The organism is Arthrobacter sp. E44, from assembly GCF_041877125.1.
GTDB lineage: Bacteria > Actinomycetota > Actinomycetes > Actinomycetales > Micrococcaceae > Arthrobacter.
Window position 1 is genome coordinate 1 of record NZ_JBHDJA010000023.1, and the last position, 57671, is coordinate 57671.

Annotated in this window: 44 protein-coding genes and 2 tRNA genes (1 of these 46 running past the window's edge); 19 read left to right on the forward strand and 27 right to left on the reverse strand. The window is 66.2% G+C overall.

The features are described from left to right. Window positions 1–354 precede the first annotated feature (354 nt). Genes ACETK3_RS17525 through ACETK3_RS17535 form a run of 3 tightly spaced genes read right to left on the reverse strand, consistent with a single transcriptional unit; the run spans window position 355 to window position 7881 of the window. Window positions 355–4047: a 1,4-alpha-glucan branching enzyme gene (locus tag ACETK3_RS17525; protein WP_373993264.1), complete on the reverse strand. Its 3693-nt coding sequence runs from the start codon at window positions 4045–4047 to the stop codon at window positions 355–357. Between the two features lies 1 nt (window position 4048). Continuing rightward, complete coding sequence (gene treS / locus ACETK3_RS17530) at window positions 4049–5842, reverse strand: maltose alpha-D-glucosyltransferase (RefSeq protein WP_373993265.1); 1794 nt, start codon at window positions 5840–5842, stop codon at window positions 4049–4051. Next, window positions 5839–7881 carry an alpha-1,4-glucan--maltose-1-phosphate maltosyltransferase gene (locus tag ACETK3_RS17535; RefSeq protein ID WP_236821981.1) on the reverse strand — a complete coding sequence of 681 codons (2043 nt, stop codon included), beginning with the start codon at window positions 7879–7881 and terminating at the stop codon, window positions 5839–5841. Before ACETK3_RS17535 ends, treS begins: the two co-directional genes overlap by 4 nt. Window positions 7882–8072: 191 nt before the next feature. Between ACETK3_RS17535 and glgP the strand changes: the two genes are divergently transcribed. Together glgP and ACETK3_RS17545 are read left to right on the forward strand one after the other, a co-directional pair. After that, window positions 8073–10691: an alpha-glucan family phosphorylase gene (gene glgP, locus ACETK3_RS17540; RefSeq protein ID WP_306971688.1), complete on the forward strand. Its 2619-nt coding sequence runs from the start codon at window positions 8073–8075 to the stop codon at window positions 10689–10691. A gap of 62 nt (window positions 10692–10753) precedes the next feature. Then, window positions 10754–12541: a thiamine pyrophosphate-requiring protein gene (locus ACETK3_RS17545; RefSeq protein WP_236801113.1), complete on the forward strand. Its 1788-nt coding sequence runs from the start codon at window positions 10754–10756 to the stop codon at window positions 12539–12541. Window positions 12542–12577: 36 nt separating this feature from the next. On the opposite strand, the gene ACETK3_RS17550 is transcribed toward ACETK3_RS17545, so the two are convergent. From ACETK3_RS17550 to ACETK3_RS17585, 8 genes are all read right to left on the reverse strand, one after another. Beyond that, on the reverse strand, window positions 12578–12934 hold the full coding sequence (locus tag ACETK3_RS17550; RefSeq protein ID WP_236801112.1) for a barstar family protein: 357 nt from the start codon (window positions 12932–12934) through the stop codon (window positions 12578–12580). A 7-nt stretch (window positions 12935–12941) separates the two neighbouring features. Beyond that, entirely contained in the window at window positions 12942–13430 is a 489-nt protein-coding gene (locus ACETK3_RS17555; RefSeq protein ID WP_237429854.1) for a ribonuclease domain-containing protein, read from the reverse strand. Window positions 13431–13482: 52 nt separating this feature from the next. After that, window positions 13483–15588: a glycogen debranching protein GlgX gene (glgX, locus tag ACETK3_RS17560; RefSeq protein ID WP_306971678.1), complete on the reverse strand. Its 2106-nt coding sequence runs from the start codon at window positions 15586–15588 to the stop codon at window positions 13483–13485. Window positions 15589–15690: 102 nt separating this feature from the next. Then, complete coding sequence (gene rlmB, locus ACETK3_RS17565; RefSeq protein WP_236801106.1) at window positions 15691–16680, reverse strand: 23S rRNA (guanosine(2251)-2'-O)-methyltransferase RlmB; 990 nt, start codon at window positions 16678–16680, stop codon at window positions 15691–15693. A gap of 108 nt (window positions 16681–16788) precedes the next feature. Further along, window positions 16789–18252 (reverse strand): cysteine--tRNA ligase, encoded by a 1464-nt coding sequence (gene cysS, locus ACETK3_RS17570; protein WP_306971676.1) that lies wholly within the window; start codon window positions 18250–18252, stop codon window positions 16789–16791. Window positions 18253–18273: 21 nt separating this feature from the next. Beyond that, complete coding sequence (ispF, locus tag ACETK3_RS17575; protein ID WP_236821247.1) at window positions 18274–18774, reverse strand: 2-C-methyl-D-erythritol 2,4-cyclodiphosphate synthase; 501 nt, start codon at window positions 18772–18774, stop codon at window positions 18274–18276. Further along, window positions 18771–19553, reverse strand: a complete 783-nt coding sequence (gene ispD, locus ACETK3_RS17580; RefSeq protein ID WP_236801101.1) for a 2-C-methyl-D-erythritol 4-phosphate cytidylyltransferase — start codon at window positions 19551–19553, stop codon at window positions 18771–18773. Before ispD ends, ispF begins: the two co-directional genes overlap by 4 nt. A gap of 105 nt (window positions 19554–19658) precedes the next feature. After that, window positions 19659–20141: a CarD family transcriptional regulator gene (locus ACETK3_RS17585; protein WP_011690592.1), complete on the reverse strand. Its 483-nt coding sequence runs from the start codon at window positions 20139–20141 to the stop codon at window positions 19659–19661. Window positions 20142–20412: 271 nt separating this feature from the next. Between ACETK3_RS17585 and ACETK3_RS17590 the strand changes: the two genes are divergently transcribed. Further along, the gene (locus tag ACETK3_RS17590; RefSeq protein ID WP_373993269.1) at window positions 20413–21024 is read left to right on the forward strand and encodes a hypothetical protein; all 612 of its coding nucleotides are present in this window, start codon (window positions 20413–20415) and stop codon (window positions 21022–21024) included. Between the two features lie 89 nt (window positions 21025–21113). Here the strand turns inward: ACETK3_RS17590 and ACETK3_RS17595 are convergent, their stop codons facing one another. Then, entirely contained in the window at window positions 21114–21794 is a 681-nt protein-coding gene (locus ACETK3_RS17595) for a response regulator transcription factor (protein WP_056330255.1), read from the reverse strand. Then, window positions 21791–23059, reverse strand: a complete 1269-nt coding sequence (locus tag ACETK3_RS17600; RefSeq protein WP_373993270.1) for a sensor histidine kinase — start codon at window positions 23057–23059, stop codon at window positions 21791–21793. The genes ACETK3_RS17595 and ACETK3_RS17600 overlap by 4 nt, the downstream gene beginning before the upstream one ends. A gap of 205 nt (window positions 23060–23264) precedes the next feature. Here ACETK3_RS17600 and phoU point away from each other — a divergent pair, with 205 nt between their 5' ends. Then, window positions 23265–23927, forward strand: coding sequence for a phosphate signaling complex protein PhoU (gene phoU, locus ACETK3_RS17605; RefSeq protein ID WP_236801100.1), 663 nt, complete (start codon window positions 23265–23267; stop codon window positions 23925–23927). Window positions 23928–24067: 140 nt separating this feature from the next. On the opposite strand, the gene ACETK3_RS17610 is transcribed toward phoU, so the two are convergent. After that, entirely contained in the window at window positions 24068–24814 is a 747-nt protein-coding gene (locus ACETK3_RS17610) for a phosphoglyceromutase (protein WP_236801099.1), read from the reverse strand. Window positions 24815–24915: 101 nt separating this feature from the next. Here ACETK3_RS17610 and ACETK3_RS17615 point away from each other — a divergent pair, with 101 nt between their 5' ends. Beyond that, complete coding sequence (locus ACETK3_RS17615) at window positions 24916–25776, forward strand: class I SAM-dependent methyltransferase (RefSeq protein ID WP_236821245.1); 861 nt, start codon at window positions 24916–24918, stop codon at window positions 25774–25776. Between the two features lie 20 nt (window positions 25777–25796). On the opposite strand, the gene ACETK3_RS17620 is transcribed toward ACETK3_RS17615, so the two are convergent. Together ACETK3_RS17620 and ACETK3_RS17625 are read right to left on the reverse strand one after the other, a co-directional pair. Next, on the reverse strand, window positions 25797–26150 hold the full coding sequence (locus tag ACETK3_RS17620; protein WP_236821244.1) for a DUF2516 family protein: 354 nt from the start codon (window positions 26148–26150) through the stop codon (window positions 25797–25799). A 9-nt stretch (window positions 26151–26159) separates the two neighbouring features. Beyond that, window positions 26160–27350, reverse strand: coding sequence for a PLP-dependent aspartate aminotransferase family protein (locus ACETK3_RS17625; RefSeq protein WP_373993266.1), 1191 nt, complete (start codon window positions 27348–27350; stop codon window positions 26160–26162). Window positions 27351–27484: 134 nt separating this feature from the next. Here ACETK3_RS17625 and tmk point away from each other — a divergent pair, with 134 nt between their 5' ends. From tmk to ACETK3_RS17660, 7 genes are all read left to right on the forward strand, one after another. Beyond that, window positions 27485–28192: a dTMP kinase gene (gene tmk, locus ACETK3_RS17630; protein WP_237429850.1), complete on the forward strand. Its 708-nt coding sequence runs from the start codon at window positions 27485–27487 to the stop codon at window positions 28190–28192. Then, window positions 28189–29352, forward strand: coding sequence for a DNA polymerase III subunit delta' (locus ACETK3_RS17635; RefSeq protein ID WP_236821241.1), 1164 nt, complete (start codon window positions 28189–28191; stop codon window positions 29350–29352). Before tmk ends, ACETK3_RS17635 begins: the two co-directional genes overlap by 4 nt. Further along, window positions 29349–30917 (forward strand): alpha/beta hydrolase, encoded by a 1569-nt coding sequence (locus tag ACETK3_RS17640; protein ID WP_236821240.1) that lies wholly within the window; start codon window positions 29349–29351, stop codon window positions 30915–30917. Before ACETK3_RS17635 ends, ACETK3_RS17640 begins: the two co-directional genes overlap by 4 nt. Before the next feature lie 105 nt (window positions 30918–31022). Continuing rightward, a tRNA-Thr gene (locus ACETK3_RS17645) sits at window positions 31023–31095 on the forward strand. A 595-nt stretch (window positions 31096–31690) separates the two neighbouring features. Beyond that, window positions 31691–33673 carry an amino acid transporter gene (locus ACETK3_RS17650; RefSeq protein WP_237429848.1) on the forward strand — a complete coding sequence of 661 codons (1983 nt, stop codon included), beginning with the start codon at window positions 31691–31693 and terminating at the stop codon, window positions 33671–33673. Window positions 33674–33928: 255 nt separating this feature from the next. Beyond that, window positions 33929–34873, forward strand: coding sequence for a polysaccharide deacetylase family protein (locus tag ACETK3_RS17655; RefSeq protein ID WP_236821238.1), 945 nt, complete (start codon window positions 33929–33931; stop codon window positions 34871–34873). A 119-nt stretch (window positions 34874–34992) separates the two neighbouring features. After that, entirely contained in the window at window positions 34993–35631 is a 639-nt protein-coding gene (locus ACETK3_RS17660) for a hypothetical protein (protein WP_236821237.1), read from the forward strand. Window positions 35632–35696: 65 nt separating this feature from the next. Here the strand turns inward: ACETK3_RS17660 and ACETK3_RS17665 are convergent, their stop codons facing one another. Beyond that, window positions 35697–36938, reverse strand: a complete 1242-nt coding sequence (locus ACETK3_RS17665) for an NAD(P)/FAD-dependent oxidoreductase (protein WP_236801089.1) — start codon at window positions 36936–36938, stop codon at window positions 35697–35699. Window positions 36939–37068: 130 nt separating this feature from the next. Here ACETK3_RS17665 and ACETK3_RS17670 point away from each other — a divergent pair, with 130 nt between their 5' ends. The 5 genes from ACETK3_RS17670 (at window position 37069) to ACETK3_RS17690 (ending at window position 42549) form a co-directional block, all read left to right on the forward strand. Continuing rightward, window positions 37069–38046: a hypothetical protein gene (locus tag ACETK3_RS17670; protein ID WP_237429847.1), complete on the forward strand. Its 978-nt coding sequence runs from the start codon at window positions 37069–37071 to the stop codon at window positions 38044–38046. 65 nt (window positions 38047–38111) lie between these two features. After that, on the forward strand, window positions 38112–39197 hold the full coding sequence (locus tag ACETK3_RS17675) for a hypothetical protein (RefSeq protein ID WP_237429846.1): 1086 nt from the start codon (window positions 38112–38114) through the stop codon (window positions 39195–39197). Window positions 39198–39330: 133 nt separating this feature from the next. Next, a complete protein-coding gene (locus ACETK3_RS17680; RefSeq protein WP_237429845.1) occupies window positions 39331–41031 on the forward strand; it encodes a phosphodiester glycosidase family protein in 1701 nt (566 codons plus the stop codon). A 44-nt stretch (window positions 41032–41075) separates the two neighbouring features. Continuing rightward, window positions 41076–42158 carry a glycerophosphodiester phosphodiesterase gene (locus ACETK3_RS17685; protein ID WP_237429844.1) on the forward strand — a complete coding sequence of 361 codons (1083 nt, stop codon included), beginning with the start codon at window positions 41076–41078 and terminating at the stop codon, window positions 42156–42158. A 205-nt stretch (window positions 42159–42363) separates the two neighbouring features. Next, complete coding sequence (locus ACETK3_RS17690) at window positions 42364–42549, forward strand: hypothetical protein (RefSeq protein ID WP_236801084.1); 186 nt, start codon at window positions 42364–42366, stop codon at window positions 42547–42549. A gap of 150 nt (window positions 42550–42699) precedes the next feature. On the opposite strand, the gene ACETK3_RS17695 is transcribed toward ACETK3_RS17690, so the two are convergent. The 10 genes from ACETK3_RS17695 to ACETK3_RS17740 all read right to left on the reverse strand — a co-directional run bounded on the left by ACETK3_RS17695 (window position 42700) and on the right by ACETK3_RS17740 (window position 52774). Continuing rightward, on the reverse strand, window positions 42700–43545 hold the full coding sequence (locus ACETK3_RS17695) for an aldo/keto reductase (RefSeq protein WP_236801083.1): 846 nt from the start codon (window positions 43543–43545) through the stop codon (window positions 42700–42702). Between the two features lie 127 nt (window positions 43546–43672). After that, on the reverse strand, window positions 43673–44116 hold the full coding sequence (locus ACETK3_RS17700) for a hypothetical protein (RefSeq protein ID WP_236801082.1): 444 nt from the start codon (window positions 44114–44116) through the stop codon (window positions 43673–43675). Window positions 44117–44124: 8 nt separating this feature from the next. Beyond that, window positions 44125–44748, reverse strand: a complete 624-nt coding sequence (locus ACETK3_RS17705) for a bacterial proteasome activator family protein (protein WP_237429843.1) — start codon at window positions 44746–44748, stop codon at window positions 44125–44127. 77 nt (window positions 44749–44825) lie between these two features. Then, window positions 44826–45029 carry a YbdD/YjiX family protein gene (locus tag ACETK3_RS17710; RefSeq protein WP_236801080.1) on the reverse strand — a complete coding sequence of 68 codons (204 nt, stop codon included), beginning with the start codon at window positions 45027–45029 and terminating at the stop codon, window positions 44826–44828. Then, window positions 45029–47326 carry a carbon starvation CstA family protein gene (locus tag ACETK3_RS17715; protein ID WP_236801079.1) on the reverse strand — a complete coding sequence of 766 codons (2298 nt, stop codon included), beginning with the start codon at window positions 47324–47326 and terminating at the stop codon, window positions 45029–45031. The genes ACETK3_RS17710 and ACETK3_RS17715 overlap by 1 nt, the downstream gene beginning before the upstream one ends. 141 nt (window positions 47327–47467) lie before the next feature. Next, window positions 47468–48316 (reverse strand): FtsX-like permease family protein, encoded by an 849-nt coding sequence (locus ACETK3_RS17720; protein ID WP_237429842.1) that lies wholly within the window; start codon window positions 48314–48316, stop codon window positions 47468–47470. A 60-nt stretch (window positions 48317–48376) separates the two neighbouring features. Continuing rightward, a complete protein-coding gene (locus ACETK3_RS17725; protein ID WP_237429841.1) occupies window positions 48377–50323 on the reverse strand; it encodes a hypothetical protein in 1947 nt (648 codons plus the stop codon). Continuing rightward, the gene (locus ACETK3_RS17730; protein WP_236801076.1) at window positions 50323–51060 is read right to left on the reverse strand and encodes an ABC transporter ATP-binding protein; all 738 of its coding nucleotides are present in this window, start codon (window positions 51058–51060) and stop codon (window positions 50323–50325) included. Before ACETK3_RS17730 ends, ACETK3_RS17725 begins: the two co-directional genes overlap by 1 nt. After that, window positions 51057–51668 (reverse strand): PadR family transcriptional regulator, encoded by a 612-nt coding sequence (locus ACETK3_RS17735; protein ID WP_373993267.1) that lies wholly within the window; start codon window positions 51666–51668, stop codon window positions 51057–51059. Before ACETK3_RS17735 ends, ACETK3_RS17730 begins: the two co-directional genes overlap by 4 nt. 122 nt (window positions 51669–51790) lie before the next feature. Next, on the reverse strand, window positions 51791–52774 hold the full coding sequence (locus tag ACETK3_RS17740) for an NAD(P)H-quinone oxidoreductase (protein WP_236801072.1): 984 nt from the start codon (window positions 52772–52774) through the stop codon (window positions 51791–51793). 108 nt (window positions 52775–52882) lie between these two features. Between ACETK3_RS17740 and ACETK3_RS17745 the strand changes: the two genes are divergently transcribed. Next, window positions 52883–52970 (forward strand) — tRNA-Ser (locus tag ACETK3_RS17745). Between the two features lie 447 nt (window positions 52971–53417). Beyond that, window positions 53418–57671, forward strand: partial view of an ExeM/NucH family extracellular endonuclease gene (locus ACETK3_RS17750; protein WP_373993268.1) — the 5' portion only. The gene runs 270 nt beyond the window's last position; 4254 of the gene's 4524 nt are visible here — the first part of the coding sequence; it begins with the start codon at window positions 53418–53420; its stop codon lies off the right edge, out of view.

Below are 57671 nucleotides of genomic sequence, written 5' to 3' on the forward strand. Positions count from 1 at the left end.
ACATTACATAATCGGTATCAACAAACTTGGCACACTATTGAGTTCTCAAACAACAGACACACCCGGCACCACCCAAACCAACGTTCAGGATCGCTCCGGAGCAACTTTTCAAACTTACCCGCTGGCATCCTGCGTGTCAAACCGGCGTCCGCGACCATCCTCAGCATAAGCTTTAGGGGATCGTGTTTTCCGTCTGACTCCGTGGAGCAGCGCGGAAATAAACTGTACCACCACTCTTCCGGGATTGCCACTCCACCCTGGACGGACGTCCTCCAAGCAGCTGAAAGGCCCGGAATCACGCGGATTCCGGGCCTTTCGCTCACTCAGAACCGGCTTGTTCAACGCCGGGCGGGATCACTCAGCCGATGCTGATCCCGGCTTGAAGTAGGACGCACCAAGCGGCGGCAGCGTAACGGTCAAGGTGGCCGGCTGGCCGTCCTGTCCATGGTCGGTTGCCTTCAGTTCGCCTTCGTTCAGGACGCCCGATCCGCCGTACGTGGTGTGGTCCGTGTTGAGGACCTCGGTCCAGGCGCCGGCCGACGGGACGCCGAGGGTGTAGCCAACATGTGGGGCGCCGGAGAAGTTGATAGCGCACACGACCGGGTTGCCGTCGGCATCCCACCGGATGAAGGACAGGACGTTCCGGTCTGCATCGCCGCCGTTGATCCACTGGAACCCGGCGGGAACGTTGTCCTGCGTGTAGAGGGCCGGAGTGGATGCGTACAACTCGTTCAGGTCCTTGGTCAGCAACTGCAGTCCCCTGTGTGCAGGAATGTCCGCGAGCCACCAGTCCAGGCCGTGCTGCTCAGACCATTCGCCCTCCTGGCCAAATTCGGTGCCCATGAAAATGAGCTGCTTGCCGGGGTGCGCCCACTGGTAGGCAAAGAAGGCGCGGAGGTTGGCCAACTGCTGCCAGCGGTCGCCGGGCATCTTGCGGACCATGGAGCCCTTGCCGTGCACTACCTCGTCGTGGCTGATCGGCAGCAGGAAGTTCTCCGTGAAGGCATATACCAGGGAGAAGGTCACCGTGCCGTGGTGCCACCTGCGGTTGTAGGGGTCCTCGGAGATGTACTTGAGCGAATCGTGCATCCAACCCATGTTCCACTTCAGGCCGAAGCCCAGGCCGCCGTGGCTGGTGGGCGCGGTAACGCCGGGGAACGCAGTGGATTCTTCCGCGATCATGACAGCGCCCGGGTGGGTCTTGTACACGGTGGCGTTGACTTCCTGCAGGAAGGAGATGGCTTCCAGGTTCTCCCTGCCGCCGAAGCGGTTGGGCCGCCACTGGCCTTCCTGCCGGGAGTAGTCCAGGTAGAGCATGGAGGCCACCGCGTCCACGCGCAGGCCGTCGATGTGGAACTCCTCCAGCCAGTAGAGGGCGTTCGCCACCAGGAAGTTCCGGACCTCGGAGCGGCCAAAATCGAAAATGAGGGTGCCCCAGTCGGGGTGTTCGCCCAAGGCGGGGTCGGAGTGCTCGTACAGCGGCTCCCCGTCGAACCGGGCCAGGGCCCAGGCATCCTTGGGGAAGTGCGCCGGCACCCAGTCCAGCAGCACGCCGATGCCGGCCTGGTGGAGGGCGTCCACCAGGTAGCGGAACTCATCCGGGTGGCCGAACCTGGACGTAGGGGCGTAGTAGGACGTGACCTGGTAACCCCAGGAACCGCCGAAGGGGTGCTCGGCGACGGGCATGAATTCGACGTGGGTGAACCCGAGCCACTTCACGTACTCCACCAGTTCCTTGGCGAGCTCCCGGTAGCCGAGGCCAAGGCGCCAGGATCCCAGGTGCACCTCGTAGACGCTCATGGCGGAGTTGTGGGGGTCGCGGTTGGCCCGCGCTTCCATCCATTCGTTGTCCTTGAAGGCGTACGACGGCTCCACCACCCGGGACGCGGTCAACGGAGGAACCTCGGTGCCGAACGCCAGGGGGTCGGCCTTTTCAACCCAGTAGCCGCCCCGTGTCAGGATCTCAAACTTGTAGCAAGCCCCTGCCGTAACGCCGGGAATGAAAACTTCCCAGACACCGGAGGAACCCAGCGAGCGCATGGAGTTCTCGCGGCCGTCCCACGCGTTGAAGTCGCCCTTGACGCGGACTGCCTGCGCATTGGGAGCCCACACGGCAAACGACACACCGTTGACGTCGCCCAGCGATGACTTGTAGTGCTGGACGTGGGCGCCGAGCACCTTCCACAGCTTCTCGTGCCGGCCTTCGCCGACGAGGTGCAGGTCCACTTCACCCACGGTTGGCAGGTAGCGGTAGGGCTCGTCAACCGTCACCGGTTCCTTGCCCGGGTAGGTCACCGAGAGCCGGTAATCCGGAACGTGTCCCTGCTCCATTGGTTCCAGGACCGCAACCCACACGCCGTGGGCCTCATGCTGCATGGGAACTTCACCGGCCTGGGTGACCACGGTGATTGCTTCGGCGAGGTGCTTCACGGTCCGGATGGTGACGTGGCCGTGGTCGTCCAGGTGCGCGCCCAGGACGGAGTGGGGGGCGTGGTGTTCACCGTTCGCGATCCTGCCCAGGGTGCCTTCATCCACGTGCAGGGGCACCCCCGGGCGGTCAGTTCGTGCTGAGCCTGTCATTTTGTTACCTTCCGATGCTGCACCGGCGGAGCCGCCGGCACCATTACTGCCCAGGAGCCGCCTGGAGGCGTTTACAGGAATCGCCACCCAGTCGGGCCTGTTCCGCATTTCATAAACAACTTCGTACAGCGCCTTGTCCAGCCACAATGCCATAAACAGCGGTGAGGTCCGATCCACCGTGCCGGGAATGACCCCGGCATACCCTGCCAGGAAAGCATCGGCGCAGTCGTCCACCCATGTGTCCGGGACCTGCGCGCCGTCCTGTTCGCGCTGCGCTGCTCCGGCTGCGTAGTCGAAGGACCGGAGCATCCCCACGACGTCGCGCAGGGGGACGTCCGGGACGTTACGTTCGGCAATGGGCCGCAGCGGCTCACCCTCGAAGTCCAGGATGGCCCACCGCGACTCGTCGCCGGACTGGCCGGTCACCAGGAGGATCTGGCCCAGGTGCAGGTCGCCGTGGATGCGTTGCAGCGGCCCGGCCGGCGTTTTGTCCAAGTTGGCCAGCAGCGCGTTCAGGGCATCGTCGTAAGGCCCGACGGCGGCACGGGCTTCAGCCCAGGCGGTGCGGACACGCTGGGCAACGGCAGGTCCTGCCTCCTTGCCGGGTTCAGGCTGGGCTGATTGCCCCAAAGCCTCCGCCAGGCGCTTGTGCACTGTCGCCGTTGCCGCACCAAGGGCCCGGGCTTCTGCCGTAAAGTCCCTGCCCGAGCGCGCGGCGTCCACCGCCAAGCGCCAGGCGTCCCGGCCGCCGGCGAGGAACTCGTGGGCCACGGCAAGCTCACCCTGGACATACCTGGTACCGGAGCCGGCATTACCCTCGGCTCCTTGCCCCAGCCACTCCCCCCTGACCCAGCCAAGGGTGGCTGGGACCTCGGCGGTGCCGGCCTTCGTTAGGGCGGCACCCACTTCAATCTCAGGGTTGGTGCCGTCCGAAAGCACCCGGAAGAATTTCACCATGGCGGCCGATTCGCCGTCGTCCACCATGACGGAGCTGTTGGACTGCTCGCCGGAGAGCACCTTCACAACGCCCTTGGCGGTGGGCAGCCGGTAAGGACCGTCAACCCGGAACCCCCTGGCGGTGCCGCTGGCGGCTTTCTCCTCCTGCCGGATTAGTTCCAACCACGCGCCCAAGAAGTCGGGGTCGTGCACTGCGTCGTAGACCCAGGGGCGGGTGGGATCCATTCCCGCCGCGTTGCCCACCAGGGCCCGCTCCATCCCGCCTGCCGGTGCCGGCCGGAAGCTCAAGGGAACCTGGACCACGGCCGTCCGTACGCCGCCGTCGGGCCCCTCCGTGGTGACATTGAGGAGGAACACGGCCAGTGCTGCATGTCCGCTGGGGTCGGTCAGCCCCAGGCTGCCTGCCTGGGAGACATCGAAATCGGGGGTTTTGACGGGAAACCACCGCTGCTGCGGCAGCCATTCCTTGAGCAGCGCGGTGAGGGCGGGAGTGAGGATTGGCTGATTCATCTCAGTTCTCTATCGACAGGATGGGCATGGCCTGGGTGTAGGGCGACGACGGGTTGGAACCAGCCGAGCGCAACCGGAGCCAGAAGAAATCGTGGCTTCCGATGGTCAAGGTGAGGCTGCCGTCGTCGCCGATGCCAGGGAAGATCTGGCCGCCGAAGACGTCGCGGAGCCCCCGCCCGGCATACTCGGGGATACGCAGTGTGGCAGCCACCGGGTGCTGGGAAAGGTTGAAGGCACAAAGGATGGTCTCGGCGTCGGCACCGGCAGGATTGCCGGCCGGCAGCTCCCTCAGGTACGCCAGGACAGCGTCGTGGTCTGCTTCCACATGTTTGAATCCGCCCAGCCCAAAGGCGGGGTGGTTCTTGCGGACGCTGAGGATCTGCCTGGTCCAGCGCAGGAGGGACCCTGAATGTGCGGCCTCCGCTTCCACGTTGGCCATGCCGTAGTTGTAGACCAGCGATTGGATGGGCGGCAGGTACAGCTTTCCGGGATCCGCGTGGGAGAAGCCGGCGTTGCGGTCCGGGTTCCATTGCATGGGTGTGCGGACGGCGTCGCGGTCCTCGAGCCAGATGTTGTCCCCCATGCCGATTTCGTCCCCGTAGTACAGGAACGGGCTGCCAGGAAGCGAGAGCAGCAGTGCGTTGATCAGCTCGATCTCGGCCCGTGAGTTGTCCAGCAGCGGTGCCAGCCGCCGCCGGATGCCAATGTTGGCGCGCATGCGGGGATCCGGCGCGTACCACCCCAGCATGGCCGCCCGCTCATCGGCGGTGACCATTTCCAGGGTCAGTTCGTCGTGGTTGCGGAGGAACGTTCCCCACTGTGCGCCCTCGGGGATGTCCGGGGTATCGCGCATTGTTTGGATGATAGGCGCTGCCTTCTGGTCCCGCAGGGCGTAATACAGGCGGGGCATGATGGGGAAGTGGAAAGCCATATGGCATTCGGGCTCCTCCGCGGTCCCGAAATACTCCACCACCTCGTTGGGCGGCTGGTTTGCTTCGGCGATGATCACCCGGCCGGGATAGTTTTCATCCACCATGGCCCGCAGGTCCCGGAGGAACTCATGCGTTGCCGGCAGGTTCTCGCAGTTGGTGCCCTCCTCCTCGTAGAGGTAGGGGATGGCGTCTGCCCGGAAACCATCGATTCCTTGGTCCAGCCAGAACCGGACCACGTCGAAGACGGCGTCGATCACCGCCGGATTCTCGAAGTTCAGGTCCGGCTGGTGGCTGAAAAACCGGTGCCAGAAGAACTGCCGGCGGATGGGATCGAACGTCCAGTTCGATTCCTCCGTGTCCACGAAGATGATGCGGGCGTCCTGGTACTTCTCGTCGGTGTCGCTCCAGACGTAGAAGTCGCCGAAGGGCCCGTCCGGGTCCTTGCGGGATTCCTGGAACCAGGGGTGCTGGTCCGAGGTGTGGTTCAGCGGAAGGTCGATGATCACCCGGACGCCGCGGGCGTGGGCCTCTGCCACCAGGCGCTTGAAGTCGCTGATGGTGCCGAACTCGTCCAGGACGGAGTTGTAGTCGGAAATGTCATAACCGCCGTCCCGCAGCGGCGACTGGAAGAACGGGGGCAGCCAAAGGCAGTCAACGCCCAGCCACTGCAGGTAGTCCAACCGGTCGATGAGTCCGGAGAAGTCCCCGGACCCATCGCCGTTGGCATCCGCAAAGGCCCGCACAAGTACTTCGTAGAACACTGCCTTGCGGTACCACAACGGGTCATGCTGCAGGCCGGGCGCATTTAGCTCGAACGTGCTCTTTGGGGTGAAGTGGCCGGAACTTTGCGGATTGAAATTCACTGATGCATTCTCCTCACGCTGAGGATGTGGGCGGGCTCCACGTGCGGATCCAGGCGCACGTAGTTGTACTCGCCCCATTCCCAGCTTTGGCCGGAGATCAGGTCATCCACATAGAAGCCGCCGCCCGGTGTAAGGTCCTGCGGGTCCAGTTCCAGGGCTGCCAGGTCCAGCGCCACGCTGCATTCCTTGGTGACGTGCGGATCCACATTGACCACCACGATGATGGTGTCCTTGGAGCCATCGGGCAGCGTCTTGTGCTTGGAGAAGACCACAGTGGACTCATCCGTGCTCTGGTGGACCGTCAGGTTCTGCAGGTCCAGCAGCGCCGGGTGGTCCCGCCGGATGTGGTTCAGCCGCGTGATGTACGGGGCCAGCGAGCGCCCTGATTCCGCGGCCGCATCCCAGTCGCGGGCCTTGTATTCGAACTTCTCGTTGTCGATGTACTCCTCCGCCCCGGGCCGGGCCACGTGCTCGAACAGTTCGTAGCCCGCGTAGACACCCCAGAGTGGGCTGCCCGTGGAGGCAAGCACCGCCCGGATCCGGAACGCCGCCGGTCCCCCATATTGCAGGTATTCAGTGAGGATGTCGGGGGTGTTGACGAAGAAGTTGGGGCGGAAGAAAGCCGGGGACTCGTGGCTGACTTCGTCGAAGTACGACTCGATTTCCTTCTTGGTGTTCCGCCAGGTGAAGTAGGTGTACGACTGCTGGAAGCCTGCCCTGCCCAGTGCGTGCATCATGGCGGGCCGGGTGAAGGCCTCGGCGAGGAACACCACGCCGGGCTCCGTTTTATTCACTTCGGCAATAAGCCATTCCCAGAACCAGACGGGTTTGGTGTGCGGGTTATCCACGCGGAAAATCTTTACGCCATGGCTGACCCAGAGCAGCACAATCCGCAGAATTTCCTGCGAAAGGCCTTCCGGGTCATTATCGAAATTGAGCGGATATATGTCCTGGTACTTCTTTGGCGGGTTTTCCGCGTAGGCAATGCTGCCGTCCACGCGGGTGGTAAACCATTCCGGGTGGGACTGCACCCAGGGGTGGTCCGGGGCGGCCTGGAGCGCGAGGTCCAGGGCTACTTCCAGGCCCAGCTCGTTGGCACGGGCCACGAAGGCGTCGAAGTCCTCAAAGGAACCGAGGTCGGGATGGATGGCGTCGTGGCCGCCTTCCTTGGCTCCGATCGCCCAGGGCGAGCCGGGGTCGTTGGGGCCCGCCACGAGCGTGTTGTTGGGACCCTTGCGGTGCTGCAGTCCGATGGGATGGATGGGCGGCATGTACAGGACGTCGAATCCCATGGCGGCCACGGCGTCGAGCCGTTTTGCCGCGGTGCGAAAGTTCCCTGAGGTCCAGGTGCCGGTGTTGTGGTCCTTGACGGCGCCTTCGGACCGGGGGAAGAACTCGTACCAGGCGCCGCGGCCGGCACGGTCCCGCTCCACCAGCAGCGGGTATTTCCGCGACACGGTCACCAGTTCGCGGATGGGCTGGCGGGCAACGATGTCCGCGATTTCCGCGCTGAACCCGGCCCCGAGGCGTTCCTCGGTGCCGCGGGACTGGTCCGCGAGGACGTCCGCGGCACGCTGCAGGGCTGCCCGGTCAACGTCGTCCCGGAAGTCCTCCGCGGCGGCTTCGCCAAGCAGCTTGGCACCCTCCGCAAGCATGAGTTCGACGTCGATGCCGGCGTCGATCTTCACTTCAGCGTTGTGGTGCCAGGTGCCGTAGCGGTCGTGCCAGGCTTCGATGACGAAGGACCAGTTTCCGGTTTCCGACGGCGTGAGGATGCCTTCCCAGCGGTCGGTCCCCATTCCGCGTTCCCCGCGGGGCGGCGCAAGCCGGACGCGCTGGCGCTCTGCACCGGACGGGTCCAGCAGCACTGCGCTGACGCCGAGCATGTCATGGCCTTCGCGGAAGGCGGTGGCGCCCACCACGATCCCCTCGCCGGGCAGGGCCTTGGCCGGGAACTTGCCGTCCTCAACGACAGGCTGCACGGCGGTGATGGGAAAACGTCCGAACCGCAGGCCCTCCGTGATTCGGCGCTGGGGCATTTTGGTGGATGCTGCACTGGTTCCTGAGTTAGTCGTCACAGGCTTGACGTTAGCGAGAAATGAGCAGGATTGCTAAGCCTGCTCACTAAATCTGCCGTGCCGCGGCCCAATTTCTTCATGCCCCTGTCATTTACCCAAAAGAAACCGAAAGCTGGTTCCGGCCGCGCATGTTGTCGGTTAGTGTGACGCAGGTGAAGGCAATCCGCAGGTTTACGGTCCGTACAGTCCTCCCTGAGCCCATTCGGCCGCTGGCCAGGCTGGCCAGCAATTTGCGGTGGTCCTGGCACCGCCCTACCCGGGAACTTTTCGCCGGCTTGAACCCGCGCCTCTGGGAGGAGAGTGGGCAGGACCCCATCGGTTTCCTGGGGATGGTCAGTCGCGAGGAGTTCCAGCAGCTCGCTGCGGACCAGTCCGTGGTGGAGCGGGTGCGCGCCGCCGAAAAGGACCTTGACCGGTACCTTGAGGAGCCGCGCTGGTACCAGGGGCTGGGCGCGGATGCTCCCGCCTCCATTGCCTACTTCTCGCCCGAGTTCGGCATCACTGAGGTGCTTCCGCAGTACTCGGGTGGCCTGGGCATCCTCGCCGGCGACCACCTCAAGGCAGCCTCGGACCTGGGCGTCCCCCTCATCGGGGTGGGCCTGCTCTACCAGGCCGGCTACTTCAAGCAGTCGCTCTCCCGCGATGCCTGGCAGCAGGAGACCTACCCCGTCCTGGACTCGGACGGCCTCCCCCTCACCCTGCTCCGGGAGCCCTCCCCGGACGGCAACGGCAAGGCCCTGCAGGTCTCCCTCCCCCTGCCCAACGGCCGGCGCCTGCTGGCACACATCTGGCGGGCCGACGTCGGACGCGTGCCCTTGCTCCTCCTGGACTCCAACGTTCCCGGCAACGACGATGCCGCCCGCAGCATCACCGACCGGTTGTACGGCGGCGGCGGCGACCACCGGCTGCAGCAGGAGCTCCTGCTGGGGATGGGCGGGGTCAAGGCCCTGCGCGCTTTCCAGAAACTGACCGGCTGCGCGGCCCCGGAAGTGTTCCACACCAACGAGGGCCACGCCGGGTTCCTCGGAATCGAGCGCATCCAGGAACTGATGTCCGGCGAACAGGCACTGACCTTCGACGAAGCGCTGGCCGCCGGCCGCGCCTCAACCGTGTTCACCACCCACACGCCGGTCCCGGCCGGCATCGACCGGTTCGAAATCAACCAGATCAGCCACTTCTTCCAGGCCGGGCTGGCCCCCGCGGTGCCGGTGGACCGGATCCTGGAACTCGGCCGGGAAAACTACGCGGACGGAAACCCCTCCGTCTTCAACATGGCCGTCATGGGCCTGCGCCTGGCCCAGCGCGCCAACGGCGTGGCCAAGCTCCACGGTGAGGTGTCCCGCGGCATGTTCTCGGCGCTGTGGCCGGGCTTCGACCACTCGGAGGTGCCCATCACCTCGGTGACCAACGGCGTCCACGTGCCCACGTGGGTGGACAGCCGCATCTCCAAGCTGGCCCGCGACCAGTTCGGCAGCGAGGCTGAAGCGCTGGGCAAGTGGGACCTCGCCTACAACGTCAGCGACGCCGATGTCTGGGCCCTGCGCCGGGAGCTGCGGGCGGCCCTGGTGGAGGACGTCCGGCGCAGGCTGCGTGCCGCATGGAAGAAGCGCGGCGCCGCCGACGCCGAGCTGGGCTGGACCGACAACGTCCTTGACCCGGACGTGCTCACCATCGGGTTCGCCCGCCGTGTGCCCACGTACAAGCGGCTCACCCTGATGCTGCGCGAACCTGCCCGGCTGAAGGCACTGCTCCTGCACAAGGAACACCCCATCCAGCTGGTCATCGCCGGCAAGTCCCACCCCGCCGATGACGCCGGCAAGAAAATGATCCAGGACCTGGTGCGTTTCTCGGATGATCCGGAAATCAGGCACCGGATCGCATTCCTGCCCAACTACGACATCGCCATGGCCAGGACCCTGTTCCCCGGCTGCGACGTCTGGCTGAACAATCCGCTGCGGCCTTTGGAAGCCTGCGGCACGTCAGGCATGAAGGCGGCACTGAACGGGTCCCTGAACCTGTCCGTCCTGGATGGCTGGTGGGACGAGATGTACGACGGCGAGAACGGCTGGGCCATCCCCACCGCCAACAACGACGCCTCGCCGGAGGAACGCGACGACATCGAAGCTGCCGCGCTCTACGAGCTGCTGGAAACGCAGGTGGCTCCGCGCTTCTACGGGAGCACGGTCTCTGAGGGCGCCGGGGCTGCGGGGCCGTCGACCACCAGGAGCGAAACGGTGCCCACCCACTGGGTGTCCATGATCAAGCACACCCTGTCCCACCTGGGGCCGCAGGTCTCGGCCGAACGCATGCTCCGGGACTACGTGAACACCCTGTACCGCCCCGCCGCGGATGCAGGCCGCAGCGCCACCGCCAACTCCTACGCCCAGGCCCGGGCGCTGGCGTCCTGGTCGGCAAAGGTCCGCGGCGCGTGGCCGCAGGTGCATGTGGAGCATGTGGACTCCGTGGGCGTTTCCGAGGACCCGCAGATCGGCGACACCCTGCAGGTCAACGCCTACGTGGCCCTGAACGCGCTCACCCCCGAGGATGTCTGCGTGGAGGTGGCCTACGGGCGGGCGGAAGAGAATGACACCCTGGCGGACATCACCATGATGGAAATGCAGGTGAAGGAGGACCTGGGCAACGGCCGCCATCTGTTCAGCGGTTCCCTGGTGATTGACCGCTCGGGGCCGTTCGGCTACACCGTACGGGTCCTGCCGCGGCACGAAGCACTGGCATCCAAGGCCGAGCTGGGACTGATCGTCAACGCTTAGCCTCCGGGTCTGATGGGTACGGTTCCTGGCAGGCAGGCCAGGAACCCGACCCAGGAGGACCAATGACCGAACGTACGGTGGCCGATGTAATTGTGGAGCGCCTCACCACGTGGGGTGTGGACCGGGTCTTCGGCTACAGCGGCGACGGCATCAACGGGTTCATGGGCGCCCTGCGCCGCACCGAGGGCCGGGTTGAGTTTGTCCAGGCGCGGCATGAGGAGTCCGCGGCGTTCATGGCCGTGGGCCATGCAAAATACACCGGCGGCGTAGGAGTGGTCACCTCCACCCAAGGCCCCGGCGCCGTCCACCTGCTCAACGGGCTGTACGACGCCAAGCTGGACGGCGTGCCGGTGGTGGCCGTCGTGGGGCAGCAAAGCCGCACCGTGCTGGGTTCTGCCTACATGCAGGAAATCGACCTCATGGCGCTGTTCAAGGACGTTGCTTCCCAGTTCGTGCAGCAGGTCAGCACGGCGGAGCAGGTGCCCATGGTGCTGGACCGGGCCTTCCGGACGGCGAAGGCCACCTCCTCCCCCTGCGTGGTGATCATCCCGCACGACGTTCAGTCCGAGCCGGCGCCGGAGCTTGAACAGCAGCACGGCATCGTGGTCACCGCCCCGTCCTGGAGCGCCGCAGCCAAGACGCCGCGCGAAGAGGACCTTGCAGCCGCGGCCGTCCTGCTCAACTCGGCGGAACGGGTGGCGCTCCTGGTGGGCCAGGGAGCAAGGCACGCGCGCGAGGAAGTAGTGGCGATTGCCGAGAAGCTTGGCGCTGGAATCGCCACCAGCCTGCTGGGCAAGCCCTACGTGGATGAGACCCTGCCCATCGCGGTGGGAACCATGGGACACCTCGGCACCACGGCCAGCGCGCACCTGCTGGGCACCTGCGACGCCCTCCTGATTGTGGGCTCCAACGATCCCTGGACCGAGTTCTATCCGCCGCCCGGTGCGGCCCGTACCGTCCAGATCGACATCGACGAAAAGAAGATCGGCAACCGCTACCCCGTGGAGGTGGGCCTGGCAGGCGACGCCGCTTCAGCCCTTGACGCCCTCAACCAACGGCTGGAACACCGTCCGCGGACCCCGTGGCGCTCCGAGGTGGAGGAAGAAGTCAGCCGTTGGCGCATCCTGGCTGCAGACCGCGCCGCTGTCCCCGCCAGCCCTGTCAACCCGGAACGTGTGGTGCGCGAGCTCAATGGCCGGCTTCCCGAAGACGCCTTGGTGAGTGTCGACGTCGGGAGCTGCGTGTACTGGTACGCCCGCCAACTGACGCTCCCCCAGGGTGTCCCTGCCCACCTCTCCGGGACCCTCGCCAGCATGGGCTGCTCCATCCCGTACGGCATCGCTGCCAAGCTGGCCCACCCGGACCGTCCGCTGCTGGCCCTGGCCGGGGACGGCGCGATGCAGATGCTGGGCGTGGCCGAGCTGGTCACGGTGGCGCACCGCTGGCGCCAGTGGCAGGACCCGCGGTTCGTGGTGTGCGTCTTCAACAACCGGGAGCTGACCGAGGTTACCTGGGAACAGCGCGAGTCGGAGGCGGAGCCGCGGTTTGCGGCGAGCCAGGAATTGCCCGATTTTCCCTTTGCCGGCTACGCCGACCTGCTGGGGCTCAAAGGCATCCGGGTCGAGGATCCGGAGCTTCTTGCAGAGGCGTGGGACCAGGCCTTCGCCGCGGACTGCCCCGTGGTGATCGAGGTGCTGACCGACCCCGAAGTCCCGCTTCTCCCGCCCTTCCCGGCAGGGCGGGAAAAGGCGGAAAGCATGCGGAAGGGCTTGGCGCAGGAGGACGACGGCGGCAGGGCCTCGGCACTGCTGGACACCTATGTTTCGCACGAGGAGCGCCCGCAGGGCTAGTGCTGGCGGCGCGGGGTTAGGGCATCAAGGTCTGATTCAGAGCAGCACTGCCGTGACGGCAAGGTCCTTGCCCGCGTACCGTTCGGCATCCTGCAGGATTTCGCAGATGATGCCGAACGACCGGTCGCTGCGGAACGGGGCGGCCACCTGCCACAGCACCGTGACGGGCGGATTGCCGTTGTCGGTAATGCTGTCGGCGAAGTCGTGGAGCGAGTCGTTCAGGGCATCGAGGTTCACGCCATAGTGTTCGGGAAAGCCCAGGACCTCGCCGAAGGTTTCCAGGACCGCGCGCTTGCTGTCCGCCGGCGGGACCACCACGCTGCGGCGCCCGGCGTCGGCAACCTGTTCCTGCAGTTCTTCCAGGGTCCAGGTGTCGCCGGAGAAGATTTTCATGGTTGTGCTAACTGCCTTCCGCTATGTACTTGAACGTTGCGTAGTGGTCCCCCGTGTAATACTTCTCGCCGCCGTTCCCTGCCACGATGCGCCGGGCGCCCCGGTCCCCTTCGCCGGGCGTGGGGACCGTGTATTCGCGGTAGTAGCCCCGGTCCCTGACTGGCAGGACGCGCTCGAAGTTGCCGAAGACCTGGTCATCCTGGCTGTACGGGTACGGGCCGCCCGCGCGGATCAGCGCCAGCACCCTGCGGCCTTCGACCGGGAGCGAGGACTCCCTGATTTCGGGCAGGCTGGACGGGTTGGCAGCGCGGTGGGGCGCAGACTGCTTCGCCGCCCCGGACGCAGCCGCGCCGCCCGGAGGGGACGCCTGGCTGGAAGCCGTTCCCGGCGTCGTACTTTCCGTCTGCCCGCCCAGTAGCCCGGCCCCGCCGAACGCCACCATGGCCAGCACCACCAGGGTGGTGATGAGCAAGGGAACGATGGAGCGGTTGCGCATTCGGGGTACCTGCCGGCTGGTCCTGGTTGTTCTGGGGCTGGGTAGTTTCTGGCTACGTGCGGTAGATGTTGATGGAGTTGGCCTCCGCGAGGTCCGTTTTCCCCGACGGCACCTGTATGCCCTGCCGCTCCTTGTGGCGCGGTGAGGTAGTCAGCCGAAGCTCGAACAGGCTGGGGGCCGGCCTCCCTGTGTTCGGAAGGGTGACCTGCACGTCCGAGGCGCTGCCGTTGACCACCACAAGGCCAGCAAGGTCGCCGCCGTCATCGCCGAGCAGCAGCTGCATGACACGTTGCTGCGGATCATTCCAGCGTTCGGCGGACATGGGCTGCCCGTCCTGGTCGAACCAGTACAGATAGGACTGCTCGTCCCGGACCGGGAAGTCGTGGGGCTGGGCGGCCAGGAACTCTTTGCGCAACCGGATGTACCGCTTGGTGCTGCGCAGCATTTCGTGTGCCTCCGGCGAGAGCGTCCAGTCCAGCCAGGTGATGTGGTTGTCCTGGCAGTAGGCGTTGTTGTTGCCCTGCTGCGTCCTTGCCAGCTCGTCTCCGGCAGTGATCATGGGCACCCCCAGCGAGACCATCAGCGATGCCATCAGGTTGCGCCTGGACTGGGCCCGCTTGGCCAGGATCGCACCGTTCTCGGTAGGGCCCTCCACACCGTGGTTGTAGCTGCGGTTGTCCCCGTGCCCGTCCCTGTTCTCTTCGCCGTTGTCCTCGTTGTGCTTGCGGTCGTAGGACACCAGGTCGTTCATGGTGAAGCCGTCGTGGGCGGTAACAAAGTTGACCGAGGCCAGGCGCGAACGGCCGGAGGCCTGGAAGAGGCCTGCGGAACCGGACAAGGCGTCCGCCAGCTTGGCCATGGTCCCGCCGTGGCCGCCGGAATCGATCGCCGCCCTGTCTGCCAGCCAAAAGGTCCGCACTGCGTCCCGGAAGTGGTCGTTCCAGTCCACCCACCCGGGCGGGAACTGGCCGGTCTGCCAGCCGCCGTAGCCAATGTCCCAGGGTTCGGCGATCAGCTTGACCTCGGACAGGACGGGATCGGCGGCGACGCCGGTGAGGAAGGGGTGCTTGGGGTCGAATTCGTTCGCCGCATTGCGGCACAGCGTGACAGCCAGGTCAAAGCGGAAGCCGTCGATGTGGAACTCGTCCACCCAGTAGCGCATCGAGTCAGTCACCAGCTGGACCACCTTGGGTTCAGCAAAGTTGAGCGAGTTGCCGCAGCCGGTGGTATCGACGAACTTGCCGTGGCCGTCCACCCGGTAGTACGTGTCCTCCCCCAAGCCCTTAAAGCTTAGGACCGGCCCGTCCTCTCCGCCTTCCGCGGTGTGGTTGTAGACGACGTCGAGGATGACCTCCAGCCCGGCGGCGTGCAGCGCCTTGACCATGGCCTTGAACTCGTCCTGGACAGCCTGGGCACCGGCTTCCTGGGCAGCCTGGGTGGCGTATCCCGGGTGGGGGGCAAAAAAGGCAGCGGTGTTGTAGCCCCAGTAGTTGCTGAGGCCCAGGTCCTGCAGGTGCGGCTCATCGATGTGGAAGTGGACTGGCAGCAGCTGGACAGACGTGATGCCCAGGCTGGTGAGGTGCTCGACGACGGCAGGATGCGCCAGGCCGGCGTAGGTGCCCCTCAGTTTTTCCGGCACATCCGGGTGCAGCATGCTCTGGCCGCGCACATGGGCTTCATAGACGATGGTGTTGCGCCAGGGAAGACTAAGGCGTTCATCGGTTCCCCAGTCGAACTCGGTGGCGGTGCGGACACTGGTGAGGACGCCGCCGCGCTGGTCGATTCCCCTGCCGTACGGGTCCAGCAGGAGGGGCTGCCTGCCCGAACCGTTCCCGTTGCCCGGGATAAGGGCCGGCGGCAACGGCGGGGTGTCCGATGACGGACGGAAGCCGTAGCGCGAGCCGTAGGGCATGTCCTCAACGATGCCGTGGTGGACGCCTTTTGTGATGTTGGCCAGGGTCTGGATCCGCCACTGGCCGCCCGGAGGGCAGTAGACGATGTCCAGGCTGGAGACGGCCGGCGCGAAGCAGGCAACGTTGGCCCGTCCGCCCGTGTGGTGGCGGGTGCCGCCGGAATCCGCGCGCGGAACGCTCACCCCAAGCGGAGCAGCCGTGGAGGCGTCCATGGCGGATGTTGTGTCGAAAAGCGGCATGACCATCACCTAAATAGTAGCGGTCAGCAGCACTTGACCAGCCCGGACACCCCTGCGGCGCCGGCAACCTGCCCGGGATCAAGTCCCGGAGAAACCATCCCGCCGAAACTATCCCGCGGCGCGCTGGCGTGAGACCTCGTACAGCGAGATGCCCACGGCCATCGAGGCGTTGAGCGACTCCATGGCGGAATCGATGGGGATGGAGACAATCTGGTCGCAGTTTTCCCGGACCAGGCGGCTCAGGCCCTTTCCTTCCGAGCCCACCACGATGCACACCGGTTCGGTGGCCAGGGTGAGGTCCGGCAGCGAAACGTCGCCGTCGCCGTCGAGCCCCAGCACGAAAATGCCCATGTTCTTGAACTGCTTCAGGGCGTTGTTCAGGTTGGAGGCGCGGGCCACCGGGACGCGGACTGCGGCGCCGGCGCTGGTCTTCCATGCGGCGGCGGTGACGCCCACGGAGCGGCGCTCGGGCACGATGACGCCGTGGCCGCTGAACGCGGAGACGGAGCGGATGATGGCGCCCAGGTTCCGGGGGTCAGTGATGCCGTCCAGGGCGACGAAGAGCGGGGCGTTGGCAACGTGCCCCTTCTTCCACTTCTCCACGGTTTCTTCGGCCAGTTCGTAAGCGTCCTGGTACTCGTAGGGCGGGATCTGCAGCACCAGGCCCTGGTGGACGGCGTCATCCGTCATCCGGTCCAGCTCGGGCTTGCCGGTCTCCATCAGCGGGATGCCGCGTTCGGCGGCAAGCTTCAGGGACTCCTTGACGCGGTCGTCCATCTCGATGCGGATGGCCACGTGCAGTGCCTTGGCGGGGATGCCGGCGCGGAGGGCTTCAACCACCGAGTTGCGTCCGGTGACCACTTCCTCGGTGGCGCGTCCCTTGGGGCCGGATTTGGCGGCGCCGGCGCTGCGGGCACCGGTACCGCGCTTCGCGGCGGACCGTTCGGCGAGCTGCCGTGCCTTGTGGGCCTTGTGGTAGACGCGGTCCTCGGCCTTGGGCGTGGGGCCCTTGCCTTCGAGGGCCTTGCGGCCGTGGCCCCCGGTTCCGACGGTTGGGCCCTTCTTCGCTTTCACCGATCGGCGACCATTGTTGGCCATGATGTTCCACCCTTGATTGTGCTGACTGAGTCTGCATACCAGTCTACTGACCCGAAAAAAATCGGGGCTGGCCGCCGGTGAGTGGGGTTCAACCGGGCTGGGCAGGGTTCAGTCGCGCTTGAGGCTCCAGGTGGCGCCATCCGGGCCGTCCTCCACCACCACGCCGGCCTGGTTCAGGGTGTCCCGGATGGCATCGGAAGCCGCCCAGTCCTTTTCGGCGCGGGCAGCTGCGCGCGCTGCCAGTTGGGCTTCCACGAGGACCTCCAGCGCCTCGGCCTCCCGCGTGTTCACGGCTGCGGACCCGGCGACGGCGTTGAGGCCCAGGACGTCCGTCATGAGGACCACTGCGTGCATCGCATCCCGTGCGGCGGCGTCGTCACCTTCCGCCAGGGCAGTGTTGCCGGCCCGGACCGTCTCGTGCAACGCCGCCAGGGCGCGGGGAACGTTGAGGTCGTCGTCCATGGCTTCGCAGAATGCGTCGATTCCGGAGGAGGGGCCGTGGTTGCCATCGGCGATCCCGGCGTCGCCGCCGAACCGTGCCGCGGCCTTGGCCAGGAACCCGTCTATGCGTTCGACGGCGGCCGCGGCCTCCTGCAGCGAGGTGGGCCGGTAATCCAGCACCGAGCGGTAATGCGCCTGGCCAAGGTAGTACCGCACCACGCGTGGCGGGGCCAGCTCCAGCATCTCGGCAGGGCTGATGGTGTTGCCGATGGACTTGGACATCTTCTCGCCCTGGTAGGTCACCATCCCGTTGTGCATCCAGAAGTTGGCAAACGAATGGCCGGCCGCCTGCGACTGCGCCATCTCGTTTTCGTGGTGCGGGAAGCGCAGGTCCAGGCCGCCGCCGTGGATATCGAAAGCAGTGCCGAGGTACTTGGTGACCATAGCGGAGCACTCAAGATGCCAGCCCGGCCGGCCCGTGCCCCAGGGCGAGGCCCAGCTGGCGGTGGCCGGCTCTCCTTCCTTGGAGCCCTTCCACAGCGCAAAGTCGCGGGGGTCCTTCTTGCCGCGGGGATCGGCGTCGGGCGCTGCCTGCATGTCGTCGATGTTCTGCCGGGTCAACGCACCATACCGGTCCCAGGAGCGGACGTCGAAGTAGACGTCACCGGAATCGTCAAGGGCAGGGTAGGCGTGGCCGCGCTCAATCAGCTGCTGGATCAGGGCGTGCATCTCGGGGATATGCCCGGTGGCCCGAGGTTCGTAGGTAGGGCGGGAAACGCCGAGGGTGTCGTACGCCTTCAGGAATTCACGCTCGTAGCGGTACGCCAGCGCCCACCACTCTTCGCGGGGGACCTCCCCCGCTTCCGGGCTGAAGTCCGGCGCGAAGGAAGCCTCAGACTTGGCCAGGATCTTGTCATCGATGTCCGTCACGTTGCGGACGACGGTGACCCGCAGGCCCCGATACTGCAGCCAGCGCGTCAGCTGGTCGAAAGCGATGGCGGAACGGATGTGGCCCACGTGCGGCATGCCCTGGACGGTGGCCCCGCAGTAATAGAGGCTGGCCTTGCCCTCGATGAGGGGGACGAAGTTCCGGACTTCGGCGGAGGCAGTGTCATAGAAGCGCAGGGTCACCGCTCCAGACTAGCCGATGGCTTAGGACTGCTGCGGGTACACCAGGGCGGTGGCTACCGCGGAGATGCCCTCTCCACGTCCGGTGAAGCCCAAGCCGTCGCTGGTGGTTGCCGTGACCCCCACATGCGCGCCCGCCGCTTCGCTGAGGACTCTTTGGGATTCCTCCCGGCGGGGCCCGAACTTGGGCCGGTTAGCCACGAACTGCACCGCAACGTTGCCGATCTCGAAGCCGGCTGCCCGGACAATCCGGGCTGCCTCGGCCAGGAGGGTGGCACCGGAGGCGCCGGCAAACTCGGGCCGGTCCGTGCCGAAGTGCGTGCCAAGGTCCCCGATGCCGGCGGCGGAGAACAGCGCGTCCGCGGCAGCGTGCGCCACGGCATCACCGTCAGAGTGCCCGGCGAGGCCGCGTTCTCCGGGCCAGAGCAGGCCACCCAGCCAGAGCGGGCGTGGGGCGTCGTGGGGGGCGTAGGCATGGACGTCGATTCCCACGCCGGTCCGCGGGAGGACCATGTCGTGGCTCATCCTTCCACCCACCGGGCTCCGAGCGGGCCTTCCAGGAGGCCTTCGGCGAAGATCAGGTCCAGCGGAGTGGTGATTTTGAGGGACTGCGTTGATCCGCGGACCACGTGGACGGAAGTGCCGAGCATTTCAACCAGCATGGCGTCATCGGTGACAGCCGCGGACTGTTCCTCGTCCAAGGACTGTGCCGCCTGGTGGCCCTGCAACAGGGTGTCGATCCTGAAACCCTGGGGCGTCTGGACCGCGCGCAGTTCCTCGCGGCGGGCAGTCCCGGTAACAACCTCGGGGGCGAAAACCGCGCCCTCCCCCGCGGTGGCGGCTACGGTCTTGACCGTGTCCACGACCGGAAGCGCGGGAATGACGGCATCTGCACCGGCGGCCAGCGCGTCGGACACACGGTGGAAAACCGACTCAGGTGTCAGTGCGCGCGCGGCATCGTGCACCAGCACCGCCTCGATCCCCTCCATCAGGGCAGCGATGCCGGCCCGGACGGAGTCAGCCCTGGTGGACCCGCCTTCGACAAGGCTCAGGAGGGGACCGCCGTCGGCGAGTTCTCCGCGGAAGTCGTCGCACAGCTGGCGCAGGCCCTGGTCCCCCGCGGGCAAGGCGACGCACACCTGCGTGGCAACCCCGGACGCGACGATGCCGCGCAGGGAATGCATCAGGATCGGCTCGCCGCCAAGCGGCACGGCCGCCTTGGGCATGCCATAGCCGAGGCGTTGCCCGGAACCTGCGGCCACCAGGATGACGGCTGTGACCAGGCGCGGAGGTGATTCACTCATGCGGACTAGCCTACGACGCCGGCACTTCCGGCGGGTGCGCGGGCACCGCCGGTGCGCCCAAAAAAAGAAGCCCCGGCGGCACTTGCGTGCGCCGGGGCTAAATTCTTAGGAAGCCAGGACCTCGTCGAGAACGCTTGCAGCCTTCTCCTCGTCGGTCTTTTCAGCCAGCGCCAGTTCTGAAATCAGAATCTGGCGGGCCTTGGCCAGCATTCGCTTCTCGCCTGCGGAAAGGCCCCGGTCGTGATCCCGGCGCCACAGGTCGCGAACAACCTCTGCCACCTTGATGACGTCACCGGAAGCAAGCTTCTCCAGGTTTGCCTTGTACCTGCGTGACCAGTTGGTGGGCTCCTCGGTGAACTCGGCGCGGAGCACATCGAACACGTGCTCCAGGCCTTCCTTGCCCACTACGTCCCGGACCCCAACAAGGTCAACGTTCTCTGCTGGAACTTCAATGGTCAGATCACCCTGGGCCACCTTGAGCTTGAGATACATCTTCTCTTCGCCCTTGATGGTGCGCATCTTGATTTCTTCAATCTTCGCAGCACCGTGGTGAGGGTAAACTACTGTCTCGCCGACCTCAAATACCATGTGGACATTTCCCCTTTCCCGCTGACCAGTTTATCACGATTCAGGCATATGACCGGCCGGGGAAAGTGCCTGCAACCGCGAAAATACGCGGAAAAGCGGCCCAATCAACCTCGTCCACCCTCTTGACGAATGCGCAGATTAGTGCATCAAGTGAGCGTTCCCATAGGGGTTGTGACACGGCCGAATCCTCGTTTGACCCTCTTTGCGGATAGGCTATGGCTGAAAAAGACTTCAAATTTCTTGAGGAGTACGTGACGTGCGTTCCACTGCGATGAACCGGGCCCAGCGCGGCAAACTGGCACTGACGGCTGCTGCCCTTGGCGCCAGCCTGCTGACCGCGGGCTGCGGTTACATCACGCCCCAGCAGACCAGCCATCAGTACTCCGCCTCGGACGGCATCCGCGCAGACCTCGGTCCCCTGCAGCTGCGGAACATCCTCATCGTCTCCACGGGCGAAAACGAGCCCGGCCGCCTTATCGGCGCCGTCTACAACTCTTCCTCCAAGGACGTGAAGCTCACGGTCAACGGCGCCAAGGGGTCGCAGACAGAGGTTCCGGTAAAAGCCAACTCCTACACCCTGCTCAACGAGAAGTCTGATCCCGCCATCTTGAGCACCACCGGCGGCAAGCCCGGCTCCCTGGTGGACGTCAAGATCAACGAAAACGGCACCAACGTCAGCAACACGGTGAAGGTTCCGGTCCTGGACGCCACCCTCCAGGAGTACAAGAACTACGTCCCCACCCCGAGCTCCTCGGCGACGTCTTCCTCTTCAGCCAGCGCAAGCTCGTCAGCCAGCGCCAGCTCCTCCGCCAGCACATCGGCAGGGGCAAGCTCGTCCGCCAGCGCCACTCCGAGCGCAACGGCAACCGCCACCAGCCGCTAAGCGGTCACCGGGCCCGGAGGCCAACAAACACAACAAAAGGGAGGAGCCCACTGGGTTCCTCCCTTTTGTTGTGCCGCTGTCCGTCCCGTTTAGGGTTCGAACTTGTAACCGAGGCCGCGGACAGTCACCAGGTAGCGCGGGGCGGAGGGATCGGGCTCGATCTTGCCGCGGAGCCGCTTCACGTGGACATCCAGGGTCTTGGTGTCGCCCACATAGTCGGAGCCCCACACGCGGTCGATCAACTGGCCCCGGGTCAGAACCCTGCCCGAGTTGCGCAGGAGCATCTCCAGGAGTTCGAATTCCTTCAGCGGAAGCAGGACCTGCTCGCCCCCCACGCTCACCACATGCCGCTCGATATCCATGCGGACAGGTCCGGCCTGGACCGTGGACGAGATCAGCTCTTCCGGCTCACCCTGGCGCCGCAGCACGGCCCTGACCCGGGCCACCAGTTCGCGGGACGAGTACGGCTTGGTCACGTAGTCATCTGCGCCAAGCTCCAGGCCCACTACCTTGTCGATCTCGGAGTCCTTTGCGGTCAGCATAATCACGGGGACGCTGGAGCGCTGTCGCAGCTGGCGGCACACCTCGGTGCCGGAGAGGCCCGGAAGCTGCAGGTCGAGCAGCACCAGGTCGGCGCCGTTGCGGTCGAATTCGGTGATGGCGTCCAGTCCGTTGTCCACCACCTCCACCTCGAACCCTTCTTTACCCAGCAAATAGGACAAGGGATCGCTGAACGATTCCTCATCCTCCACAATCAAAATCCTGCTCAAGCGTTGGCTCCTTGTTCTGTAGCGCCCGGTTCTGGTGCGCCGGCGGCGCGGGGTACTTGGGTCAGAGTTGGTTGCCCGGGTGTCTCCCGCACCTGCGCCGCCAACACTGCCGGCGCTCCCGGAACTGAAGGACCGCCGTCGCCCTCCTGCCCTTCCATTTCGGGCAGCCGGAGGGTAAAGGTGGATCCCTGCCCGGGCTGGGACCACAGCGTCACTTCACCGCCATGGTTGGAGGCCACGTGCTTGACGATGCTCAGGCCCAGGCCTGTACCGCCGGTCTGGCGGGACCGTGCCGCGTCCACCCGGTAGAAGCGCTCGAAGACGCGCTCCTGCTCCTCGGGGCTGAGCCCCTCCCCCTGGTCGGTCACGGAAATCGAGACCAGGCCTTCCCTGGAACGCACGCCGATGCCGACCCGGGTGTTGGGGGGTGAATAGCGGATGGCGTTGTCAATGAGGTTCCGCAGGGCCGTTACCAGGAGGTCCTGGTCGCCGAACACCTTGCCGTTGGTTCGTCCGCCCACCACGATGCTGATGTTCTTGCTCTCCGCGGGAAGCTGTGACCGATCCACGGCCTCGGCAATAACCGAGTTAATGTCCACGGGTCCGCCCTGCTGGATCATGCTGGCGCCCTGCAGGCGGGAAAGTTCGATGATGTCCTGGACCAGGGCGGCCAGCCTGGCCGATTCCTTGTGCATGCGCTTGGCGAAGCGCCGGACGGCTTCCTCGTCATCGGCGGAGGATTCGAGTGCCTCGGCCAGCAGCGAGATGGCGCCCACCGGGGTTTTCAGTTCGTGCGACACGTTGGCGACGAAGTCGTTGCGGATCTCTTCGGTCCGGGTGATCTCAGTGCGGTCATCAGCGAGGAGGAGGATGTATTCCTCGCCCAGCATGGCTGCCCGGACCTGGACGATGATGGTCCCCTGCCCCAGCGGTCCCCGCGGAAGCTCCAGTTGCTTTTCCAGGATGACGCCGTCCCGCCGGACCCCTGCCGTCATGTCCAGGAGTTCCTTGTGGACCACAGTATGCCCTCGGACCAGGCCGTAGGCGTAGGCTGCGGGGCTGGCACGGACCACACCATCCACGTCGTCCAGCACCACAAAGGCACGTCCGACGACGGCAAGCACCTCCGCTGCACCGGCCGGCAGCGCAGGCTCCTCGGGTTCGACGTCCAGCAGCTCACGCTGCTTCTCGCTGACCCGGTAGGCAAGCACGCCGAACGTGCCAAGCGCCAGGCCGATAAGGCCGGCGACCAGACCAATGAGCATAGGATCCACAGCTCCACTTTATGCTCTTGCCTGGAGCCGTCCGCCGTCTTCGGAGCCATCCGGCAAACGGTTCAACTAACGTTCATCTGTGTGGGCATAATCGTTCACCGGACGATGCCAGAGTTGCTGGTTAGAGCGCCCAACGGCGACACGATTCCTGCTGCCCTGGAGCGGCCGGCGGGAGTTCCAAGGAAAGGACGCCTACGTGCGTAAGGTTTTTCAGGAAGAGCTCACCCAGGTCGGTGACCAGCTGGTGGAGATTTCCCGGCTGGTCAGCGAAGCGATGGCCAAGGCCACTACCTCCTTCCAGGTAGCGGACGTGGACCTCGCCCAGGACGTCATCGCAGCGGATGCGCGCATTGACTTCCTGCAGAACAGCCTGGATGAGCGGGCAATCGACATTCTGGCGCTGCAGGGTCCAGTCGCCAGCGACCTGCGCATGATCGTAGGTTCCCTCCGGATGAGCGCCTCCCTCGAGCGCATGGGCGACCTGGCCCGCCACATCGCCCAGCTGGCCCGCCTCCGGTACCCCTCCACGGTTATTCCGGAATCCATGACGGACACGTTCAACCGAATGGCCGAACTGGACCAGGAAATCGCTGACAAGCTGACCGTCCTCCTGGAGAGCCGTGACCTTGAGGTGGCCCGGGACATCCTCAAGGCCAACACCGCCATCAACGATTTGCACTTGAGCGTCTTCAAGGCCATCGCGGCACCCGATTGGTCAGGCTCCCCCGCCACCACCGTGGACGTGGCCCTGGCCAGCCGTTACTTTGAGCGGTTCGCTGACCACGGAGTTTCCGTTGCCCAGAAGGTGACCTACCTGGTCACGGGCGCCTGGCAGCCGAACGCCACCGAGCACAGCTAAGCCCAGTAGAACGACGACGGCGGCTGGTCACCTGAGGTGACCAGCCGCCGTCGTCGTTTCACCTTTGACGCAGCGCGTTCTTCGGCCGGAGTGCGCCTAAGGGAGGAACGACCGAGCACCCGGCGAAGAACCGCGAAGTCTTACTTTTTGCCCTGGTTGGCGACGGCCAGGATGGCCTGCTCGGCGGCCTCGGGATCGAGGTAGGTGCCGCCGGGCTTGATCGGCTGGAAGTTTTCGTCCAGTTCGTACACCAGCGGGATGCCCGTGGGGATGTTCAGCCCGGCGATGGCCTCATCGCTGATGCCGTCCAGGTGCTTGACCAGTGCGCGCAGCGAGTTGCCGTGCGCGGTGACCAGGACGGTCTTCCCGGCCTTGAGGTCTTCCTTGATGTCCGATTCCCAGTAGGGCAGGAGCCGCACCAGGACGTCTTTCAGGCACTCGGTGCGCGGGAGGGCGTCGCCCAGGTCCGCGTAGCGGGGATCGTGGGCCTGCGAGAACTCGGAGTCATCGGACAGGGGCGGCGGCGGGGTGTCGTAGGAGCGGCGCCATTCCATGAACTGATCTTCACCGAACTCGGCCAGGGTCTGGGCTTTGTCCTTGCCCTGCAGCGCGCCATAGTGGCGTTCGTTCAGGCGCCAGTCGCGCTTGACGGGGATCCAGCCGCGGTCGGCCTTGTCCAGTGCGATGTTGGCCGTGTTGATGGCCCGCTTCAGCAGGGAGGTGTAGAGGATGTCAGGGAGGATGTTGTTCTCCACCAGCAGCTCACCTCCGCGCGCTGCTTCCGCACGGCCCTGGTCGTTCAGGTCAACGTCCACCCAGCCGGTGAACAGGTTCTTGGCGTTCCATTCGCTGTGGCCGTGGCGCAGCAGAATCAGCTTGTAAGTCATGATTTTCATCCTAGCCGAGCAGTGTTGCCGCCCGCCCAGCGTTACAAGGCCGGCCCGCAACCGCGCTCACAAACCTCGGCCGGCGAAGATAGGGTTGTGCGGTGGTTCAAAAGGCTGAGCGGGTCAATGCCCCGCAACTTTCCGGCAGGTCCTCCGCCGCCAGGAAGGGGCGGCCGGTGGGCAACGTCACCCGCGGCACCACCAACCCCAACCGGATGCGCCGGCTGGACCGCTGGCTGGCAGGACCGCAGGCGTGGCGGCTGAGGAGGGCACCCGAGCCGCTCGTGGTGGACCTGGGCTATGGCGCAACGCCGGCCACCGCCGTCGAACTTCATGAAAGGCTCGCCGTGATCCGGCCCGACGTACGCGTCTGCGGGATCGAGATCGAGCCGGAGCGCGTCCGGGCGGCGCTTCCGCTGCAGCGTCCCGGACTGACGTTCCACGTCGGCGGCTTTGAGCTGCCTGTTTCCGGTCGCCCTGTCCTGGTCCGGGCCTTCAACGTCCTGCGGCAGTACGAGGAAGCTGACGTCCCGGGCATTTGGCGGCTGGTGCAGGAACGATTGGCTCCGGACGGCCTGTTCGTCGACGGCACGTGTGACGAGATTGGGCGGCGCGTGACGTGGGTGGCTCTGGACCGGGACCGGCCCCTGTCCCTCAGCATCTCGGTCCGCTTTGGGAGCTTCGACCTGCCATCCGACGTGGCCGAGCGGCTGCCCAAAGCCCTGATCCACCGCAACGTCCCCGGTGAACCGGTGCACGCTTTCATGCAGGCAATGGACCGGTCGTGGCTTGAGAGCGCGGCGCTGGCCTCATTTGGTAACCGGCAGCGCTGGGTAGGCATGTGCCGGAGCCTGCGCGCAGCGGGCTGGCCGGTCCAGGACGGGCCGGCCAGGTGGCGGCTGGGTGAGCTGACGGTGGATTGGGAGGCAGTGATGCCCTTACATCATGCGGTCAGCCGTTGAATGGGCCGGCGCCGGTGGGATCACCAGGGGCCGTAGGGGCCCATGTTGCGGCTGCCGCCCCGGCCGGCGTCTTTCACTGCAGGCCGGACGTCGGCCAGGTAGACGGAGGCTGCCACGACAGCGGCCAGCCCGAACAGGCCGAGGGTGCTGAAGATGCCTCCACCGGTGCCCAGCAGCGAGATCAGGCCCACGGCGGTGGCACCGCCGGTGAGGGCAAGCCAGAAGGTTTTGGTCCGCTTTCCGGTAGCTTCGAAGGCGTTGGGCCGGTGGCGGAGGCAGTCCACAAACGCCCACAGCTCAAGCCCCAAGGCCACCAGGCCAAGGATGAAGAACACTGCCTGCTCTACGAGCGCGATGATTATTCGACCGTCCACAAACCCAGCCTAGCCGCCCAGCGTGTCCAGCGCCTGCTTAAGGTCAGCCCAGAGGTCCTCAACGTTTTCCACCCCTACGCTAAGGCGCACCAGGTTCTCAGGCACGCTGGTGGGTTCGGCCGAGTGCCGGCGCCGGCGCTCGATGAGGGATTCCACCCCGCCCAGGGACGTGGCAGGCAGCCAGAGTTCCAGTGCCTGCACGAGTTTGTCAGCGGCGTCGGCGCCGCTGAGTCCTGCGGATGGCGCCACCTGGATACAGATGATGGAGCCGAACCCCTTCATCTGCTCCTTGGCGCGGACGTGCCCGGGGTCGGTGCTGAGGCCGGGGAAGCGGATCGATTCGATGGCGGGGTGCGCCGCAAGGCGTTCCGCCAGGACCATGGATGACTCCTGGGACCGCTCGACGCGCAACGCAAGGGTCCGAAGGCCGCGCAGGGCCAGCCATGCTTCAAAGGGTCCGGCAATAGCACCGTGGATGATCCGGTGGTGGAGGAGCGCGGCGCGGATGTCCGGGTTGGAGGTGACGAGCGCGCCGAGGACAACGTCGGAATGCCCGGCCAGGTACTTGGTCACCGAGTGGAGGACGACGTCGGATCCCAGCGACAGGGGCTGCTGCACCAAGGGGGTGGAGAAAGTGTTGTCCGTAACGACGATTGCGCCGGCGGCATGGGCGGCCTCTGCAACGGCGGACATGTCGGCAATTCCGAGCATGGGGTTGGTGGGGCTTTCGAGCCACAGCATGGCCGCGGCCTTCGCGGACGGTCCCTTAGGGGCCAGGGCTGCTTGAACGGCATCCGTATCGGCAATATCCACGGTCCGGAGCTCGATGAAGCCCTTTTGGGCGAGTTCGGAGGCCATCACCAGCGAGCCGGAGTAGCTGTGGTTGGGCATAACCAGGACTCCCCCTGCGGGGATCAGCGACAACGCAGAACTGACCGCGGCGAGGCCCGATGCGTACAGCAGGCCGGGCAACTCGGATCCTTCCAGCTGGCCCAAGGCCTCCTCGAAGGGGTCCCAGGTGGGGTTGGAATAGCGGCCGTATCCCCGGTCGCCATCACCAAGGGTGCCCGTGCCGAAATAGGTGGAGGAAAGGGTGATGGGAGGGTTGACCGGCTGGTCCCTTTCCCGCGGCGGCCGCCCGGCCGCCACCACCACGGTCTCGGGTGACAGGGACGCGGCTTGGTGCTCGGAAAGACTCATGGTGAAAAGCGTACTGTTCCTGTTTGATCCAACGTCAAAGCAGTGACGTTTTGTGGGCGGCGCCCCCTCCACCTGTCCTGCACAGGCACTGGGTGGAAGCCGGAAATGTCCGCCTGCCTCGGTAGGCTTAAGAAGTGAACAAACAGAAGGCCGGATTATTCATCGCGTTCGAAGGTGGCGATGGCGCCGGCAAGTCCACCCAGGCGGCCCGCCTTGCCGCCGCGCTGGAGTCCCGGGGCCACACGGTGCTGCGCACCCGTGAACCCGGCGGCACGCCCATTGGGGAAAAGCTGCGCTCGCTGGTACTGGATCACGGCAACGGCGAGATTGACGCCCATACGGAAGCCCTCATTTTCGCGGCTTCCCGCGCCGCCCACGCCGCCCAGGTTATCCGCCCGGCACTTGGCCGTGGCGAGATTGTGCTGACCGACCGCTACATCGACTCTTCGGTGGCATACCAGGGGGCCGGCCGCAAACTCGGCCAGGACGCCGTCCAGTCCCTCAACGAGTGGGCCACGTCCGGTCTGCAGCCGCACCTTACGGTCCTCCTGGATGTTGACCCCCAGCTTGGCCGGCGGCGCCGCACTGCAGGCCAGGCAGCCGAAGACCGACTTGAATCCGAAGCTGACGAGTTCCACACGCGGATCCGGGGCGCCTTCCTGGACCTCGCGGCGGCCCGCCCCGCGTCGTACCTGGTCCTCCCTGCCCACCTCCCGGTTGACGACCTGGCTGCGCAGATCCTGGCCCGCGTGGAAACCTTGCTTGATGCGCCGCCCCTCGCAGCGCATGCCCACGCACCGCAAGGGGCGGTACCTGCAGCGGGCGACGGCGGTGGCGCGTGACCGTCTGGGATGACCTCCAGGGCCAGCCCGCCGTCGTCGAACAACTGCGCCAGGCCGCAAGCGGCGAAAGCCTGACGCACGCTTGGCTGTTCACGGGGCCGCCGGGTTCCGGCCGCTCGAACGCCGCCAAGGCCTTCGCCGCCGCACTGAACTGCGACCAGGAGGACGTCGGCCTCCGTGGCTGCGGGCAGTGCCAGGCGTGCCACACGATCCTGGGTGAAACCCATTCGGATGTGACGTTCGTGCGCACCGAAAAGGTCACCATCACCATCGATGAGGCCCGGGAACTGGTGGCGGCGGCAGGTAACCGGCCATCGTCAGGGCGCTGGCGGATCATCGTCGTGGAGGACGCCGACCGCATGGCCGAGCGGACCACCAACGTACTGCTCAAAGCCATCGAGGAACCCACGCCGCGGACTGTCTGGATGCTTTGCGCGCCGTCCCCCGCCGACGTCCTGGTCACCATCCGCTCCCGCTGCCGTAGCGTCGCTTTACGGCTGCCGCCGGCCTCGGACGTTGCAGCCCTGCTGGTGCGGCGTGACGGTGTGGACCCTGCCCTTGCGGAGCAGGCAGCCCGGGTAGCGCAGAGCCATGTAGGCATTGCCCGCCGGCTGGCCAGGGATCCAGCGGCAAGGGAACGCCGGCTGGAAACGGTCCGTTTTCCGCTCGGCCTCCGCGGCGTCACAGCCGCGGTCATGATGGCGGACAAGCTGGTGAAGATCGCCACCGCCGAGGCCAACAGCTCCAACGAGGAGCGGGACGCAGCGGAGAAGGCCTCCCTCCTTGCAACGTTGGGAGCGCCCGAATCGGGAGCCCTGCCCCCGGCCATGCGCAGCCAGCTGAAACAGCTCGAAGACGACCAGAAACGGCGGGCCAAGAGATCCATCACGGACTCCCTGGACCGTACGCTCACCGATTTACTTTCCTTCTACCGCGATGTGCTGATCATCCAACTCGGGAACGCCGTGGAACTGGTCAACGTTGAGCTGAGGAGGGAGCTGGAAGAGTTCGCCGCCCGCAGCACTCCTGAGATCACCCTGGCCCGCATGGACGCCATTAACAAAGCCCGCGAACGCATCACCACAACCAACGTTGCCCCGCTTCTGACCATCGAGTCCATGGCGGCCAGCCTGATCCAGCCCTCCAAGGAGACCCGATGACTGCCCGCCCCCTGTCCGCACCCCACAGGTCCCTGGCGGTTGCAGTCCGAGCCGCGGGAGCAATGGCCCTGGCCGTGGTCCTGGCCTCGTGCAGTCTCCTCAACAGCGGCGACAAGAACCCCCCGGAGGCGGCCACTGCCAAGGCCGACCCCTCGATCGTGGCGTCCGCCCCCGCGGGCCTGGAAAAGTTCTACTCGCAGGAAGTCGTATGGCAGCCCTGCGAAGGGGAATTTCAATGTGCCAAGGTGACCGTCCCCCTGGACTATGCCAATCCTGGCGGCGACACCATCCAGCTTGCCGCTTTGCGGGCGTCCAGCACCGGAAAGAAAACCGGCAGCCTCCTGGTCAACCCCGGCGGCCCGGGCGCTTCCGGCTACGACTTCATCAAGGACGCAGCCGCAACCCACTTTTCAGCCGGCGTACGCAACGCCTACGACCTCGTCGGCTTTGATCCGCGCGGCGTCAAGCGCTCCGCTCCCGTAACCTGCATGACCGACGCAGAACGTGACGCGGCCCGTGCCAAGGTCTATGCCCTCGAAACCGACGCCGGACTGGCCGCGGCGCTGGCCGACAACAAGGCGATCGCTGACCAGTGCGCGGCGCAAACCGGCCCGGTCCTTGGCCACATCGACACCGTCAGCGCCGCCAAGGACCTGGACGTACTCCGGGCCGTGGTGAACGACACCAAGCTGAACTACCTTGGCTACTCCTACGGCACGTTCCTGGGCTCCACCTACGCCTCACTCTTCCCGGACAACGTGGGTCGCATGGTCCTCGACGGGGCTTTGGACCCGTCCATCAGCAATGAGGACCTGACCAGCGGCCAGGCCCGGGCCTTCGAAAAAGCGCTCCACAGCTACGTTGCCAGTTGCCAGAAGCAGGGCAAGTGCCCCCTGAGCGGTGATGTCGATTCCGGAGTGCAGCAGATCCGGGACCTGATCAACGCTGTGCAGCAGACTCCCCGCACGGCCAAGGACGGCCGCCTGGTCAATGCCACCATGTTCGTCAGCGGCCTGATCACCCCGCTCTACAACGACCAAAGCTGGCCGGCCCTCACGCAGGCGCTGGAGGCGGCGTTGTCCGGAGACGTGAGCCTCATGCTCCGGCTGGCCGACCTGGGCGCGGACCGCGGCTCCGACGGAAAGTACACCTCCAATTCAACGTTCGCCTTCAACGCGATCAACTGCCTGGACTACCCCATGGTGTCGGATGCCGCAGGCATGCGCGCCGAAGAGAAGCGGTTGGAGCAGGACTCCCCCACCCTCGGCTACTTCTTTGCCTACGGCGGGACCACCTGTGCGGATTGGCCCTACGAGAACCTCCGCACCCCGGCACCTGTGGAATACAGCGGTGGCTCCCCCATCGTGGTCATCGGGACCACAGGCGACCCCGCAACCCCCGTTGACTGGGCAGCCTCACTGCGCAAGCAGCTGGGCAACGCCTCCCTGCTGACGTGGAGGGGTGAAGGACACACCGCCTACGGCCGTGCCAACAGCTGCTTGGAGGATTCGGTGGACAACTACCTGGTGGGCGGCAAGGTGCCGGCCGACAATACGGTCTGTTGACCGCCCCGGCAGCCGCCGCGCGCCCCATTTTGACCGGGGCGAGGAGACTCTATTACAGTTGACTCTTGCATGAGGCGCCCGGTTCTGCCGGGGATTTTGTGCGGTGCTTCCTTAGCTCAGTCGGTAGAGCGTTTCACTCGTAATGAAAAGGTCATCAGTTCGATTCTGATAGGAAGCTCGGGATAAACCCGGGACAGCCCCTGGTTCCAGGGGTTTCCGGGGTTTTTCGCTGGTTAATGGTCTGCCTGGGCTCCTGGTACACCGTCCGCTTTGGACCGGATAAACGCCTGGTCCTCGCGGGATATGGCTGCTTCACCGTGCTGCCCCGTTGCTAAGTTCTCCCCGGTTTCCTTGGAAATTACCGCGACAATCGTCCTCGGCAGGATCTGGCATCCCGGGTTGTCGGTCAACCACTTCCTGGTGGCCGGGTCGAGGCGGCTCCAACGGTCTTTGAGATTCATAGCCGGCTGCTGTCTCCCTGATCTAACGAGCAGAGCCCCAGGCTCTGCGGCGGGCACTCCGCCCGCCCCAACCCACTAGTAAACGCCGGACCTGCTGGAGGGCACAGGGCCTTAAGTCTCAATCTCCGGCCGGACCTCCGCGGACAACCGGCTGCAGGGTGGCCATGCAAAGGCCCGGCGTTAAGAAAGCGTCAAGATTATCCCGCTCCTTCCCGCCCCGTCCCATGCCGGTGCTAATCTCGCCGGTTACGGGCAGGGGCCACCCCATGAAGGCTGCCGCTTATGCCGGGACCAGCAGAGGGGAGATGTTCCATGACTGCATCTATCCAGCACTCCGTACCCGAAAGCGTTCCCCGCCCCTCGCACGATGCCACGCCCCACGGGCCCCTCGTCCGTTGGCTGCTTGAAAACCGCGTCCACCAACCTGAAGGCCTCGAAGCCCCTGAGCGGGAAGAGGGACAGCAAAGCTGGTGGAAGGTTATGTGCCTGACCGGCGTTGACTACTTCTCTACATTGTCCTACCTGCCCGGAATCGCCGCTCTTGCTGCGGGTGCGCTGTCTCCGCTGGCGACACTGCTGATTGTCGCGCTGACTCTTTTGGGCATGCTGCCCATGTATCGCAGGGTGGCCGCTGAAAGCCCCCATGGGCAGGGCTCAGTGGCCATGCTTGAAAAGCTGCTGCCCTTCTGGCGGGGCAAGATCTTTGTCCTGGTGCTGCTCGGGTTCGTAGCCACATCCTGGATCATCACCATCACGCTTTCCGCAGCCGATGCCACCGTCCACCTGCTCGAAAATCCCTTCCTTCCGCCCGCCCTCAAGGGCCAGGCCGTACCCATAACCGTGCTGCTGCTGGTGATCCTTGGCGGAGTGTTCCTGCTGGGCTTCTCCGAGGCTGTCGCCGTCGCTATACCGCTTGTCGGGGTCTTCCTGCTGCTGAACGGCGTCGTTATCGGTTCAGGCATCGCTGACATCGTCGCCGATCCCGCGCTGCTGAATTCATGGAGCGGGGCGTTGACCGCCCAGGGAACCGGTTCGGGCGGCATTGCAGGACCTGCGCTGCTGGCCTTTCCCCTGCTGGTCCTGGGGCTGTCGGGTTTCGAAACAGGGGTCAGCATGATGCCCTTGATCGCCTCCACAGGCGCCACGAGTGAAGAGAAGCTGCGGGGGCGGATCCGAAACACCCGCAAGCTGCTGACCACTGCGGCACTGATCATGAGCGTCTACCTGATCGGCAGCAGTTTCGTGACCACCGTCCTAATTCCCAGCGAAGCATTCCAGCCGGGCGGGCCGGCCAATGGCCGTGCCCTCGCATATCTGGCCCACGAACGCCTGGGCAGCGGTTTCGGGTCCGTGTATGACATCAGCAGCATCCTTATCCTCTGGTTCGCGGGGGCGTCGGCGATGGCTGGGCTGATCAACATCGTCCCGCGCTATCTTCCGTCCTATGGCATGGCACCCGAATGGTCGCGCGCAGTCCGGCCTGTTGTGCTCGTCTACACCACGGTCAGCATCCTGATCACCGTGGGGTTCAAGGCGGACGTCAACGCCCAGGCCGGCGCCTACGCAACAGGAATCCTTGTGATGATGGTTTCCGGAGCCATAGCGGTGACGATCTCGACGATCCAAAGGAAACACCGCGGAGCCGCAACCGGCTTCAGCGTGCTGACACTGGTGATGCTCTATGCACTGGCGGCCAATGTGCTCGAAAAGCCGGACGGCATCACCATTTCCGGCTTCTTTATCCTCGGCATTATCACCGTGTCACTCGTATCAAGGGTCAGCAGGACCACCGAACTCCGCGTCGACAGGATCGAATTCGATGCGGCTGCGCGCCGGTTCATCAAGGAGTCCCTGGACTACGACGGGCGGCTGACCCTGATAGCGAACAAACCGCAGGCGCGCGACGTCGCCGAATATGACCAGAAGACGGCAGACCAGGACGACAGCAACCCAACCCCTTGGACTGCCGACGTCATCTTCCTTGAGATTGACGTCACCGACCCCTCGGGATTCAGCAAGGTGCTGGCTGTCAGGGGCGTCGAGGTAGGGCACCACAGGGTGCTCCGCGTGCAGAGTCCCGCCGCACCCAATGCCATCGCAGCCATCCTGCTGGCACTGCGCGATGCCACGGGTGTGATTCCGCATGCCTACTTCGAGTGGTCTGAAGGCAACCCGCTGGCACACCTGATGCGCTACTTGCTCCTGGGTCAGGGCGATACTCCCCCAGTGGTCCGCGAAATCCTCCGGCGGAACGAACCCGATCCCCGTCGGCGTCCCGGGATCCACGTGGGATAGACGGTGTCTTTTTGCCCGCGACGACTGATTATTACGCCCGCCGCTCCGGCTATCCATCGAGGTTCAGGAAACGGCAAGGCAGCCAAGGTATCATCCCGGAGTGACTCCCCGCTTTCAGGCCGCCGTTCCGGGCGCCACGGCCTGCACCACTGCCTGTCCGACGGGCAGCCGCCGTACGGCATGTGCCACCTCCGGTTGCTGCACGGAAGCTGACCGGACCCCTGCCGCAGCCAAGCCCCGGCGGGGGGCTTGACCGTGGAACCGAACGCGCCCCGGCACCTGGGCCAGGACGGCAAGGGCCCCGGCCGCAGGACGGTCCTGCTGGCAGCAGTGCTCACATTGTCGGCCGCCGTTCCCGACCTGCAGTCCCGTTCGAAGCCCTCGGAAACGCAAGGCAGCGCCCGGGACAGCGGTGGGGCAGACCCGGTCGCCTCCCCGGTGATGGATACAGGCCCCGACGGTGACGAGCCTGCACCCGCGCCTGCCACGCCACCGCCACCGCCCGTACCTTCACGCGCGCAGATCGTCGACACCTACGGGAAGCACCAGCCCCACTACTGGGGCCTGGAGGCTCCCGGCGTCCTGACGCGGCTGCCGTCCGGCCCCCAGGGCATCGCCCTCACCTTCGACTTTTGCGGCGGTTCCGGCGGCAGCGGCTATGACCAGGCGCTCGTCGATGCCCTGCGCCAGCGTCACGTTCCGGCCACGCTCTTCCTGAACTCGCGGTGGGTCACGGCCAACCCCGCCACGGCCCGGCAGTTGGCAGCAGATCCACTTTTCGAAGTTGCCAACCACGGGACCTCGCATAAGCCGTTGTCCACGACCGGCAACACCGCCTATGGAATCCCAGGCACAAAGAACGCCGGCGAGGTCTACGACGAGATCATGCCGAATGACGGCGTCCTGGCCGGCATCACGGGCAAGCGCCCCAGATACTTCCGCCCGGGCACCGCCTACATGGACGACGTCGCTGTGGACATCCTCGGCGCGCTGGGAGTGAAAGCGGCAGGCTTCAGCATCAATGGCGACGGCGGCGCAACGTTTCCAGCCGCCGTCGTCGCCAAAGAGGTGGGAAAGGCCCGGCCAGGCGACGTGGTCATCTGCCACGGCAACCATCCCAACAGTGGAACGGCGGAAGGCGTAAAGCAGGCGGTGGACAAGCTGCTGGCAGCCGGAATGTCCTTCACCCACCTGCCCTGACGGCACCCCCCGTGCTGGTGGCGGGCTGCGTGCTGATCCGATACGTTGACAGGAAAGCCCTGTCCAGCAACGGGCGGCTGGACCGCGGTCCGACCGCAGCCAAACGTTAGGAATTGCTCATGCCGGAACAGCACAACACTCCTGCCATCGGATGGCTCCCTGCTTGGGCAGACCTTCACGGACGCTCCGCAGAAGCTGTGAACGCCGGGTTCGTCGTCGGGGGAGGCACAGGAGATGAGCCCCAAGGACAGGAGTATGTGGCGGGCTGGGCAGGTGGTGATGCGGAGGAGCTTGCCGCCAAGGCAGCAGGTGAGGGCGCGAGCCTGACCCTGCTTTGCGCTGACGCTGGAAATGCTGGTGACCTGGCCCCCGGTGGTCTCGCCCGGGTGTCAGAGAGGATTCTGCTTATGGCCCCCACGGCGGAGTTGAATACGGGAGTGCAACTGCCGGAAAACTCCCAGGTGGCCCTGGCACCCATGGAAACCTACGACGCCGTCGAAATCACCGTCTTTGACAGCCCGGTGGCCCGGGGCCGTGTCCAGGTGCGGGACGACTTCGCCGCGGTGGCCATCACGGAAGTCCCGGAAGGGCCGGAAAAGGAGACGTTTGAGCGCGGGCTCTTCGCCGCCATGGCAGAGGAGGCTTTTCTCCACGGCGCCGAGTACCTGCACATGGTGGTTGAGGCGGACGCTGCCGGCCCCTATGAGGCATCCGGGTGGACTGTGGCGGGCCGGCTGGTTGGTTTCGGGAAGAGCTAACGACGGCGGTTCGCCCGGGCGGCGCGAAAACAGGCCCGAGCAGGCAGGAGGGGGCGGGCAGGTAGCTAGTCCGGCCTGCCCACCACCACTTGGGCAGGGCTGTGGGTTACGTAGCCATTGGCCCAGGAGAACAGCGCCCGGACTTTCTGCTGGAAGCCAGGCAACAGGGCAAGATGCACTGCCAGCCACGAAACGAACGCCAGCGGGCCCTGCAGTTGCAGGCGCCGGCGGCCGAGTTCCGCCACGGCTGCGCCGCGTCCCACCATCGCCATGTAGCCCTTGTCCCAGTAGCGGAAAGGCTCCCGCACGCCGCCGGTAAGGTCCGCATAGATGTTGCGTGCCGCCCACTTGCCCGACTGCTGTGCCACGGACCCAAGCTGCGGCAGCTTGTTCCCATCAGCGTCGGTGATGTTCGCCGAGTCGCCCAGAACATAGACACCCTCGAGGTCAGGGGCTGTCAGGTCTGGTTGCACGTCCACCCTGCCACCCCTGCCCTGCTTCAACCCGGACTCGGTGATGATCCGCCCCGCCTGCAGGCCGCCGGCCCACACGACGATCCGTCCAGGGATGACAGTCCCGTCCTTGAGCGTCACCCCGTCAGGCCGGACGTCCCCCACCGCGGTGCCCATATGTAGCTGGACACCCAGTTTTGTCAGCCGGTCCCGCGCGTACGCCTGCGACTTTTCCGAGAAAGCAGCCAGCACGTTGGGAACCATGTCCACCAGGTGAACGTGGCACCGGGCGGCCAGCCCGGGCGAGAAGTACTTCGGCACAAGGTACTTAACGTTCTCTGCCAGTGCGCCGGCGGTCTCCACCCCGGTTGGGCCACCGCCCACCACAATCACGTCGGCGTTTACCGAGGGTTCCCGGTCTGCCTCGTCCATGACGGCAGTGATGGCGGCGCTGAGCCGCGTTGCGTCCGCCACCGAGTACAGGGGGTAGGCATGCTCATCGGCGCCGGGGGTGTTGAAGAAGTTTGGCACCGCCCCCGTGGCGATGACCAGGACCCGGGACCGGTAACTTGAGCCGTCGGCGGTGGTGACCGTGCGGTTGGCCGCATCGATGGCGGTGACCTCCGCCGTCAGGACGCGGACGTTGTTGATCTTGCGGAACTCGGACCGGAGCGGCCGGGTGACCGCCGAAACCCCGATCTGGGATGCGGCCACTTGGTAGAGGAGCGGCTGGAACTGCTGGTAATTGTTGGCATCGAGCAGCAACACCCGGACGCCCTTGCGGCCCAACTCCTCAGCCGCCGTCTTTCCGGCAAAACCGCCGCCAACCACGATGACCTGATATGAATCGTCCATTCGTGCAACATACCCCTCCCGGCGGTCGAGTAACAGGGTGGTGTGCCGGGACGTTGTGGCGTGCGTCTTGTCCCGGTCCGGGCGGGGGAACGTTAAGAAGCCCGCCCCTCCCGGCACCTAAGATGGCGGCATGGATGACGCAGCCCTGGCGGACATTGCGGACCGGCTCTACGCCGGGCCGCTGGACGACTTCGTCGCGGCCCGAACGACCGCCGCCAAGGAGGTTGCGCGCCAGGACAAGGGCCTGGCTGCAACAGTCCGCGGCCTGCCCAAGCCGTCCGTAGCCGCATGGGCCCTGAACATGCTTGCCCGGACCCGGCCGGACGTGCTGGACGGGCTCAGCGACCTCGGGGCCCGCATGCGGGCCGCGCAGGCGTCACTCGACGCTCCCGCCCTGCGCGAACTGGGCCGGGAGCGCCGCACCATGCTGGCTGACGCCGTCGACATCGCCCGGTCCGTTGCCCGGGAGCAGGGCCGTTCCATCAGTGACGCAATGGCCTCCGAAGTCGAGGAGACCCTCCGGGCCCTGACAGCGGACGAGGGCGCAGCCAATGCAGTGGGCAGCGGGCGGCTGCTGAAGGTCCTGTCCGCGGACGGCGTCAACGACGTCGACCTGGAGGGGGCGGTGGCCCTCCCCGGGCTGCTTCCTCCGGCAACGTCTGCCCGCCCGGCAAATGCTCCCCTTTCCGCGCCGAAGGCAAAGGCAGCGGCGAGGACACGGACGACGGCGGAACGCACCTCCCAGCCAAAGCCCACCAGGCCCCGGCTTGAGGCAGTGCGGCAGACACCCCGGCCAGCCTCGCCGCCGGCGCTGGAAAAGGCAAAGGCGGCCCTTGCCGAAGCCCGGGCTGCCGAAGAGGAGGCGACACGCCTGGCCGGTGAACTGCAGGACCAGGAGGAGCAGGCAAGGGCGGACATTGCGCAGCTGCAGCAGGAAACGGTTGAGCTTCGGAGCCGGCTCAAGGCCGCCGAAGAAAGCCTGGAGCGATCGCGCAAGCGGCTTGTGGCGACCTCTGCCGAAGCGAAGCAGGCGGCGCGGGCGGCAGACAAAGCCAACCGCACCGCGGTGCTGGCGCAGGAACGCGTGCTCCGCCTAAGCAGCAACTAAGGGGCGCACAAGGTAGCCAAACGCCTCCTCTCCCGCAGGACGTTCACGGGACCTACTCTGGAGCTATGGACGCCGCAGCAGCCCAGGCCTTTGCGATTCCGCCGGCAGCAGTTCGCCGCCCCACCACAGCCCTCGAGGACGCCATCACACTGGCCGCCGGCGTCTGGCTCCTCATTGGAACCTATGTCGACGGCTGGGCCCATAACAACCTCCGCAACCTCGAGACGTTCTTCACCCCGTGGCACGCAATCCTGTATTCAGGCTTCGCGGCCTGCGCCGTCTGGATCGCGTCCCTGACGTGGCGCCGGCACGCACCCGGCACGCGGTGGCCTGAAGCGGTCCCCGCCGGTTACGGCTCTGCTGCGGCCGGGGTGGCCCTTTTCCTGGCCTCGGGGGTGGGGGACTTTGCCTGGCACTCCGTGCTTGGCATCGAACAGAACATCAGCGCACTGTTCAGTCCCTCCCATCTGGGGCTTGCCACCGGCGGGTTCCTTATCCTGTCCGCACCGTTCTCGGCCGCGTGGCAGTCACCCGGGAGGACGTGGCCCCGACTGGTGCCGGCATTCGTCAGCGCCATGCTCGCCGGAATGGTTGCGGCCTTCATCCTCCAGGAGTTCGCGGTCTTCGCCCGCCACGGGCTCATTCAGACATACACCAGCGCTGCCGGGACGCCGCCGGCCGTGACGGGGCCGACGTCGGCGGGCATCATGATCTCGCTGGCGACCTTCCTGGTCTCCACGGTGGTGCTCTTTGTTCCCGTCCTGCTGTTGTCGCTGCGGTGGCGCCTGCATCCGGTCATCCCTGCTGCCATGACGCTGGTCCCCTCTGTAGCCCTGCAGGTCATGGTGGCACTGCGGGACGCCTGGCTGCTACCGGTGGCCCTCACCGGCTCCGTCCTGGTGGGAGTGGTGTGGGCGGTGGTGCGACCGGCACCGGACCGTCCCGGCAGGTTGATGACCGGGGCAGGCCTCTCCCCAGTCGTTTTTTGGGCACCCTATTTCGCCGGTGCGGCGCTCCGGGACGGTGCGCTCAGCTTCTCCCCCGAGATCTGGAGCGGAACGCTCGTCTGGGCAGGCCTGGCAATGCTGTCACTGGCCGCGCTGGCCCTGAAGGCCAGGGAAACTGCCATGGGGAACGGTCCAGCCCGGTGAATCCTCCCCCCGCAGCCGACAGCTTGGAGTATTTACGTCCGAAAGATGCAGTTCACCAGCCCGCCACGACAGGTTAATTACCGACTAGTAGCTTGAGAGCTCCTGTTGAGCCCAAACCTGAAGAGGCCCCACAATGAGCTCCGAAACTACCGGACGCGTACTCACGAGGTACGCGTCCCGGCACAGCCGTACGGCCATCACGGCGCTGGCTGTGTCCCTCCCCTTTGTCTTCCTTGCCCCGGCCGGCGCCTCCACCTCGGCGGCGCCCGCCACTCCGGCTCCGGATCAGCAGACCGTCGCCGCGTCGCCGCCCAACCACTTGGACCTCGGTGCGCAGGACCTGCCCGAAACCCGCACCGTGACCGACCTCGCCCCCGGGCTGACCAAGACCTCCATCAGCCGCGGCGCCCCCAACCAGGGCTTCTTCTGGACCGCTGAAGTGGCTGTCCCGTCAGTTTCCCCGGACCCGGACGCCCCGGCCTCTGCACTGTCCTCCCAGGCGCAAGCCCGGATAGTTGCCGACAAGCTTAACGCGGTCGGCATCACTGCGCGGGTGGAGCACGTCCAGTCACCGCAACTGGCCGACGCCGGCGGCGACCTTGGCTACCGGGTCCGGGCCGGACAGTTCCCGGTGAAGGCCGACGGATCCCCCACCGTCGACCGGATCAAGGCAGCCGGGTACAAATCCTCCGTCATCTACACCGGCTGGGACGGTGATGCCGGCTCGAGCGAGGATGACCGGGGCCCTTGGAACCTGCAGGTACTGACCATAGACCCGAAGGAATTCCGCGGCGACCTCACCTCGACGTTCGGCCCTAACCTCGAAGAGCGTGAAACCACCAGCTCACTCGCCGCCGCTGCGGGGGCCCTGGCGGCAACGAACGGCGGCTATTTCGTCATGGATCCCCAGGCAGGAGCCCCGGGCGATCCCGCAGGCGTGGCAGTCCACGACGGAAAGATCCTCAGCGAACCCGTCGCCGACCGGCCCTCGTTAGTCATAGACAAGAACAGCACCTCCATCCAACGCCTCCACTGGCACGGCTCCGTCACCGTACCTGGCCAGGCCGGAGAACTTCCCCTGGACGGAATCAACCGGGTCCCAGGGCTTATCCGCAACTGCGGGGGCACCGACGACACCCCCACCAACCTGCCGCTGCACGACTTCACCTGCACGGACGCGGACGAAATCGTCTCCTTCACCCCCGAGTTCGGTCCCGCGACGCCATCCGGGCCCGGACTCGAAGTCCTCCTTGACGCCCATGGCACCGTTACCTCCGTGAACCACATCCGCGGCACTGCCGTCCCCTCCGGCGGACAAACCCTGCAGGCCATCGGAGCGGACGCGGATAAACTCGCTGCCCTGGCTGTCCCTGGTTCAAAGCTGAAAGTCGGCACCGACCTGCTCGACGAGGGTGGCAAGACCTTGAAGACCGGTTCCACGACGGACGTAGTCAACGGCGGCCCAACCCTGGTTCAAAACGGCCGGCTCAACGTCACCGCCCGCCGCGACGGCATGGTCCGCACCAATGACAGCAACAGCTTCTTTTACGGCTGGGTCCACAAGCGCAACCCCCGCACCTTCGCCGGCACGGACGCCCATGGCCGCACCCTGATCGTAACCGCCGACGGCCGCCAAACCACCAGTCTTGGGTTAAGCATCAAAGAATCAGCCGACGTCGCCCGTTCCCTCGGAATGGTCAACGCCATGAACCTCGACGGCGGCGGATCCACCACCATGGTCCAGGACGGCCGCGTCGTGAGCTCGCCCTCCGACGCCACTGGCGAACGCCCCGTGGGCGACGCTCTCGTCGTACTGCCCGGCCGCAAGCCGTAACCTTCACCGGCCCCACATATACACATCACAAACTTTGGAGAACCATGAAGTACACCAAGCTGCTGACCGCGGCAGCCATCACCGCAGGCCTCGCCCTGGGAACAGCCCTCCCGGCGCAAGCTGCCGATACCAACCCCAACGGCACAGAAAACCATTTTGATCTCCAGGCGCACCGTGGCGGCATCGGCTTGACCGTCGAATCCACGCTGGCTTCCTTCGCCAAGGGCATCGAGAGCGGCGTGAGCACCTTGGAACTGGATCTGCAGATCACCAAGGACGGCCGGGAAGTCATTACCCACGACCGGAAGATCAACGGCCAGAAGTGCCGGGACACCGCCCCGGTCACCCCCGGTGACCCGTCGTACCCTTACGTCGGCAAGTACATCAAGGACCTCACCTTCGATCAGGTGCGCAGCCTGGACTGCGGCTACTTGACGCTGCCCCAGTTCCCCGGCCAGCAGGCGTCCCCCGGCGCAAAGATGCCGACCCTGGCCGAGGTGTTCGACCTCGCCAACCGTTACCGTGCCAGCCAGGTCAAGTTCAATATCGAAACCAAGGTTGAAGCCGGGGCACCAGAGCAAACCGCTCCGCGCGAACAGTTCGTGAACGTCGCCCTGCGCGAAATCAAGGCCGCCCACATGGAGGAGCGCGTCTCCATCGAGAGCTTCGACTGGGGCTCGCTGCGCCTGGTGAAGGAACGCGAACCCGGCATGCGGACCGTGGCGCTGACCAACAAGGACTTCCTGCAGGCCGGACAGCCGGGCAATTCACCCTGGCTCGGCGGCATCGACGCGGACGACTTCGGCGGGGACCTGGTGGACGCTGCTGCCTCCCTGGGTTTCGACGCCATCTCCCCCGTCCACGGCACTCCCCAGAACGGAACCGTCACCGACCCCGGCTACGTGCCCTACGTGACAGCCGATATGGTGAACCGCGCCCACGCCAAGGGCATGCAGGTCATTCCGTGGACCGTCGATGATAAACCCACCATGCGCAAGCTCATGGACGACGGTGTTGACGGCCTGATCACCGACTACCCGAACCGGCTGCGCGAAGTGCTGGCAGAACGATCCCTGAAGCTGCCCAAGCAGTACACGCTGGAACCCGGTGCGTCCGCAGGGAACTGACCACCCGGACAGTCCTTGGATCTGAGCGTTCAGATCTGCGACTGCGCAGTCTGGACCGGGCGTGATGTGAAGCCGGCCGACAGGGTTGCGGAACCCTTCAAGCAATTACAGGCATGGGGAGTGTTGTTCTTGACCTTTGGGTCCGTATCCCAACACGCGGAGGCTGGTTCCTAAGAATGTCAGACCCCGGTTGCACACTGGATTCATGGAAAACCAAGCTGTGCAGGAATTTCACGTAACGTACTTCGACGCTGACTGTGGCCGGTCCCGGTCCGAGGTCTTCGAGACGCTCGAAGAGGCCGAGCGCTTCGCCTGCCGGCACTGCCACGGCGAAGACAACTGGGCCGTGGTGGACGCCATCACTGTGGAGCACATCCAGGCCGCTGCCTAAACCAGGTTCGTGCCCCGGCGGTATTAAAAGCACCAGCCCGTGCTGCCTGGCGATGGCCGGCAGCACGGGCTGGTGCTTTTACTCTGGCTGGATTCCGCGCTCCGCCTGGGTCGGGTGCCCATCGGGCGGCGCGCGGCGCGCCGTCGCGGGTTACGCGAAGTCGGAAACCGCGGGATCGGCACCGATGCGGCCTTCGCCGCTGGCGGTGCGGTCAAGGTTGTTGATCGCTTCAACATCCTCTGCGTCCAGGGACACCTCAAGGGCTGCGAAGTTCTCCTTGATGCGCGACTCGGTCACGGACTTGGGGATCACCACGTTGCCGATCGCCAGGTGCCAGGCGATGACTACCTGGGCGGGTGTGGCCTGGTGCTTGGCGGCGATGGACGCGATGGTGGGATCATTCAGCAACTCGCCACCCTGGCCCAGCGGAGACCACGCCTGGGTCAGGATGCCCTTGGAGGCTCCGAACTCGCGCAGTTCACCCTGGTTGAAGTAGGGGTGCAGTTCGATCTGGTGGATGGCGGGAACCACGCCGGTTTCGTCGATGATGCGCTGCAGGCCCTCGACAGTGAAGTTGGAGACGCCGATGGACTTGACCCGGCCGCGCTTCTGAAGCTCGATCAGCGCCTTCCAGGTGTCAACGTACTTGTCCTGCTTGGGCTGCATCCAGTGGATCAGGTAGAGGTCCAGCGTCTCCAGGCCAAGCCGGTCCATGGATTCCTCGAAGGCGGCGAGGGTTGACTCGTACCCCTGGTCCGCGTTCCACAGCTTGGTGGTGATGAAGATCTGCTCCGGAGAGAGGCCGGAGCTGGCGATGGCGCGGCCCACGCCGGCCTCGTTGCCGTAGATCTTGGCCGTATCGATGTGGCGGAAGCCGGCTTCGAATGCCTGGCGGACAACCTTTTCAGCCACGTCGTCCTCAACCTGCCACACACCGTAGCCGAGCTGGGGAATCGTGTTTCCGTCGTTGAAAGTCAAAGTTGGTGAAAGAGTCATGGTTTCATCCTGCCAAAACAGCGCCACGAAACGCGCTGGATCCGCGGCTTGTCAGCCAGCCGCGTAACCCCAAAATTCCCAACCAAATCGGGAATATTTTCACGCCGCTGCCAACGGCGGCTGCCGGCTATTCCCCGCGAAGCTGCCTCTCGGCGTCGTCAACCTGCTGGAAGACGGCCTCGGCACGGCGGCGTACGGACGCCGCTCCCACGGGCACGGGACCGACGGCGAGCCGAAGCATCGCTGCGGCTTCGGCCGTGGTGGCCAGCGAGTTTCCGGCCTTGGACAACGACCGGTGCACGTTGGCCAGGGCAGCAGGTATGTCCAGGCCTTCGCTGGGCGAACGGCGCTGCGCCTCCACGCACACCGCACGCACCCGGTGCAGGAGGGCGGCGAGTTCGTTCGCAATCTCCACCAGTTCGGCGTACAGCTGGTCATCCTCCACGCCCTCGAGCACCTGGTGGAAGCGGTCCAGTCCCCTGTGGAAGCGGTCGTGGGCGCGGCGCCACAACCCCTTGCCCAGTTCCGCATCATCCTTGCGCCCCTGCCGGGCGGCGCTGAAAAAGCCCAAGCGCAACCTTAGAGGTACTGCCCCGGACCGTGGTCCGGTTCATCACGGGGGCTGGGCCGCGAGGCACTGCCGGGGCGGGCGCCCGCCGGTGCCCGCTGCGGCTCACCGTTCTCACCAATCACGACGCCGGGCGCAATCATGGTGCCGGGCGGCAGCTGGCGCATCTGCATCTGCGCGGCGGCCTGCTGCTGGGCGGCGTGCTGGGCCGCGATGGCGGTCTGGATACCGTGGAAGAGGCCCTCGAGCCAGCCCACCAGCTGGGCCTGGGCGATCCGGAGCTCGGCGTCCGAGGGCGTGGCTTCGTCGGAGAAGGGCAGGCTGATCCTGTCCAGTTCCGCCACGAGCTCCGGTGCCAGCCCGTCCTCAAGCTCTTTGATCGAGCGCTCATGGATGGCAGCAAGCCGGCCACGCGCGGCGTCGTCCAGCGGCGCCGACTTCACCTCCTCAAGGAGCTGGCGGATCATGGTGCCGATCCGCATGACCTTGGCGGGCTCGTCCACCAGGTCCTGCAGGTTGCTGCCCCGGGGCTTGCCGTCCCCGGATGGATCCTGCACCGAGTCCTGCGCGTCGTCAACGGGAGTGCCTTCCACCGGGAGGTCCTCAGCTGCCTGAGTGTCTTTGGGATCGCTCATGCGTTCATACTCTCACGGCCCATCCGCCCGGGGCCCGCCAGGAAGCTTCCTGGCGGGCTTGTCCGCTGCGGGCACAATCAGCAGCACCGGCCCTGCGGGTTGCTGTCCTGGCGGTCGGTCCGGTCCCGCCAGAACTCCCGCTCACTCAGGGGTGCCTCATGGTGCCCGGCCGCCCTGTGGTGTTCCAGGTACTTGGCGTAGGCGTCGGCGCCCATGACGCCGCCCAGGTAGCGGGCGAAGCCGCGGAATCCGCTGGCCACCAGGGCGATGCCGCTGCTCATCAGTGCCCGGCCCGTTCCAGGCGGGCGTCGGCGGGTACTTTCTCCCACTCGGCGGCCAGCTCACGTTCGGCGGTCGTCGGCAGCAGCCCCGCGGGGGCGAAGACGCGCGACGGAACGAACGGGTCCTCGTTGTCCTTGGTGGCTGTCCCGGCCGCCCTGTCACGGAACGCCTTGACCGTGGCCAGTACCGCCGTCGCAATCACGATGATGCTGAGCACCACGAAGATCACGGACAGCCAGCCCTGGATAGCGGTGTTGCGGACAACGGCCTCCATGGCGGCCACGGACTTGGCGGTGCCGAACTCGGTCTTGCCGTCTGCCAGCGCCTTGCTAAAGGCTGCGTTGTTGGCGAAGTACCCCACGGCCGGGACGGGCGAGAAGATCTTCTGGTAGCTGGCCGTGATGGTCACCACCGCGGCGAAGGCCAGCGGCAGGGCCACGATCCACAGGTACTTGAAGGTACCGCGCTTGGCGACGATGGCCAGGCACACGGCCAGGGCAATGGCGGCCAGCAGCTGGTTGGCGATGCCGAACAGCGGGAACAGGGTGTTGATGCCGCCCAGCGGATCGGTGACCCCCATCAGCAGCACGGCACCCCAGGCAGCGACCATGATGGCGGTGCAGAGCCAGGCGCCCGGCCGCCAGGAGGCTTCCTTGAACTTCGGGACGAAGTTGCCGATCGAGTCCTGCAGCATGAACCGGGCAACGCGGGTGCCGGCGTCCACAGCGGTGAGGATGAAGAGCGCCTCGAACATGATGGCGAAGTGGTACCAGAAGCCCATCAGGGCAGTGCCGCCGACGAACTGGTGCATGATGTGCGCCAGGCCCACGGCCAGGGTGGGGGCGCCGCCGGTCCGGGACACGATGCTCTGCTCGCCCACGTTCCTGGCCGTCTCAGACAACAGGTCCGGGCTGATGTTCACCCCGGCCAGGCCCAGGCTGTTGACCCAGGTGGCTGCAGTTTCAACGGTTCCGCCGGTCAGGGCAGCGGGAGCGTTCATGGCGAAGTACAGGCCGCGGTCGATCGAGATGGCGGCCACCAGGGCCATGATGGCCACGAAGGATTCCATGAGCATGCCGCCGTAGCCGATGTACCGGGTCTGCCGTTCCTTTTCCACCAGTTTGGGGGTGGTGCCGGAGGAGATCAGGGCGTGGAACCCTGACAGCGCGCCGCACGCAATGGTGACGAACAGGAAGGGGAACAGGGCGCCGGAGAACACCGGGCCGTTCTCCCGGCCGGCGAACTCGCTGAAGGCGGGAACGGTGACCTCGGGCCGGACCACGATGATGGCCAGAGCCAGCATGACGATCACGCCGATCTTCATGAAGGTGGAAAGGTAGTCGCGCGGGGCGAGCAGCAGCCACACCGGCAGGATGGCTGCGATGAATCCGTAGATGATCAGGCCCCACGCGATGGTCACCTTGTCCAGGTGGAACACGGCGGCGCCCCACTCGGTCTGGGCCACCAGGCCGCCGCCGATGATGGCGGCCATGAGCAGGACGAAGCCGATGATCGAGACTTCCATGACCTTGCCGGGGCGCAGGTACCGCAGGTAGACGCCCATGAAGAGGGCGATGGGGATGGTCATGCCCACGGAGAACACACCCCACGGGCTCTCACCCAGGGCATTGACGACGACGAGCGCCAGGATGGCCACGATGATCACCATGATGAGCAAGGTGGCGATCAGGGCTGCCGTGCCACCGATGACCCCGAGTTCCTCGCGGGCCATCTGGCCCAGGGACCGGCCGCCGCGGCGCATGGAGAAGAACATGACCAGGTAGTCCTGGACCGCGCCGGCAAAGACCACGCCGACGATGATCCAGATCGTGCCGGGAAGATAACCCATCTGGGCCGCGATGACCGGGCCCACCAGCGGGCCGGCACCGGCGATGGCGGCGAAGTGGTGGCCGAACAGCACGTTGCGGTCCGTGCGGACGTAGTCCTTGCCGTCGGCCTTGTACTCGGCCGGGGTGGCGCGGCGGTCGTCCGGCTTGGTGATGTACCGCTCGATCACCTTGGAGTAGAAGCGGTAGCCGATCAGGTAGGTGCACACGGAGGCGAAGACGAACCAGATGGCGTTGACGGTTTCACCACGGACGATCGCCAGCATGAACCAGGCGACGCCGCCCAGCAGGGCAATGGCGGCCCAGAGTGCGATCTTGGCCGGGGTCCATTTCCGGTCCTCGGCCTCAAGCCGGGCCTCGTCCACGGCGGGCGGGGGAAGATCCGGGTCCGTAACCAGTCCGCCCTCCGCCCGGGATCCGTTTTTCCGTTGGTCAGGCACTCCGGCCATGTCTCCTCCTTGAGAGTTTTCACACTTCTGCCATGGGCACCCTACCAATGCGGGCCAGTCATAAAGCGGCCGACGGCAGCGCGGCGCCTGGCCATGCGGTGAACGGCACTGACCGGGCGACGAACGAGGGGGGTCTTCCTGCTAGGCCAGGCCGCGCCGGGACAACGGCAGGCCGGAGCGCGTGCAGGCCCATGCGAGCGATGCACCCGCCAACGGAACGGCAACCACGAGGGCGAGCAGGTGCAGCCAGGGGACCTCCACTGCGGTCCGCATGTCCGTGGACAGGACCAGCAGGAGAGCCGGCACTGCCCCGGCCAGCGCCCCCAGCAGGGCGCCGACGCCACTGGTGAACAGGGCCTGGGAACCCGCCAAGGCCCTGCGCAGCCGGGGTGACGCGCCGACCCCGGCAAGGGTGGCATGGTCCGTGCGGGCGTCGGCCAGGGACAGGCCGGTGGTAATGCCCGCTGCGCTGAACGTGATGAGAGCCGCAGCGGCCACGATGGACCAGGTCATCCACTGTCCGCCCTGCGTGATGCCCGGTTCCGCCTGGAAGGGCATGCCGGGCTGACCATAGACAGCAGCGGCTGCAGCGGAGGCTGCATCCGCCTCAGCCTCCGACGGATACTTGGCCAGCTGCACCAGCAGTCCGGTTGGTGCAGGGCGCAGGTCAAGGCGCGCGGCCGTTTCGGGCGAGACAACGCCGTAGTAAGGGACCGCGACGCGCGGTTCGAGCACCACCGCGTCCAGGGCGCTGCTCCTGACCACCGAAGGGACAGTGCCTGGCCCTGAGGGTGCGGGCTGGTGGGTCCGCACATCCCGCGCTTGGAGCACCGCCTTTCCTTCAGTGACGAAAACAGGGTTGGTCACCACCATCCCCCCTGCCCTCAGCACCGTGATCGCCTCCGGGGATGCGTCCCGGCCCAGCGCCGCGCGGATGTCCTCTGCGCCGCCCACCAGGATGGCCCGGTCGGACGGCTGTTCATTGACCATGGACCCGCGGCACCGCCAGTCCCCCGGGTCTACGAGCCTTCCCTGCGGTGTCTTGGGGCACTAGTTGGCCTGCGGTCTGGCCAGTGAGAAGACCAGGCAATTTGAGGTATCCGTGCGTGCCGGGAGCGCTGGGTCGGCGGGACCTTCCGGACAGCTGCGCAGGCCTTCAGGAGCCGTGACGAGCCGGGTCGATTCGACAGTGCCCAGGGCCTCCGCCAGCGCGGAGGAGAGTGCGGATGCATCCACCTGCCGGGGTGGCTGCCTGCTGCCGTCGGCCGCCGGCGGCGGGTCCACTGCCAGGGGCACATACGCCTGGTTTTCCAGCCCGCTCCAATAATGCCCTGCCCGCAGTCCCGCCTGCTGGCTGGCTGAAAGCACCAGGGCGGCGCTTGCGAGGGTGGCGGCTGCCAGCACCGCGGCGACGGCGGGCACGCTCCGGCCGCGGTTCCTCGCCGAGTCCCGCGCGGCCATCCGGAGGGAGAGGGACAGCCATTGGGTCCGGGACGTCAGGCGCAGGATCAGCCAGCCTGTCACCAGCACCAGGCCGGTAACCGCGAAAACCGCACCCGCAATCAGCATCGTGACCACCAACGGCAATTGCTCCGCCTGCCGGTCCGGGTCCCCTGTGGAACTACCCAGAAGCCAGCCGGCTGCCAGCAGGCCCGCGGCAAGTGCCAGTGCCACGCCGCCGGCCACGGTGGTGCGCGTACTTTTTGGTGCCGGCGTCCGCCCGGATTTCAACGCGCCCACTACCGCCTGCCGGGACACCTGGCGGGCGGGGACCAGCGCAGCCAGGACGCAGGCCGCCAGGCCCATGGCCATGGCGACGGCGGTCAGCAGGAAGTCCGGGTGCAGGCCGGCGAGCCGGACAGAACCGGTGGAGCGAACCACCTGGACGACGGCTGCAGCGGCTCCCAGCCCCAGCGCGGCGCCAACCGCAACGGCAAGGCTGCCAAGCCACAGTCCGCCCGCCGTGACCACAGTCCCGATGGTGGCACTTTCCGCCCCGGCAGACGCCAGCAGCGCCAGCTCGCGCACCTGGCCTTTGGCTCCGACAGCGAAGGCGGCACCGGCCAGCAGACCCACCTCCAGGAGCGCGAGCGCCCCGACAAGGCCGAACGTGGCGTAGACGGCAACCGCGGCCGATGAGTCATCCCGCGGCGGTGAACCGGGCACCCTGCGCTGCTCAAGGGGCGGCGGATTCAGCACCACGCTCCGGGAAAGCACGCCCACCCCTTTGCTGTTCGCTTCCCTGACCTGCTGCCACGTCACCGGCTCCGGTCCCACCACGTAGTAGGACACGGACTGGCGGTTCAACGGCCCTTGCTGGACACCGGGAGGCACCTGGCTGGACTGCAGGTACAGGAAGCTGTTGCTGTCCGCTGCCCCCGCGTCCCGAATGGTTCCTACGGGAACAAAGGTTCCTGCCGACGTCGTAAATTCCATGCCCAGGCTGAGGTGGAAGCGCGCCAGCAGCCCGGGCGAGGCCAGGACCTCCGTGGCGGTCTGGGGCGCCCGCCCATCCAGGAGCGTGAACTTGCCGGCGAATGCCGGGTTGAGCGGGTCCACTTCCCTGCCCTGCAGAGAAACCAGCGCGTCGCCCACAGCGGTGGTGAGCGGCAGCATCCGTTGCCGCAGGACCTCATAGCCGGCCGGGATAACGTCGAGGGGGTCCGTCCGCTGGAAGTCCGGGTCGAACCGGCCCGTGCTGGAGGCGACCACGGCGTCATTGGACGGGTCCTGCAGGGAGTCCCCGCTGGGAACCGGCAACACACTGAACCGCGCCTGGGTGTTGCCCAGCTCGTACCGGACGGTCTCCCCGGGTGTGCGCTGGGAACTCTGGTAGAGCGTGGCGGCGCCGGTCAGCCCTGCCACGGGCAGCATGATCAGCAGGATGATGAGGAGGGACCGCCCCTTGTGGCGTGCGATGTCGCGGCGGGCCAGCCTGAGGGCAAGCCGGTGGCTGCTCCGGCGCCAGCGCGGCACCGGAGCCAGGTCCATCGGCATCAGAGTCCGGCCTGCGTCAGCAGCATCGTGGGATCATGCATGGCGGCCGCCTGGTCAATGATGCGCCCGTCCCTAAGGAAGACCACCCGGTCCGCCCAGGCAGCGTGCCTGGGCTCATGGGTGACGAGCATGACGGCGGCACCGGCGTCGGCGCGGGACCGCAGCACCTCCATGACCCCCTGGCCCGTCGTGGAGTCGAGCGCGCCGGTGGGTTCATCGGCCAGGATCAGCCGTCGCTTGCCCACGATGGCGCGGGCGATGGCCACGCGCTGCTGCTGGCCTCCGGACATCTGGTCCATGAAGCGGTCGGCGAGTTCCGGGATTCCCACCTGCCGGAGCGCATCCGCGGCCTGCCGGTGCGCCTTCCTGGCGGAAGTTCCATCCAGCTCCAGCGGCAGCGCCACGTTTTCCGCGGCGGTAAGCGTAGGGACCAGGTTGAAGTCCTGGAAAACGTAGCCAACGGCCCGGCGGCGCAGGCGGGCGAGGTCATTCAGGCCCAGCCCGGCCAAGGGCGTGGACTCGACGTAGACAGCGCCCGACGTCGGCCGGTCCAGTCCGCCGGCAAGGGCCAGCAGGGAGGACTTGCCGGAGCCCGACGGGCCCATGACCGCGACGAACTCCCCCGCGCAGATGGTGAGGTCAACGTCGCGGAGTGCGGCGACCGCCGTCGCACCTTCCCCAAAGGTCCTGCCGACCTTGGCGAGTTCAAGGACCTGCTGCGGCCCGCGGACGCTCACCGGCGGCTGTCCGCGTTGAGCGGGGCGTCTTCCGTGGCCCCGTTGGACGTCTTTCGCGGGGCACCGGCGGAGGCGGCCTGGGCCTGGGCCTGCTGGACCATCCTGGCCTCGCAGAGGTCCAGCCAGCGGACCTCCGCCTCGGTCTGGAAGATCAGCGAATCCAGGACCAGCAGCCAGGCGGTGTCGGCAGCCCGCTGGTTGGCCGCCGTGTCACGACGCGCCTTGGTGTAGTCCTGCAGGGCCCGGATGGAGGCCACCCGCTGGGCCTGGATGATGGCCTGCACATCCACACCGGGCAGGGTGACGGCGAGCGCGAGCTTGATGGCCAGCTCATTGCGCGGCGGGTTGTTCCGCTCCACCGGGGCCGCGAACCAGTTGCGTACCTCTGCTTTTCCGGCGGGGGTGATGCTGTACACCACGTGCCCTTCGCCGTCGTCGCCTTCCTTGGCCACCAGGGCGTCGCGTTCCAGCCGGTCCAGGGTGGTGTACACCTGCCCAATGTTCAGGGGCCACGTGGCTCCGGTGCGGTTCTCGAACTCGACCCGCAACTGGTAGCCGTAACGCGGCTGGTCCTGCAGCAGGGCGAGGAGGCTGTAGCGAATGGACATTTTGCTCCCCCGGGCTAGTCACTGTCGGCATGCACGGGCCCCCAAGACCCGTGCATACCGCGTATGGTCAGCCTAACGCGTGCATACCCTTTGCGCAATACCGGGTATGCATCTGGGGTTTTTTACATAACCAGCAGGACCTTGCCCACATGGTCGCCGCTGTCGAAATAGCGGTGGGCCGCCGCAACCTGGTCCATCGGGAAGGTCTTGGCAACCAGCGGGCGGATCCTGCCGTCGGCCACCAGCGGCCACACGGCATCGCGGACAGCGGTCATGATGGCGCCCTTTTCCGCCACCGGCCTGGGCCGCAGTGCGGTAGCCACCACGGCAGCCCGCTTCTTCAGCAGCAGCCCCAGGTCCAGCTCGCCCTTGGCCCCGCCCTGCAGCCCGATCACCACCAGGCGGCCGTAGTCAGCCAGGGCCTCCACATTCTGCTGGAGGTATTTGGCCCCCACCACATCCAGGATGACGTCCGCGCCCTTGCCGTCGTTTTGGCGTCGGAGGCTCTCCGGGAAATCTTCCTCTTTGTAATTGATGGCAATGTCCGCGCCGAGGAATGCCTTGGCAGTGCTGACCTTTTCCTCGGTGCCCGCCGTCGTGGCCACCTTGGCACCGAACGCCTTGGCCAGCTGGATGGCCATGGTGCCGATCCCGCCGGTGGCGCCGTGGATGAGGACCGTTTCGCCCGGCTGCAGCTGCGCCGTCATGATCAGGTTGGAGTAGACCGTGGCAGCCACTTCAGGAAGGGCTGCCGCGGTGACCAGGTCCACCCCCTCAGGCACACGCAACACCTGCTCTGCAGGGACTGCCACCTGCTGGGCGTAGCCACCCCCGGCCAGCAGGGCCACCACCTTGTCCCCCAGCGAGAAAGGCTTGCTGACGCCGGGGCCGAAACCGGCAATCCTGCCGGAAACCTCCAGCCCGGGGACCTCGGAGGCGCCGGGCGGCGGCGGGTAGAACCCCCGGCGCTGCTGCACATCGGCCCGGTTGAGGCCGGCAGCCACCACATCAATCAGCACCTCACCCTGGCCGGGCACCGGGGCATCCACGTCCCGGACTTCCAGCACCTCCGGGCCGCCCGGCTCCGAAATGTAGATGGCTTTCATGGACCTCTCCCGTTCCTGACTCAAAATCCGGCTGCAACCAGTGTGCACCGGACACCTTCCCCGGCCTGTTTTGTTGCAGGCAAGTGCCTATGAAACACTACTAGCTGAGGAAGGTTGTCCGAGCGGCCGAAGGAGCTGGTCTTGAAAACCAGTGTGCGGTAACCCCGTACCAAGAGTTCGAATCTCTTACCTTCCGCAAGGGAACCCCTGGCAGCCGGTGACGGCGGCCAGGGGTTTTTTGCTTTAACGCCATTCCCCCCGCCGCCACGGAGCCCCGCCTGCCGACCATGCCGTATTGCCGGCACGTAAATTCTTTGGACTAACCCCCTGCCAAAGCCCGGCCGGAAAGCTACCCGCGGGTATCGTGTGTGATTAGCGGCACACCTGCGCGTGTGCCCGCATCATCACTCCCGCAACAGCACCTTCGGTACGGGTTGGGGAAGCCCGTCCCGGAGGCGGGGCGTTCCGCTGGGGAACGTCCCGCCGAATGCACGCTCCAGCCACCTTGCGTTCATTCAGTGCTGTTGTCCTGAGCCGGACACCCACTTGACCAGGAGCAGGATCCGGGCGCCACGCCCGGGTACAACCTGGACGCACCCCGCCGGGCCATCCACCCGGGACACCTCAATGAAAGTAAGAGCGGATGCATCAAAAAACATGGAAGTTGACGCTGGGCACAGCGTTGTCGGCGGGGCTTATTTCAGCCCCACTGGCAACCGTCCCGGCAGCCGCGGAGGTCTCAACCGCGGCCGGCACCTCCCCCGTTGTGATCAACGAGGCCTACCTGAGCGGCGGCAGCATCGGCGCCGCCTACAAGAACAAATTCGTAGAGCTTTACAACACCTCCGACGCTCCCGTTTCGCTTGACGGCTGGTCGGTCCAGTACCGCTCCGGTGGCGGCACCGCGGCACCGAGTGGAGTGGCCGCGCTATCAGGATCCATCCCGGCCGGGGGCCACTACCTGGTGCAGGGCGGCAGCAACGGTACCAACGGCGCCGACCTGCCCAAGCCCGACCTCGTGGCCGGCGCCCTTAACTTTTCCGGCGCCTCGGGCACCATCGTGCTCGCCAAGCAGCCCACCGCCGTCGGACTTCCCACCGGTTCCGTGGTGGAGACCGCAGGCGTAGCCGATCTCCTGGGCTACGGAACCTCGAACACCTTTGAGACCCAGGCAGCCGCGGCGCCCACCTCAAACACCGATGTGAGGAGCCTCAACAGGACCGCCGGCGCGGACAGCAACAGCAGCGCCGCGGACTTCACCCTCAGCGCCGCCATCACGCCGACGTCCTCCGGCGGCGCAGCTCCCGCTCCGGATCCGACGCCGGCCCCTGACCCGGTTGCCAGGACCATCGCCGAGATCCAGGGCACTGGTACAGAAAGCCCCCTGACCGGCGCCACCATCACCACCAAGGGCAAGGTCACGGCGGCCTTCCCCACCGGCGGGCTCAACGGTTACTACATCCAGACCCCGGGCACCGGCGGCGACCTCACGGCCACCAACCATGCCGCATCCGACGGCATCTTTGTCTACTCCCCCGCCACGGTGGGTTCGGTACGGGCAGGCGACTACGTCCAGGTGACCGGCACCGTGGCCGAGTACTTCGGAATGACCCAGCTCAACGTCACGGCGGCCGCTGGCCTGACGAAGCTCACCGACGCCGCACCCGAGGTCAAGGCCACCGCCTTCACCCTCCCCGCCACGGAAACCTTCCGCGAATCGTTGGAAGGCATGCTCCTGGCGCCCCAGGGCCCCATGACAGTGAGCGACAACTACAGCCTGAACCAGTACGGCGAGATCGGCCTGGCCGGCGGGACCACCCCGCTCGAGCAGCCCACAGCCGTGGCGCCCTATGGCTCGGCCGAGTACACCGCCCTCGTCGCGGAGAACGCAGCACGCAGCATCAAGCTCGACGACGGCGCCAGCACCAACTTCCTCAAGGACGCCACCACCAAGGCCGAGATCCTGCCGTACCTGGCCACCACGGACCCCGTGCGGGTGGGCTCGCCTGCCGCCTTCACCACCAACGTGGTGCTCGGCTACGCCAACAACTCCTGGAAGCTGCAGCCACTCACCCACCTCACCGAGGCCAACAAGGACACGGTCCAGCCGGCCCGCTTCGGCGGCACCCGCACCGAGGCTCCCGCAGCGGTGGGCGGCAACCTGAAGCTCGCCTCCTTCAACGTGCTGAACTACTTCCCCACCACGGGCGACACGCTGACCGGGTGCACGTTCTACGAGGACCGGGCCGGCAACCCAATCACCGTCCGCGGCGGCTGTGACGCCCGCGGCGCCGCCAACGCCGAGAACTTCAAGCGCCAGCAGGACAAGATTGTTGCCGCCATCAGCAAGTCCGGCGCCGACGTGGTCACCCTCATGGAGGTGGAGAACTCCGCGCAGTTCGGCAAGGACCGGGACGACGCCCTGGCCAAGCTCGTGGAGGCGCTCAACATCCCAACCCCCGGGATCTGGGACTACGTCCGCTCGCCCGCGAACGCACCCCCGCTGGCGGACGAGGACATGATCCGCACCGCATTCATCTACAAAAAGGCCGCGGCGGAGCCTGTCGGCGAATCGATCATCCACAACGACACCGTTGCCTTCGCCAACGCCCGCAAACCACTGGCGCAGGTATTCAAGCCCATCGGCGGCGGCGCCGGCAGCGAGTTCATCGCCATCGCCAACCACTTCAAGTCCAAGGGCTCGGCAGCAACGCCGGACGACACGGACAAGGGCCAGGGCGCCTCCAACCTCGCCCGCACGGCCCAGGCCAAGTCCCTGCTGGACTTCGCCAACTCCCTGCAGGCAGCCAAGGGCACGGACAAGGTCTTCCTGATCGGTGACTTCAACTCGTACGGCAAGGAAGACCCCATCAACGTCCTGACGGGGGCCGGATACGCCAACCAGGATGACAAGGCACGCAACGCCGACGGCTCGGCCAAGCACTCCTACCTGTTCGGCGGCCTGGTGGGTTCGCTGGACCACATCCTGGCTTCCCCCGCCGCCAATTCGGTGGTGTCCGGCGCGGACATCTGGAACATCAACTCCGTTGAATCCGTGGCCCTGGAATACAGCCGCTACAACAACAACGTCACCAACTACTACGCCCCGGACCAGTTCCGCGCCAGCGACCACGACCCCGTGCTGGTGGGCCTGAACCTTCCGTCCACACCTGCCAGCGTTGACCTGAACTTCCTGAACATCAACGATTTCCATGGCCGGATCGACACCAACACCGTCCAGGTGGCCGGCACCATCGAGAAGCTCCGTGCCGCGGCCGCCCCCGGTGCCACGGCATTCCTGTCGGCAGGTGACAACATCGGCGCCTCCCTGTTCGCCTCGGCGGTTGCCAAGGACCAGCCCACCATCGACGTGCTGAACGCCCTGGAGCTGAAGGCTTCGGCCGTGGGCAACCACGAGTTCGACGGCGGGTGGGCGAACCTGCGCGACCGCGTCATTGCGGGCGGCACCAACGCCAAGTTCCCCTACCTGGGCGCCAACGTCTACCGCAAAGGCACCACCGAACCGGTCCTGCCCGAGTACACCGTGCTGGACATGAACGGGATCAAGGTGGCCGTGATCGGCACCGTCACCCAGGAAGTTCCGTCCCTGGTGACGCCGGCCGGGATCGCGGACCTCGACTTCGGCGACCCCGTCGAGGCCATCAACCGGGCAGCCGCGAAGATCACGGCTGACAAGCTTGCCGACGTGATCGTCGTTGAGGATCACGACGGCGCCGGCTCCGGTGTGGTGGAAGGCGCCACTCTGGAGCAGGAAGTGGCAGCCGGTGGGCCTTTTGCCAAGCTGGTCACCGAAACATCCCCTGAGGTTGACGCGATCTTCACCGGCCACACCCACAAGGAATATGCCTGGGACGCACCTGTCCCCGGCAGGGCGGGCGAGACCCGGCCCATTGTGCAGACCGGCAACTACGGCGAGAACGTAGGCCAGATCCAGCTGACCGTGGACACCGCCACCAGGCAGGTGACCAGTTACAAGGCCGGGAACGTCAAGCGCAGCACCGATCCGGCTGCCGATCTGGTCGCCACCTACCCACGGGCGGCCGCCGTCGACGCGATCGTCAAGAAGGCTTTGGCGGACGCCGCCGTGGTGGGCAACCAGCCCATCGGCTCGGTCACCAAGGACATCACCACCGCCTTCACCACCGATGCCACCGGCACCGCCAAACGTGATGACCGGGGCAGCGAGTCCACCCTGGGCAACCTGGTGGCCGACTCCCTGCTTGATTCGCTGAAGTCTTCCGACCTCGGCGGTGCGGAAATCGGCGTCGTCAATCCCGGCGGGCTGCGCAACGAGCTGTACTACGCGCCCGACGGCACCATCACCTACGCCGAGGCCAACGCAGTGCTCCCGTTCGTGAACAACCTGTGGACCACGTCCCTGACCGGCGCGCAGTTCAAGACGCTCCTGGAGCAGCAGTGGCAAACCAATGCTGACGGCACGGTCCCCAGCCGCGCCTACCTGCAGCTGGGCCTTTCAAACAACGTGAACTACACCTACGACGCCGCCCGTGCAGCAGGCGACCGGATCACCGCGGTGCGGGTGAACGGCGAACTGCTGGACCCGGCGAAGTCCTACCGGGTAGGCACGTTCAGCTTCCTGGCGGCCGGCGGGGACAACTTCCGGGTCTTCACCGAAGGCGCCAATACCCGGGATTCGGGACTGGTGGACCGGGACGCGTGGATCGGGTACCTGCAGAAGAGCAGCCCCGTGTCCCCCGACTTCGCCCGCCGCTCCGTGGCAGTCACCAACACTACGGCTGCCGAGGTCAAGCCCGGCGAACCCATCACCCTGGCGGTGTCCAAGCTGGACCTGACCTCCCTGGGCAGCCCGGTCAACACTGCCCTGCAGGCGTCCTTCACGGACGCCGCCGGCACG

Bases quoted from the DNA above. Each gene is read 5' to 3' on its own strand.
- ACETK3_RS17525 (WP_373993264.1), bottom strand. From the start codon at position 4,047: ATGAATCAGCCAATCCTCACTCCCGCCCTCACCGCGCTGCTCAAGGAA.
- ACETK3_RS17535 (WP_236821981.1), bottom strand. From the start codon at position 7,881: ATGCCCCAGCGCCGAATCACGGAGGGCCTGCGGTTCGGACGTTTTCCC.
- ACETK3_RS17545 (WP_236801113.1), top strand. From the start codon at position 10,754: ATGACCGAACGTACGGTGGCCGATGTAATTGTGGAGCGCCTCACCACG.
- ACETK3_RS17550 (WP_236801112.1), bottom strand. From the start codon at position 12,934: ATGAAAATCTTCTCCGGCGACACCTGGACCCTGGAAGAACTGCAGGAA.
- ACETK3_RS17555 (WP_237429854.1), bottom strand. From the start codon at position 13,430: ATGCGCAACCGCTCCATCGTTCCCTTGCTCATCACCACCCTGGTGGTG.
- glgX (WP_306971678.1), bottom strand. From the start codon at position 15,588: ATGGTCATGCCGCTTTTCGACACAACATCCGCCATGGACGCCTCCACG.
- rlmB (WP_236801106.1), bottom strand. From the start codon at position 16,680: ATGGCCAACAATGGTCGCCGATCGGTGAAAGCGAAGAAGGGCCCAACC.
- ispF (WP_236821247.1), bottom strand. From the start codon at position 18,774: ATGAGCCACGACATGGTCCTCCCGCGGACCGGCGTGGGAATCGACGTC.
- ispD (WP_236801101.1), bottom strand. From the start codon at position 19,553: ATGAGTGAATCACCTCCGCGCCTGGTCACAGCCGTCATCCTGGTGGCC.
- ACETK3_RS17585 (WP_011690592.1), bottom strand. From the start codon at position 20,141: ATGGTATTTGAGGTCGGCGAGACAGTAGTTTACCCTCACCACGGTGCT.
- ACETK3_RS17590 (WP_373993269.1), top strand. From the start codon at position 20,413: ATGAACCGGGCCCAGCGCGGCAAACTGGCACTGACGGCTGCTGCCCTT.
- ACETK3_RS17600 (WP_373993270.1), bottom strand. From the start codon at position 23,059: ATGCTCATTGGTCTGGTCGCCGGCCTTATCGGCCTGGCGCTTGGCACG.
- ACETK3_RS17610 (WP_236801099.1), bottom strand. From the start codon at position 24,814: ATGACTTACAAGCTGATTCTGCTGCGCCACGGCCACAGCGAATGGAAC.
- ACETK3_RS17625 (WP_373993266.1), bottom strand. From the start codon at position 27,350: ATGAGTCTTTCCGAGCACCAAGCCGCGTCCCTGTCACCCGAGACCGTG.
- ACETK3_RS17640 (WP_236821240.1), top strand. From the start codon at position 29,349: ATGACTGCCCGCCCCCTGTCCGCACCCCACAGGTCCCTGGCGGTTGCA.
- ACETK3_RS17650 (WP_237429848.1), top strand. From the start codon at position 31,691: ATGACTGCATCTATCCAGCACTCCGTACCCGAAAGCGTTCCCCGCCCC.
- ACETK3_RS17660 (WP_236821237.1), top strand. From the start codon at position 34,993: ATGCCGGAACAGCACAACACTCCTGCCATCGGATGGCTCCCTGCTTGG.
- ACETK3_RS17665 (WP_236801089.1), bottom strand. From the start codon at position 36,938: ATGGACGATTCATATCAGGTCATCGTGGTTGGCGGCGGTTTTGCCGGA.
- ACETK3_RS17670 (WP_237429847.1), top strand. From the start codon at position 37,069: ATGGATGACGCAGCCCTGGCGGACATTGCGGACCGGCTCTACGCCGGG.
- ACETK3_RS17675 (WP_237429846.1), top strand. From the start codon at position 38,112: ATGGACGCCGCAGCAGCCCAGGCCTTTGCGATTCCGCCGGCAGCAGTT.
- ACETK3_RS17680 (WP_237429845.1), top strand. From the start codon at position 39,331: ATGAGCTCCGAAACTACCGGACGCGTACTCACGAGGTACGCGTCCCGG.
- ACETK3_RS17685 (WP_237429844.1), top strand. From the start codon at position 41,076: ATGAAGTACACCAAGCTGCTGACCGCGGCAGCCATCACCGCAGGCCTC.
- ACETK3_RS17690 (WP_236801084.1), top strand. From the start codon at position 42,364: ATGGAAAACCAAGCTGTGCAGGAATTTCACGTAACGTACTTCGACGCT.
- ACETK3_RS17695 (WP_236801083.1), bottom strand. From the start codon at position 43,545: ATGACTCTTTCACCAACTTTGACTTTCAACGACGGAAACACGATTCCC.
- ACETK3_RS17705 (WP_237429843.1), bottom strand. From the start codon at position 44,748: ATGAGCGATCCCAAAGACACTCAGGCAGCTGAGGACCTCCCGGTGGAA.
- ACETK3_RS17710 (WP_236801080.1), bottom strand. From the start codon at position 45,029: ATGAGCAGCGGCATCGCCCTGGTGGCCAGCGGATTCCGCGGCTTCGCC.
- ACETK3_RS17715 (WP_236801079.1), bottom strand. From the start codon at position 47,326: ATGGCCGGAGTGCCTGACCAACGGAAAAACGGATCCCGGGCGGAGGGC.
- ACETK3_RS17720 (WP_237429842.1), bottom strand. From the start codon at position 48,316: ATGGTCAATGAACAGCCGTCCGACCGGGCCATCCTGGTGGGCGGCGCA.
- ACETK3_RS17725 (WP_237429841.1), bottom strand. From the start codon at position 50,323: ATGCCGATGGACCTGGCTCCGGTGCCGCGCTGGCGCCGGAGCAGCCAC.
- ACETK3_RS17735 (WP_373993267.1), bottom strand. From the start codon at position 51,668: ATGTCCATTCGCTACAGCCTCCTCGCCCTGCTGCAGGACCAGCCGCGT.
- ACETK3_RS17740 (WP_236801072.1), bottom strand. From the start codon at position 52,774: ATGAAAGCCATCTACATTTCGGAGCCGGGCGGCCCGGAGGTGCTGGAA.